Annotated in this window: 40 protein-coding genes and 2 pseudogenes (2 of these 42 only partly in view); 15 read left to right on the top strand and 27 right to left on the bottom strand. The window is 72.3% G+C overall.

Features of this window, described 5'->3' with window-relative positions:
- Positions 1-739, top strand: partial view of a hypothetical protein gene (locus tag CP970_RS38390; RefSeq protein WP_055544675.1) — the 3' portion only. 1,097 nt of this gene lie to the left of the window's left edge; 739 of the gene's 1,836 nt are visible here — the last part of the coding sequence; its start codon lies off the left edge, out of view; it ends in the stop codon at positions 737-739.
- Positions 740-773: 34 nt separating this feature from the next.
- Here CP970_RS38390 and CP970_RS38385 read toward each other — a convergent pair whose 3' ends face one another.
- The 5 genes from CP970_RS38385 to CP970_RS38360 form a co-directional block, all read right to left on the bottom strand.
- Positions 774-1,265 (bottom strand): hypothetical protein, encoded by a 492-nt coding sequence (locus tag CP970_RS38385; protein WP_055544674.1) that lies wholly within the window; start codon positions 1,263-1,265, stop codon positions 774-776.
- Between the two features lie 333 nt (positions 1,266-1,598).
- On the bottom strand, positions 1,599-2,744 hold the full coding sequence (locus CP970_RS38375; RefSeq protein ID WP_055544672.1) for a N(5)-(carboxyethyl)ornithine synthase: 1,146 nt from the start codon (positions 2,742-2,744) through the stop codon (positions 1,599-1,601).
- Complete coding sequence (locus CP970_RS38370; RefSeq protein ID WP_055544671.1) at positions 2,741-3,061, bottom strand: hypothetical protein; 321 nt, start codon at positions 3,059-3,061, stop codon at positions 2,741-2,743. Before CP970_RS38370 ends, CP970_RS38375 begins: the two co-directional genes overlap by 4 nt.
- 206 nt (positions 3,062-3,267) lie before the next feature.
- Positions 3,268-5,055 (bottom strand): serine/threonine-protein kinase, encoded by a 1,788-nt coding sequence (locus CP970_RS38365; protein ID WP_055544670.1) that lies wholly within the window; start codon positions 5,053-5,055, stop codon positions 3,268-3,270.
- Positions 5,056-5,130: 75 nt separating this feature from the next.
- The gene (locus CP970_RS38360; protein WP_055544669.1) at positions 5,131-6,423 is read right to left on the bottom strand and encodes a DUF6986 family protein; all 1,293 of its coding nucleotides are present in this window, start codon (positions 6,421-6,423) and stop codon (positions 5,131-5,133) included.
- Between the two features lie 226 nt (positions 6,424-6,649).
- On the opposite strand from CP970_RS38360, the gene CP970_RS38355 reads away from it, so the two are divergent.
- Positions 6,650-7,486 carry an endonuclease/exonuclease/phosphatase family protein gene (locus CP970_RS38355; protein ID WP_398656538.1) on the top strand — a complete coding sequence of 279 codons (837 nt, stop codon included), beginning with the start codon at positions 6,650-6,652 and terminating at the stop codon, positions 7,484-7,486.
- A 56-nt stretch (positions 7,487-7,542) separates the two neighbouring features.
- Here the strand turns inward: CP970_RS38355 and CP970_RS38350 are convergent, their stop codons facing one another.
- The 4 genes from CP970_RS38350 to CP970_RS38335 form a co-directional block, all read right to left on the bottom strand.
- The gene (locus CP970_RS38350; protein ID WP_055544668.1) at positions 7,543-8,505 is read right to left on the bottom strand and encodes an electron transfer flavoprotein subunit alpha/FixB family protein; all 963 of its coding nucleotides are present in this window, start codon (positions 8,503-8,505) and stop codon (positions 7,543-7,545) included.
- A 57-nt stretch (positions 8,506-8,562) separates the two neighbouring features.
- The gene (locus CP970_RS38345) at positions 8,563-9,348 is read right to left on the bottom strand and encodes an electron transfer flavoprotein subunit beta/FixA family protein (RefSeq protein WP_055544667.1); all 786 of its coding nucleotides are present in this window, start codon (positions 9,346-9,348) and stop codon (positions 8,563-8,565) included.
- Between the two features lie 232 nt (positions 9,349-9,580).
- A complete protein-coding gene (locus CP970_RS38340) occupies positions 9,581-10,090 on the bottom strand; it encodes a flavin reductase family protein (RefSeq protein ID WP_055544666.1) in 510 nt (169 codons plus the stop codon).
- 234 nt (positions 10,091-10,324) lie between these two features.
- A complete protein-coding gene (locus tag CP970_RS38335; protein ID WP_055544665.1) occupies positions 10,325-10,672 on the bottom strand; it encodes a thioredoxin family protein in 348 nt (115 codons plus the stop codon).
- Positions 10,673-10,888: 216 nt separating this feature from the next.
- Here CP970_RS38335 and CP970_RS38330 point away from each other — a divergent pair, with 216 nt between their 5' ends.
- Entirely contained in the window at positions 10,889-11,617 is a 729-nt protein-coding gene (locus tag CP970_RS38330; RefSeq protein WP_055544664.1) for a lysophospholipid acyltransferase family protein, read from the top strand.
- A gap of 33 nt (positions 11,618-11,650) precedes the next feature.
- Here the strand turns inward: CP970_RS38330 and CP970_RS38325 are convergent, their stop codons facing one another.
- The 8 genes from CP970_RS38325 to CP970_RS38290 form a co-directional block, all read right to left on the bottom strand.
- Positions 11,651-12,337: a B3/B4 domain-containing protein gene (locus CP970_RS38325; protein ID WP_055544663.1), complete on the bottom strand. Its 687-nt coding sequence runs from the start codon at positions 12,335-12,337 to the stop codon at positions 11,651-11,653.
- A 13-nt stretch (positions 12,338-12,350) separates the two neighbouring features.
- On the bottom strand, positions 12,351-12,947 hold the full coding sequence (locus CP970_RS38320; RefSeq protein WP_055544662.1) for a transglutaminase-like domain-containing protein: 597 nt from the start codon (positions 12,945-12,947) through the stop codon (positions 12,351-12,353).
- A 76-nt stretch (positions 12,948-13,023) separates the two neighbouring features.
- Positions 13,024-14,118, bottom strand: coding sequence for a threonine aldolase family protein (locus tag CP970_RS38315; protein ID WP_055544661.1), 1,095 nt, complete (start codon positions 14,116-14,118; stop codon positions 13,024-13,026).
- The gene (locus tag CP970_RS38310) at positions 14,115-14,855 is read right to left on the bottom strand and encodes an SDR family oxidoreductase (protein ID WP_055544660.1); all 741 of its coding nucleotides are present in this window, start codon (positions 14,853-14,855) and stop codon (positions 14,115-14,117) included. The genes CP970_RS38315 and CP970_RS38310 overlap by 4 nt, the downstream gene beginning before the upstream one ends.
- A 26-nt stretch (positions 14,856-14,881) precedes the next feature.
- Positions 14,882-16,285 carry a DUF6421 family protein gene (locus CP970_RS38305; protein ID WP_055544659.1) on the bottom strand — a complete coding sequence of 468 codons (1,404 nt, stop codon included), beginning with the start codon at positions 16,283-16,285 and terminating at the stop codon, positions 14,882-14,884.
- Positions 16,286-16,366: 81 nt separating this feature from the next.
- On the bottom strand, positions 16,367-17,500 hold the full coding sequence (locus CP970_RS38300) for an alpha/beta hydrolase fold domain-containing protein (protein WP_224058948.1): 1,134 nt from the start codon (positions 17,498-17,500) through the stop codon (positions 16,367-16,369).
- Between the two features lie 77 nt (positions 17,501-17,577).
- Positions 17,578-18,714 carry an LLM class flavin-dependent oxidoreductase gene (locus CP970_RS38295; RefSeq protein WP_055554405.1) on the bottom strand — a complete coding sequence of 379 codons (1,137 nt, stop codon included), beginning with the start codon at positions 18,712-18,714 and terminating at the stop codon, positions 17,578-17,580.
- A 128-nt stretch (positions 18,715-18,842) separates the two neighbouring features.
- Positions 18,843-20,111 carry an MFS transporter gene (locus CP970_RS38290; protein ID WP_055554407.1) on the bottom strand — a complete coding sequence of 423 codons (1,269 nt, stop codon included), beginning with the start codon at positions 20,109-20,111 and terminating at the stop codon, positions 18,843-18,845.
- Positions 20,112-20,548: 437 nt separating this feature from the next.
- On the opposite strand from CP970_RS38290, the gene CP970_RS38285 reads away from it, so the two are divergent.
- The 7 genes and pseudogenes from CP970_RS38285 (at position 20,549) to CP970_RS38255 (ending at position 42,681) form a co-directional block, all read left to right on the top strand.
- Positions 20,549-26,911 carry a non-ribosomal peptide synthetase gene (locus CP970_RS38285; protein WP_191095005.1) on the top strand — a complete coding sequence of 2,121 codons (6,363 nt, stop codon included), beginning with the start codon at positions 20,549-20,551 and terminating at the stop codon, positions 26,909-26,911.
- A 118-nt stretch (positions 26,912-27,029) separates the two neighbouring features.
- Complete coding sequence (locus CP970_RS38280) at positions 27,030-28,079, top strand: MupA/Atu3671 family FMN-dependent luciferase-like monooxygenase (protein WP_055545720.1); 1,050 nt, start codon at positions 27,030-27,032, stop codon at positions 28,077-28,079.
- Positions 28,080-28,226: 147 nt separating this feature from the next.
- Positions 28,227-35,945, top strand: a pseudogene (locus CP970_RS38275) (amino acid adenylation domain-containing protein); the annotation flags it as partial.
- Positions 35,942-39,874, top strand: coding sequence for a non-ribosomal peptide synthetase (locus CP970_RS38270; RefSeq protein WP_055545715.1), 3,933 nt, complete (start codon positions 35,942-35,944; stop codon positions 39,872-39,874). The pseudogene CP970_RS38275 and the gene CP970_RS38270, both read left to right, overlap by 4 nt.
- Complete coding sequence (locus CP970_RS38265; protein ID WP_055545713.1) at positions 39,871-41,100, top strand: cytochrome P450; 1,230 nt, start codon at positions 39,871-39,873, stop codon at positions 41,098-41,100. Before CP970_RS38270 ends, CP970_RS38265 begins: the two co-directional genes overlap by 4 nt.
- Before the next feature lie 252 nt (positions 41,101-41,352).
- Positions 41,353-41,871: a lytic polysaccharide monooxygenase auxiliary activity family 9 protein gene (locus tag CP970_RS38260; protein ID WP_055545711.1), complete on the top strand. Its 519-nt coding sequence runs from the start codon at positions 41,353-41,355 to the stop codon at positions 41,869-41,871.
- A 78-nt stretch (positions 41,872-41,949) separates the two neighbouring features.
- Positions 41,950-42,681: a chitinase gene (locus tag CP970_RS38255; protein WP_150494515.1), complete on the top strand. Its 732-nt coding sequence runs from the start codon at positions 41,950-41,952 to the stop codon at positions 42,679-42,681.
- Between the two features lie 12 nt (positions 42,682-42,693).
- Here CP970_RS38255 and CP970_RS38250 read toward each other — a convergent pair whose 3' ends face one another.
- The 4 genes from CP970_RS38250 to CP970_RS38235 form a co-directional block, all read right to left on the bottom strand.
- A complete protein-coding gene (locus CP970_RS38250; RefSeq protein WP_055545169.1) occupies positions 42,694-43,734 on the bottom strand; it encodes an NAD(P)-dependent alcohol dehydrogenase in 1,041 nt (346 codons plus the stop codon).
- A gap of 108 nt (positions 43,735-43,842) precedes the next feature.
- Entirely contained in the window at positions 43,843-44,652 is an 810-nt protein-coding gene (locus CP970_RS38245; protein WP_079043311.1) for an SDR family NAD(P)-dependent oxidoreductase, read from the bottom strand.
- Between the two features lie 14 nt (positions 44,653-44,666).
- Entirely contained in the window at positions 44,667-45,287 is a 621-nt protein-coding gene (locus tag CP970_RS38240; RefSeq protein ID WP_055545157.1) for a TetR family transcriptional regulator, read from the bottom strand.
- A gap of 82 nt (positions 45,288-45,369) precedes the next feature.
- The gene (locus tag CP970_RS38235; protein WP_055545156.1) at positions 45,370-45,978 is read right to left on the bottom strand and encodes a helix-turn-helix domain-containing protein; all 609 of its coding nucleotides are present in this window, start codon (positions 45,976-45,978) and stop codon (positions 45,370-45,372) included.
- A gap of 154 nt (positions 45,979-46,132) precedes the next feature.
- Between CP970_RS38235 and CP970_RS38230 the strand changes: the two genes are divergently transcribed.
- Together CP970_RS38230 and CP970_RS38225 are read left to right on the top strand one after the other, a co-directional pair.
- Positions 46,133-47,266 (top strand): aryl-sulfate sulfotransferase, encoded by a 1,134-nt coding sequence (locus tag CP970_RS38230; protein ID WP_055545155.1) that lies wholly within the window; start codon positions 46,133-46,135, stop codon positions 47,264-47,266.
- Positions 47,263-48,588, top strand: a complete 1,326-nt coding sequence (locus CP970_RS38225) for a uracil-xanthine permease family protein (protein WP_055545154.1) — start codon at positions 47,263-47,265, stop codon at positions 48,586-48,588. Before CP970_RS38230 ends, CP970_RS38225 begins: the two co-directional genes overlap by 4 nt.
- 22 nt (positions 48,589-48,610) lie before the next feature.
- Here CP970_RS38225 and CP970_RS38220 read toward each other — a convergent pair whose 3' ends face one another.
- Both CP970_RS38220 and CP970_RS38215 read right to left on the bottom strand, forming a co-directional pair.
- Entirely contained in the window at positions 48,611-50,890 is a 2,280-nt protein-coding gene (locus CP970_RS38220) for an arylsulfatase (protein WP_079043310.1), read from the bottom strand.
- On the bottom strand, positions 50,883-51,629 hold the full coding sequence (locus CP970_RS38215; RefSeq protein ID WP_055545153.1) for a TetR family transcriptional regulator: 747 nt from the start codon (positions 51,627-51,629) through the stop codon (positions 50,883-50,885). The genes CP970_RS38220 and CP970_RS38215 overlap by 8 nt, the downstream gene beginning before the upstream one ends.
- Positions 51,630-51,747: 118 nt before the next feature.
- Here CP970_RS38215 and CP970_RS38210 point away from each other — a divergent pair, with 118 nt between their 5' ends.
- A complete protein-coding gene (locus CP970_RS38210; RefSeq protein ID WP_150494514.1) occupies positions 51,748-53,250 on the top strand; it encodes an MFS transporter in 1,503 nt (500 codons plus the stop codon).
- A gap of 228 nt (positions 53,251-53,478) precedes the next feature.
- Here the strand turns inward: CP970_RS38210 and CP970_RS38205 are convergent, their stop codons facing one another.
- The gene (locus CP970_RS38205; RefSeq protein WP_055554835.1) at positions 53,479-54,042 is read right to left on the bottom strand and encodes a GNAT family N-acetyltransferase; all 564 of its coding nucleotides are present in this window, start codon (positions 54,040-54,042) and stop codon (positions 53,479-53,481) included.
- Between the two features lie 315 nt (positions 54,043-54,357).
- On the opposite strand from CP970_RS38205, the gene CP970_RS38200 reads away from it, so the two are divergent.
- Positions 54,358-55,092: a GAF and ANTAR domain-containing protein gene (locus CP970_RS38200; RefSeq protein WP_055554833.1), complete on the top strand. Its 735-nt coding sequence runs from the start codon at positions 54,358-54,360 to the stop codon at positions 55,090-55,092.
- A 22-nt stretch (positions 55,093-55,114) separates the two neighbouring features.
- Here the strand turns inward: CP970_RS38200 and CP970_RS38195 are convergent, their stop codons facing one another.
- The 3 genes and pseudogenes from CP970_RS38195 to CP970_RS38185 all read right to left on the bottom strand — a co-directional run bounded on the left by CP970_RS38195 (position 55,115) and on the right by CP970_RS38185 (position 57,462).
- A complete protein-coding gene (locus CP970_RS38195; RefSeq protein WP_055554831.1) occupies positions 55,115-56,104 on the bottom strand; it encodes an alpha/beta fold hydrolase in 990 nt (329 codons plus the stop codon).
- Between the two features lie 114 nt (positions 56,105-56,218).
- Positions 56,219-57,014, bottom strand: a pseudogene (locus CP970_RS38190) (SDR family NAD(P)-dependent oxidoreductase).
- 70 nt (positions 57,015-57,084) lie between these two features.
- Positions 57,085-57,462: a DUF488 domain-containing protein gene (locus CP970_RS38185; RefSeq protein WP_055554829.1), complete on the bottom strand. Its 378-nt coding sequence runs from the start codon at positions 57,460-57,462 to the stop codon at positions 57,085-57,087.
- 134 nt (positions 57,463-57,596) lie between these two features.
- Here CP970_RS38185 and CP970_RS38180 point away from each other — a divergent pair, with 134 nt between their 5' ends.
- On the top strand, positions 57,597-57,671 hold the 5' portion of the coding sequence (locus tag CP970_RS38180) for a bifunctional phosphatase PAP2/diacylglycerol kinase family protein (protein ID WP_055554827.1). 1,473 nt of this gene lie beyond the right edge of the window; the window shows 75 of its 1,548 coding nt (coding positions 1-75); its start codon is at positions 57,597-57,599; its stop codon lies off the right edge, out of view.

The raw sequence follows: 57,671 nt of genomic DNA, 5'->3' as shown, positions 1-57,671 counted from the left end.
CATCCCCGAGAACGACATGACCTCCGTTCAGGTCGACCACTCCTTGCGGGTCGGGCTCGGCCTGGAACCGGGCGAACCGGTCACGCTGCGACCGACGCATCTCGCCCACCGGCAGCACCGGCGCTGGCACCAGTTCTTCTTCGGCCGCCCGAACTACCTCACGTGCCGGGTCCAGGACGCGGACCGTCCGAGCGCCGAGCAGGAGGTGTGCCTGGCCGACGATCTGACGCTGGCACTGCTCGGCGTACAGAGCGGTGACGACGTCATCATCGAGGGCTTCCCCGACGAGCAGGACGTCGTGCCGGTCCTGCAGCTCAAGGCCATCCGCACCAGCGAGGAGATCCTCGACCGCCGCAAGCAGCTGCACGGCGGGAACATGACGAGCCGTTTCCCGAGCTCCCTGGACGCGCTCGGCTGCCATCCCGACCTCCCCTGGGTCTTCATCGACCGGGGCATCTGGGACGCGCTGGGCATCCACGGTCAGTGGCTCGGCACGGTGCGCATCCGGGCCAGTCGCTCGTTCCAGCTCAAGAAGGAGCTCAGGGAGATGGTGCTGCTGCTCGGCATCGCCTTCCTCGGCGTGGTCGAACTGATCGACGGGGTCACCTGGCAGGTGGTGAGCGTGGGCCTCCTCGTCCTGCTGGTCGGCTGCGTCGTGACCATACGGATGCGGGCGCGGATGTCGCTGCGCGCGCGGCACTTCGCCCGGCGCGGCCGCGGCGGGATCAGCAGGCGCTGACCCGGAGCGGGCTCTCCCGTCCCTCCGGCCGGGCTCAGGGCCAGAAGACGACCGCGAGCGCGATCAGCGTGCCCAGGGCGATGACCCCGCCGACGATGCCGAAGACCTTCGCGGCCTGCTGGCCGGTGGGCTTGATCTCCCGCCAGCCGAGCTCCCCCGCCACGCCCCTGATCAGCCGGTGGCCCGCGGTGGACGAGAAGCTCTGCCGCTCGGCGCCGTCCACGGAGCCACCCGTGACCCAGTACCGGCTCCGGCCGGTCTCGACGGACCGCGCGCGCACCGGGCCCGGGCCATGGGTCTCCGTGCGGACGATGTCCGTCATGACGAAGGTCAGCTCGCCCGGGTCCAGGTCGACGCGGTAGGTGTGGACCTGGGTGGTGTGGCGGCCCGTCGTCGGGACGTCCGCGATCATGTCGAACCCCCGCTCCCGGCGCTGCCACCGGTACGGCGTGGGCGCGTCCGCGACGGCTGCCTGAACACGGACGTAGAACGCGTCCGTGCCGCCGGTGCGGTGTTCTCCACTCATGGCCGCGTCCCCTCTCCGTGTCCGTGCCGTCAGCAAGTGGGCAAGCCCGGCAGCGGCTTGTCCTGGTCGCCGCCCGTGAAGTGGACGTCACTGACGAAAACGTTCCTGTTCCCGCTGTCGTCGTCCGTCTTGGCCCACCAGACGTTCGTCCAGCGATCGTACGTCTCGCGGCATTGTCGGGTCGTCCCGGTGCTGGCCTGGCGAGTGACGCACGTCAACCGCATCCCAGCGTCATGGAGAGAGCACCCCGTGAGCACCCCCGTCGTCTCCACCGAGCAGCCGGCGGACCAGCAACTCGGCGGACTCGCAACGGCTCGGTCCGTGAGTCGGGACCTACGGCGTCTGGTCGTGCGGGTAGGCGGCGGCCCGGTGCTGAAAGGAGAGGATCTTCGGGTTCCGGACGACTCCGTCGCGGATCTCGATCGCCTTGCTGATCGTGGCGTCGGCCTCCCATGCACCGGGGCCTTCGAGGACCCTGCGTAGATACGGCAGGACGGCCTCGCTGACCTCCCACGTAGCCGAATCCCACAGATGCGACGGGCTGTGGTCGACGGCGTAGTAGTGGCAGCCGGCGCCGACGGCGAGCATCGGCTCGCCGAAGGTGGTCGGGCGCGCCCACTCGAAGCCCATGCCCTCGTCGCACGACACGTCCACGAAGTACGTCCCCGGCCGGAACAGGTCCAGCTCCTTCTCCGTGACGAACATCAGCGGCGCGTCGGTGTCCTGCCTTACGCAGTTGACGACGATGTCGAACCCGGCCAGATATGCGGCGAGCGGTACCGGCCCGGCAGGGGTCAAGGCCTGGAGGCGGGACGGATCGTCCGGCCGCTCCTGGAAATGGCTCATCACCACGGACGACATCGGCGAGGCGACCGCCACCGCGTCGCGCTGGGTGAGCACCGTGACGTCGGACACGCCCATGGCGCCCAGGCCCGTCACCGCTCCGCGCGCCGTCGCACCGAAACTGATGACCGCCGCGCGCAGACGCCGACCGTAGCTGCCGGTCGCGCCGCCGAGCTGCAGCGCGTGCAGGACGGAGCTGTAACCGGCCAGTTCGTTGTTCTTGTGGAAGACGTGCACGCTGAAGGCACCGGAGGCGGTCCAGTGGTTCATGGCCTCCCAGGCAATCATGGTCAGCCGCCGGTCGATGCCGAGCTGGGTCAACTTCTCGTCCTGCACGCAGTGCGGCCATCCCCACAGCACCTGGCCTGTGCGCATCGCGGAGACGTCCTCGTGCATCGGCTTGGGCAGCAGCAGCACGTCGCTGTCGGCCATCAGCCGCTCGCGGGAGCGCAGTCCGGCCACGAAGGGGCGCAGCGCCTCGTCGTCGAGGCCGAAGTGCAGGCCGTAGCCGTGCTCGAGGAAGACGCGCTCGCGTACGTCGGGGTCGATGCGGTCGAGATGGCGGGGGTGCAGCGGGAGGCGGAACTCGTTCTCCTTGTGACAGGAGGACATGACGCCGAGAGTCATCAGGCTCATGCGTCGCTTCCCGGCTGCTCGTCCCGCGCCTGACCGGCCTGTTTCCGGGCGCGCCCGGCCTCGTATCGGCGTACGCGCTCGGCCAGGGACAGCGGGGCCTCGTCCAGACCGGTGGCGGACCCACTGGCCATCCGGGCGCACACGCCCCGGCAGGCCATCGTGGGCCCATCACCGCTGTGGGAGACCACCAGGGCGTCCACGGTCGGTGCGGTTCGGTAATCGGTGCCGCAGATGACGCAGGTCAGCCCGAAGAGTGTTTCTTCGGTCGGTGCCGGGCGGCTGCTGCGGCGGTTGGAGATGGAGGATTGCGAGTACATCGGACCTACGTCCTCGGGAGCCGACAGGCCCCCGGACTTGCCGTTCTCCGAGAGCGATACCGAAACAGATGACGGTATGCGAGATACGCCCGGTACTGCCACCGTACTCCGGCATGCGGCAGGTCCGAACCACTGTTCCCAGTGACGCGACCCACTCAGTTCCCTGTGGCTTGAGCCAGAGCCCGGAATCGCTGCCACAGGGCTGGTCAGCAGGTCGGCAGGCCCGGCAGCGGCTTGTCGTTGTCGCCGCCGGTGATGTAGACGTCGCTGACGAAGACGTTCCTGTTGCCGCTGTCGTCGTCCGTCTTGGCCCACCAGACGTTCGTCCAGCGGCCGTACGTCTCGCGGCGGCCCTGGTTCTGCTGGCAGTAGAAGTAGTTGGTGCCCGAGTTCAGGCTGCCCGCCTCGGCGCCGGACGCGGTGTAGGACTTCGCGGTGCGCCACACCGAGCAGTTGTACTTGCCGCCGCCCGCCGGGTGGCAGACCGGGTCCGGCTCGGAGCCGCCGCCACCGCCGCCCGAAGGGCCACCGGTCGGCTTGGTGGTGGGGTCGGGCCGGGAGGAGGGCTTGTCGCCGCCCTTCTCCCTGTCGGACGGCTTCTCCTTGTCCTGGTCCGACGACCCGGCGTCGTCCTCTCCCTTGTCCTTGCCCTTGCCGCCGTCCGGCTTCGGGTCCGCCTCGCGGGGCTTCTCGTCGCCCTGCTTCGACGGCTTCGGCCGCGTGGACCCGCCGTCGAAGGTGTCGCTCCCGCCGTCGTCCGCGCGGTCGGCTCCCTCTCCCTGGGCCGTGCCCTCCCGAGCCTGACTGCCGCTGTCGTCCTTGCCGTTGAGGACGGCCACGGTCACTCCGGTCGCCGCGAGCACGACCGCCACGGCGACAGCGGCGAGCAACGCACGGCCCCGGCGCGGGCGTTGGGTGGTGCGGGTGGCGCCGAGGTGCACGGCGGGCGGGCCCTGCGGCACCGACGCCGGGGGAACGGGCTGCCGCGTGTCGCCCGGCGGCGGTCCGAAGCCCGGCGGCGGCGTGTTCGGGATGCTGCGCTCCGTCCGCGGGCGCGCGCCTGGGGCCTCCCGCAGCGCGGCCGTGCCCACGTCCCCCGCGGCCGCCGCGACGGTGGCGAGCAGCGCGCACGCCGCGGCCGCGTCGGGCCGTGCCTGCGGGTCCTTGTCCATCAGCTGCCGCAGTACGGGAGTCAGGGGGCCCGAGCGGCGCGGCTCGGGCAGCGGGTCGACGACGATCGCGGTGAGCGTCGACCACGTCGACGTACGGCGGAAGGGGGAGTCGCCCTCGACCGCGGCGTACAAGGTGGCGCCGAGCGCCCAGACGTCGGATGCCGGTCCCGGGTCGTGGCCCTGGGCGCGCTCGGGCGCCAAGTAGTCCAAGGAGCCGATCAGTTCGCCGCTGCGGGTGAGGTGCGTCGAGGAGCCGTCGCCGGGATCCTCCATGGTCGCGATGCCGAAGTCGGTGAGCACGACGCGTCCGAGTGGGGCCTCCCCTGCTCGAGCGGAGCCGAGAGCTTGGGGATTTTCCAGGAGGATGTTGCCCGGCTTCACGTCGCGGTGCAGGACGCCCGCGCGGTGCGCGGCGGCCAGGGCCTCCATGACCTTGGCGCCGACGGCCGCGGCCTCGCGCGGTTCGAGGGTGCCGCGCTCGCGCAGCACGTCGTCGAGGGAAGGACCCTCGACGAGCTCCATGACGATGAGGGGGCGGCCGTCCTCCTCCGCCACGTCGTGCACGGCGACCACACCGGGGTGGCGCACCCGGGCGGCGGCTCTCGCCTCGCGCTGCATCCGCAGGCGCAGGTCGGCCAGTTCGCCACCGGCCGCGTCCGTGAACGTGCGCAGTTCCTTGACCGCCACCTCGCGGTGCAGCACCTCGTCGACCGCGCGCCATACGACGCCCATGCCGCCGCGCCCGAGCTGCGCCACGACGCGATAGCGCCCGGCGAGCAGCCGTCCGGCCCCGCCCGTGTTTTCCTGATCCCCCGACAACACCGCTGCCCCGTTTCTGCCACACCACTTTCCGTGGCGTACAGAGTACGGGGCAGGGGTGACAGGTGATCGTCGGTGTTACTTGCCCGAGGCCGTGAGGTCGCCGCGGCGCGGTCCCGAGAAGCCCTGCAGACGGGCCAGGGTCAGGCCGGTGAGCCGGGTGACCTCGCCCGCGTCGAGGGCGCCGCAGTCCAGGCCGCGCAGCAGATACCCGGCGAGCGCCTTGGCGGTGGCGGGCTCGTCGGCCACGCCGCCGCCCTCGTGGTGGCCCGCGTAGGCGGCGAGGCGCGCGGCGGCCGCCTCGAAGCCCTCGCGGTAGAACGCGAACACGGCGGCGTAGCGCGTGGGGATGTGGCCGGGGTGCATGTCCCAGCCCTGGTAGTAGGCGCGGGCCAGGGCGCGCCGGGTGAGGCCGTAGTGCAGCCGCCAGGCGTCGTGGACCTGCTCGGTGGTGCCGACGGGCAGGACGTTGGTGGAGCCGTCGGAGACGCGCACTCCGGTGCCCGCGGCGGCGACCTGCATGACGGCCTTGGCGTGGTCGGCCGCCGGGTGGTCGCTGGCCTGGTAGGCGGCGCTGACGCCGAGGCAGGCGCTGTAGTCGAAGGTGCCGTAGTGCAGTCCGGTGGCGCGGCCCTCGGCGGCCTGGATCATGCGGGCCACGGCGGCGGTGCCGTCGGTGGCGAGGATGGACTGGCTGGTCTCGATCTGGATCTCGAAGCCGATGCGGCCCTGCTCCAGGCCGCGCGCCTTCTCGAACTCCTCCAAGAGGCGCACCATCGCGGTGACCTGCTCGGGGTAGGTCACCTTGGGCAGCGTGAGGACGAGCCCGTCCGGCAGGCCGCCCGCCTCCATGAGGCCGGACAGGAAGATATCGAGGGTGCGGATGCCACGGTCGCGCACCGCCTCTTCCATGCACTTCATGCGGATGCCCATGTACGGGGCCGCGGTGCTGTTCTTGTACGCCTCGGCGACCAGGCGGGCCGCGCGGGCGGCGTCCTGGTCCTCGTCGGCGCCCTTGTAGCCGTCCTCGAAGTCGATGCGCAGGTCTTCGACGGGCTCGCGCTCCAGTTTGGTGCGCACGCGCGTGTAGACCGCGTCGGCGAGGTCGTCGCTCAGGCCGAGGACGGCGGCGAACGAGGCGGCGTCCGGGGCGTGCTCGTCGAGCATCGCCAGGGCCTTGTCGCCCCAGGTGCGGATGGACGCCGCGGCGAACTGCTCGCCGGGGACGTACACGGTGTGGACGGGCTGGCGGGTGCCTGGGTCTCCGGGGTAGCGGCGGTCGAGCTCCGCGTCCACCGGGGCGAGGGAAGCGCTGATGCCCTCGCTGACCGCGCCCGCGAGGCTCGTTGCCACCTTCTCTTGCTGACCCATTCCTGCACCCTCCACACACTCGGCGTTGCCTGGCGTTTCCGTTTACGTTTCCGCTTCACGGAATCAAGAATCCGTATGGCGAAGTTATCTGCCGACTTCCCGCTGGTCAACACCCGACCAGTTCTTGACCGGTCCTCGACAACCGCCGTTCACGCATGTCTCAGATCCCGCTTCCACACTTCGGTCCGCCCACCACATCCTGGCGCGACCGACCGAAGGAGACCTCGTGCCGACCGACACAGGAGCCGTGAGCTCCGCCACCCGGGCGAGCGCGGTGCAGCGCCCCGGCCGCCGCCTGGAGGTCATGTCCTTCAACCTCCGCTACGCGGGCGCCGCCCCGCCGAACACCTGGGCGGAGCGGCGCCCGGTCACCCGTGAACTGCTTCGCCGGGCCAGGCCCCACGTCATCGGCAGCCAGGAGGGGCTCTACGAGCAGGTGCGGGACATCGCCGCCGACCTCGGCACGCACTACGACTGGATCGGCACGGGCCGCGCGGGCGGCAGCCGCGACGAGTTCGCGGCCGTGTACTACGACACCCGCAGGCTGTGGCCCGTCGCGTACGACCACTTCTGGCTCTCGGACACCCCGGACGTCATCGGCTCCAACACCTGGGGCGGCGGCTCGATCCGCATGGTCACCTGGGTGCGCTTCCGGGATCTGCGCACGGACGGCGAGCTGTACGTCCTCAACACCCACCTCGACGTCGCGAGCCAGTACGCACGCACGCGTGCCGCGGCCCTGATCGTCGAGCGCGCCGGCCGCCTCGACCGGTCCCTGCCGCTCGTGGTGACGGGCGACTTCAACGTCGCCGCGCACAAGAACCCCGTCTACGACACGATGCTGGGCGCGGGCCTCGTCGACACCTGGGACGCCGCGGACCGGCGGAGCAAGGCGTACGCCACCTTCCACGGCTACCGGCCGCTGGTGCCGGACGGTGACCGCGTCGACTGGCTCCTGGTGGCCGGGGCAGCGCGCGTCCACGAGGCGTCGATCAACACGTTCTCGCTGGAGGGGCAGTTCCCGAGCGACCACCTGCCGGTGCAGGCGAGCCTGACCCTGTGACGCGCCGAGGCCCTCGTTCCGCGGTGCGGAACGAGGGCCTCGGGCGGTCAATGAGCTCAGCCCTTGCGGGACTTGACCTCTTCGGTCAGCTGCGGGACGACCTCGAAGAGGTCGCCGACCACTCCGTAGTCGACCAGGTCGAAGATCGGGGCCTCGGCGTCCTTGTTGATGGCGACGATCGTCTTCGAGGTCTGCATGCCGGCCCGGTGCTGGATCGCGCCGGAGATGCCGGAGGCGATGTACAGCTGCGGGGAGACCGACTTGCCGGTCTGGCCGACCTGGTTGGAGTGCGGGTACCAGCCGGCGTCGACCGCGGCACGCGAGGCGCCGACGGCGGCACCGAGCGAGTCGGCGAGGTTCTCGATGATCGAGAAGTTCTCGGCGCCGTTCACGCCGCGGCCGCCGGAGACCACGATCGCGGCCTCGGTCAGCTCCGGGCGGCCCGTCGACTCGCGCGGGGTGCGCGCGACGACCTTGGTGCCGGTGGCCTTCTCCGAGAAGGTGACGGCGAGCGCCTCGACGGCACCGGCGGCCGGGGCGGCCTCCACGGCGGCCGAGTTCGGCTTGACCGTGATGACCGGGGTGCCGCTGGAGACGCGGGACTTGGTGGTGTACGAGGCGGCGAACGCGGCCTGCGTGGCCACCGGACCCTCGTCGCCCGCTTCCAGGTCGACGGCGTCCGTGATGATGCCGGACTTGATGCGGACCGCGAGGCGGGCCGCGATCTCCTTGCCCTCGGCGGAGGACGGGACGAGCACGGCGGCCGGGGAGACGGCCTCGTACGCGGCCTGGAGCGCGTCCACCTTCGGTACGACGAGGTAGTCGGTGAACTCGGGGGCGTCGGCGGTGAGGACCTTGACCGCGCCGTGCTCGGCGAGCGTGGCGGCGGTGGCCTCGGCGCCGGAACCGAGGGCGACGGCGACGGGCTCGCCGACGCGGCGGGCCAGGGTCAGCAGCTCCAGGGTGGGCTTGCGGACGGCGCCGTCCACGTGGTCGACGTAGACGAGAACTTCAGCCATGGGACTTCAATCTCCTGCAGTTGCGAAGAAGTGGGGCGGTTGAGGGGTGACTGAAGCTCAGATGAACTTCTGGCCCGCGAGGAACTCGGCGAGCTGCTTGCCGCCCTCGCCCTCGTCCTTGACGATCGTCCCCGCCGTGCGGGCCGGACGCTCGGTGGCGGAGTCGACCTTGGTCCAGGAGCCCTCGAGGCCGACCTCTTCGGCGTCGATGTCCAGGTCGTCCAGGTCGAGGGACTGCACCGGCTTCTTCTTGGCGGCCATGATGCCCTTGAAGGACGGGTAGCGGGCCTCGCCCGACTGGTCCGTCACGGACACGACGGCCGGCAGGGAAGCCTCCAGCTGCTCGCTGGCGGTGTCGCCGTCACGGCGGCCCTTGACGACGCCGCCGTCGACGGAGACCTCGGAGAGCAGCGTGACCTGCGGGACGCCGAGGCGCTCCGCGAGGATCGCCGGCAGCACGCCCATGGTGCCGTCGGTGGACGCCATACCGGCGATGACCAGGTCGTAACCGGTCTTCTCGATGGCCTTGGCGAGCACCAGCGAGGTGCCCATCACATCGGTGCCGTGCAGGTCGTCGTCCTCGACGTGGACGGCCTTGTCGGCCCCCATGGAGAGCGCCTTGCGCAGCGCGTCCTTGGCGTCCTCGGGACCGACGGTCAGCACGGTGATCTCCGCGTCGTCCGCCTCGTCCGCGATCTGCAGTGCCTGCTCGACCGCGTACTCGTCGAGTTCCGAAAGGAGGCCGTCGACGTCGTCGCGGTCGACGGTCAGGTCATCGGCGAAGTGCCGGTCGCCGGTGGCGTCGGGCACGTACTTCACACAGACAACGATCCTCAAGCTCACGCCGGCTCTCCTACTGCATCGTCTTTACTGGGCTGCTGCCTAGGCTTATGGCTACTGCCTTCTTGCAGGCAGCATAGGCGCCTGAAGCGGCGCATCCCGGTCGGGGCGGCCCCCGCTCCGACCGAAATATTACTCATGAGTACACCCAGTTCATTCCCACTGAGCAAGCGCTTTGAACTGTGACGTTCCCAACGCTCCGTAATCGGGCGCCGCGACGGACGAACGGGAACTCTCAGTCGCGCAGGGCGTTGAAGCGCCCCTGGTGGTAGACGAGCGGACGGCCCTCGCCCGCGGTGTCGCCCTCGACCACCTCGGCGAGCACGATGCAGTGGTCGCCCGCGGGCACGCGGGCCACGATCCGGCACACCAGCCAGGCGAGCGCGCCGTCCAGGACGGGGACGCCCTCGGGCCCTTCGCGCCAGCGGGTGGGCGCGCCGAAGCGATCGGCCCCGCTGCGCGCGAAGGTGGCGGCGAGGTCCTGCTGGTGCTCGCCGAGTATGTGCACGCCGACGTGCTCGGCCTCGGACATCGCGGGCCAACTGGAGGCGCCCGTGCCGATGCCGAAGGAGATCATCGGCGGCTCGGCGGAGACCGAGGTGAGCGAGGTCGCGGTGAAGCCGACGGGGCGCGCGTCCCGCGCCGCGGTGATCACGGCGACCCCCGCCGCATGCCGCCGGAAGACCGAGCGGAGCAGATCGGGGCGGGCGAGCCGGGAAGTGCCGAGAGTGGGCGATGCCGTCATGGAGTTGTCCTTCTGCCGGAGGTACGAGCGGATTCGTCGGTGCTCAGCAGTGCGGACAGCGCGCGCTGGCATGGCGCGCGAGGTCCACGTGGACGCGCTCGTACAGCAGAAGGTCCCGAGGCATGGAAGCAGGCTCGCGACAGGTGCCCCATGCAGTCAAGCCCTTTCCCGGATATGAAAGATGGATCACTGACTCATCGGCGCGCGGGACGCCCTGGACGATGGAACCGCAGGTCACACGGCCTCCCCGAGGGCGGCGATCACATCGGCCCTGCGCGGCTGCCCGGCCGCGCGGCGCACCTCCGCGCCGGTCGCGTCCAGGACGAGCACCGTCGGTGTCTTGACGATGCTCAGATCGCGTACGAGACCGAGGGCGGCCTCCGCGTCGATCTCCACATGGGCCACGCCCGGGACCATGGCGGCCACCTCGGCGAGGACCCTGCGGGTCGCGCGGCAAGGCTGGCAGAAGGCGCTGGAGAACTGCACGAGCGTCGCTCGCTCGCCCAGCGGCTCTCCGATGTCCGCCGCGCCGAGCCGCCGCCCGGTGTCGTGTCCTGGCACTCCAGCCTCCCGCCCCGGCATGTCGAGCCATGCCCCGTTCCGTTCGCTCCCCAGTTCAGCGCACACGCGACCGCAAAGATTCCGACGTGACGAGAATCTCCCGCAATGGCGGCACCAAGGGTGGCCACCCGTCCGTTCTTCGGGCACGATCTGCGCAACGCCGAAAAACCTACGGCTGCGTAACTTCCCGCCGGGAGCCCCCTCCCCAGGCAGAGAAACGAAGGGCCCTCCCCACCCATGGCAGAGCTTGTCTACCCTCCGGTCATCGGTGCCGCGAAAACACTTTTCAAGGCATGGGACCTGAAGATCGACTGCAAGGGGTCGGAGAACATCCCACGCTCCGGCGGTGCGGTCCTCGTCAGCAACCACATCAGCTATCTCGACTTCATCTTCGACGGCCTCGCCGCCCTGCCGCAGAAGCGCCTGGTGCGCTTCATGGCCAAGGAGTCGGTGTTCCGGCACAAGATCTCCGGGCCGCTGATGCGCGGGATGAAGCACATCCCCGTCGACCGCAAGCAGGGCGAGGCCGCCTACGCGCACGCCCTCGCCTCGCTGCGCTCCGGGGAGATCATCGGGGTCTTCCCCGAGGCGACGATCTCGCAGTCCTTCACGCTCAAGACGTTCAAGTCGGGCGCGGCACGCCTTGCGCAGGAGGCCGGGGTACCGCTCATCCCGATGGCCCTGTGGGGCACGCAGCGGCTGTGGACGAAGGGGCACCCGCGCAACTTCAAGCGCAGCCACCTGCCGGTCACCATCCGCGTCGGCGAGCCGGTCGAGGCGCCCAAGGACCAGTACGCGGGCGCGATCACGCGACGCCTGCGCGAGCGCTGCCAGGAGCTCCTGGAGGCCGCCCAGCGCGCCTACCCGGTGCGCCCCAAGGGTCCCGACGACACCTGGTGGATGCCCGCGCACCTCGGCGGCACGGCACCGACGCCCGCCGAGGTGAAGGCGGCGGAGGCGGGCTGAGCCCCTCCCCCGCGCCTTCGGGCGCTCCCCGCGCTACTCCGGCGCGCGGACGGTGATCCGCGCGCCGGGGCTGAACTTCTCCAGGAACTCGGCCAGTTCGGCGCCCGCGGCCTCCAGGCCCGCGTCGGGCCCCATCCCCTCCAGCAGGAAGATCGCGTTCACGGACTCCTCGGTGAGGCGGGTGCGCGGGCCCTGGCGCCAGTTCCAGCGACGGCAGGTGACGCCCTCGTCGTCGCACCACACGATTTCGCCCGCGTCGGGGTGCTCGACGACCCGCTCGCCCGCCGCCGCGGTGACGAAGTCCTCCTCGCCGGTGGCCCGCACCAGGCGCATGCCGCCCTGGATGTGGTCCAGGTCCTCGCCGCCGACCGGGATCAGATGGGCCACGCTGATCGCGTTGTAGAGGTCGACCAGGACGTTGATCCGCGGCAGGCCGCCGTCGGCCAGTGCCCGCTTGGCGAGCGCCTCGGCCGAGTTCCTGGTCCGCGAGGGCTTCGCGCCGAACGCCGTGTAGGCGGCGCGCCAGGCGGCCATGTGCGGGTCCTCGTGCGGGGCGCGCCCGTCGAGACGTACGGCGAGGCGGCGCGCGGCGTCGTCGAGGAGGGTCCCGGTGGCGTCGGTGCTGGGGCCGTTGACGAGCCCGCGGGCCTCGATGGTGACGTGGGTGAAGCCGGGCGCGAGGGCGCGGACCTCGTCGGAGACGGTCAGGTCGATGGTCATGGTCCGTCGTGCCTCACAGTTTCGAGGGGTAGATCTGCCAGAGGTGCAGCCGGTCCCGGGCTTCTTTGAGCACGCGAAGCGCCACGGGACTCGGTTCAGCATAAAGGACCGGATAGTCCACTTCGCTGGACTCTGGATCCACCGGCCAGGCCAGCCGCTCCTCGCCGAGACGGAACTGCGCGTCGACGCCGACCGGGATGTTGCCGCGCGGGTCCTGCCGGTGCCAGGCACCGTCAAGGCGTACGGCGATGAGGCCGTGCAGGGAGTAGCCGCTGGTGTTGTCGTCCCGCAGGCGCTGATAGCAGAACGCCGTCGGGATGTCCTCGGCGCGCAGCAGGGCGGCGAGGGCGTGGGACTTGGCGGTGCAGATGCCGGTGCGTTCGCGCAGGACGTCGGAGGCGCGCCAGGTGACCTCCATGCGGCCCGAGTCCTGCGAGTGCGGGATGGTGTCGCGCACGAACTCGAAGGCGGCGCGTGCGTATGCGTAGGTATCGGCGGATGCTTTTGCAAGACCGGCCGCCGTCTCGCGGACCAGCGGATGATGGTGGTCGACGACCTCGTCCGCGGCCAAGTACGCAGAGAGGTCGGGGTTTTCCTGGATCAGCTGCATGCCAAGGGAGCATAGAAATGCACCCGACCACAAGTCAATGACTTTACGGTCGAGCGCATATCTATGCGAATTCGGCTCAGCGCGCCATCTCCTCCTTGAGCGCCGCGAGGAACCCGTCGACGTCCTCTTCCCGGGTGTCGAACGCGCACATCCAGCGGACGTCACCCGCCGCCTCGTCCCAGAAGTAGAAGCGGTAGCGCTTCTGCAGGCGCTCGCTCACGTCGTGCGGCAGCCGCGCGAAGACGGCGTTGGCCTGCACCGGGTAGAGGATCTCCACGCCGTGCACGGAGCGGACGCCCTCCGCGAGGCGCTGCGCCATCTCGTTGGCGTGCCGGGCGTTGCGCAGCCACAGGTCCTTGGCGAGCAGCGCCTCCAACTGCACGGAGACGAAGCGCATCTTGGAGGCCAGCTGCATGGACATCTTGCGCAGGTGCTTCATGTGGCGCACGGCGTCCTGGTTGATGACCACGACGGCCTCGCCGAACAGCGCGCCGTTCTTGGTGCCGCCGAGCGAGAGGATGTCGACGCCGGCCGCGTTCGTGAACGTCCGCATGGGGACGTCGAGCGCGGCCGCCGCGTTGGCTATCCGGGAGCCGTCGAGGTGCACCTTCATGCCGAGCTGGTGCGCGTGGTCGCAGATCTCGCGGATCTCGTCGGGCGTGTAGAGCGTGCCCAGTTCGGTGTTCTGCGCGAGCGAGACGACCTGGGGCATCGCCCGGTGCTCGTCGTCCCAGCCGAATGCCTGCCGGTCGATCAGCTCGGGGGTGAGCTTGCCGTCCGGCGTGGGCACCGTGAGCAGCTTGAGACCTGCCATCCGCTCGGGGGCGCCGCCCTCGTCGACGTTGATGTGCGCGGACTCGGCGCAGATCACCGCGCCCCAGCGGTCGGCGACCGCCTGGAGCGCGACGACGTTGGCGCCGGTGCCGTTGAACACCGGGAACGCCTCGGCGGTGGCACCGAAGTGGCCACGGATGACCTGCTGGAGGTTGGCCGTGTAGTCGTCCTCGCCGTACGCGATCTGGTGACCGCCATTGGCCAGGGCCAGGGCGGCCATCACCTCCGGGTGCGCCCCCGCGTAGTTGTCGCTCGCGAAGCCGCGTACGTCCGGGTCGTGATGGCGCCTGGCATCGGTCTTCGGCGGATTGACCGCGTCTCCGTCGCGAGCGGTCACGGCTTCTCGGTCAGCCACAGGCGGTTTCCGTTCACTTCCGCGGCGGGCCGCTCCCAGACACCGACGATGGCCTCGGCCAGCTCGTTGACGTCCGTGAAGCCCGCGAACTTCGCGTTGGGCCGCTCCGCGCGCATCGCGTCGTGCACCAACGCCTTGACCACCAGGATCGCAGCCGCCGCGCGCGGGCCCTCGTCGCCCCCCGCCTTGCGGAAGGCGTCGGCCAGGGCGAGCGTCCAGGCCTCGGCGGCCGCCTTGGACGCGGCGTACGCGGCGTTGCCCGCGGTGGGCTTGGAGGCGCCCGCCGCGCTGATCAGGAGATAGCGGCCGCGGTCGCTGCGGCGCAGGCCGTCCTCGAAGGCGAGCGAGGTGTGCTGCACGGTACGGATCAGGAGCTTCTCCAGGAAGTCCCAGTCGGCGAGGTCGGTCTCGGCGAAGTTCTTGCTGCCGCGCCAGCCGCCGACGAGGTGCACCAGGCCGTCGATCCGGCCGAACTCCTTCTCCGTGCGCGTCGCCCACTCACGGGCCGCGGCCAGGTCGAGGAGGTCGACCGTGTCGCCGACGACGGTGGCCCCGCCGTGCGCGTACCGCGCGGCGTCCACGGCCTCCGCGAGGCGCGCGGCGTCGGCGTCGGACGCCACGACCGTGGCGCCCGCCTCGGCCAGCCTCAGCAGCGTCGCCCGTCCCGCGGGTCCGGCGGCACCGGCCACCGCTACGACGGCTCCATCCAGTGCGGACATGGTCCTCGCCTCCTCGTGGCGGCCGCTCACGCGGCGGCCTTCTCGGCACCCGTGGAAGCGGTGATCCCCTTGGTGGAGGCGATCACGTGCTTCAGCTTCTTGGCGAGCGCCTCATAGAACATGCTGAGCGGAAACTCGTCCGGAAGCACCTCGTCCACCAGTTTGCGGGGCGGCAGCGAGGTGTCCAGGGCGTCCGGACCCTTGGCCCAGCGCGAGCCGGGGTGCGGGGCGAGGTACTGGGACACCAGGTCGTACGCGGCGAACCAGTGGACCAGCTTCGGGCGGTCGATGCCCGCCCGGTAGAGGTCCTCGATCTCGGCGCACAGCTGGTTGGTGACCTGCGGGGCGCGCTCCCAGTCGATGCGGAGGGTGTTGTCGGTCCAGCGGACCACGTCGTGCTTGTGGAGGTAGGCGAAGAGGAGCTGGCCGCCGAGCCCGTCGTAGTTCTTGACGCGGTCGCCGGTGACCGGGAAGCGGAACATCCGGTCGAAGAGGACCGCGTACTGCACGTCGCGCGCCTGCGGGACGCCCTCGTCCGCCAGCTTCACCGCCTCCTTGAAGGCGGTGAGGTCACAGCGCAGCTCTTCGAGGCCGTACATCCAGAACGGCTGGCGCTGCTTGATCATGAAAGGGTCGAAGGGCAGGTCGCCGTGGCTGTGGGTGCGGTCGTGGACCATGTCCCACAGGACGAACGCCTGCTGGCAGCGGTCCTGGTCGCCGACCATCTCGCGGATGTCGTCGGGCAGTTCGATGCCGAGGATGTCGACGGACGCCTCGGTGACACGGCGGAAGCGGGCCGCCTCGCGGTCGCAGAAGATGCCGCCCCAGGAGAAGCGCTCGGGGGCCTCGCGCACGGCGATGGTCTCGGGGAACAGGACGGCCGAGTTCGTGTCGTACCCGGCGGTGAAGTCCTCGAAGGTGATGCCGCAGAACAGCGGGTTGTCGTAGCGCGTGCGCTCAAGATCGGCCAGCCAGTCGGGCCAGACCATGCGCAGCACGACCGCTTCGAGATTGCGGTCGGGGTTGCCGTTCTGCGTGTACATGGGGAAGACGACCAGGTGCTGCAGGCCGTCCGCGCGGTGTGCCGCGGGCTGGAAGGCGAGCAGCGAGTCGAGGAAGTCGGGCACCTGGAAGCCGCCGTCGGACCAGCCGCGCAGGTCGGCGGCGAGCGCCTGGTGGTAGGCGGCGTCGTGCGGGAGCAGCGGGGCGAGCTGCTCGACCGCCGATATGACGCGGTCCACGGCGAGTTCGGCCACGGCCTTCGCGGGGGCGTCCGCCGCCTCGAAGTCGATCGACCCGTCCGGTGACTGCCAGGGCCTGATCTCCTCCACGGCGTCCTTGAGCACCGGCCATGCCGGATGGTCCACCACCCGCTCATCAGCGGCAAGAACCGCACCTTCCGCACCCCAACGCTCAAGAATTTCCGTCATGACCCACCTTCCTCCGGAGAACCTCGCGTATGGACACCGTATGCATGCGAGGTTCTCCGCGACAAGAGGGGCCTCGGGAAATTATCCTGCGCAGCCCCCTCCTTCACCGCTGTTTTTCCTGCCTTCTGCCGTCGATGCGATCGCTTCTGCCACGGCGGCCACGGCGGTCTCCGCTTCGTCGAGGAGCCCCGGGAAGCCCAGGAAGCCGTGGAACATCTCCGGGTGGTGGCCGTGCGTGACCGGGACGCCCGCGGCGCGCAGGCGGCGCGCGTAGGCGATGCCCTCGTCCCGGAGCGGGTCGCAGCCCGCGGTGACCAAGTGTGCGGGCGGCAGTCCGGCCGGCTCCGCGCGGAGCGGCGAGGCGTGCGGGTGGGTACCGTCGCCGTCCGGGCCGAGGTACTGCTGCCAGAACCACCGCATGTGCGCGGCGGTGAGGAAGTAGCCCTCGGCGTTCTCGCGGTACGAGGCGGTGTCCTGGCCCGCGTCGAGGACGGGGTAGATCAGCACCTGGAGCGCGACGGCGGGCCCTTCGCGGTCCCGCGCCCTGAGGGCGGCGACCGTGGCGAGACCGCCGCCGCTGCTGTCCCCCGCGGTGACCAGCGCGCCGGGGTCGCCGCCGAGCGAGGCCACCTCCCGCGCGCTCCAGCACAGCGCCGCGTAGGCGTCGTCGGCGGCCGCGGGAAAGCGGTGCTCGGGCGCGAGGCGATAGGCGACGGAAACCACGGCCGCACCGGCCCGCGCGCAGAGCCCGCGGGCCGTGGCGTCGTGGGATCCCAGGCCGCACAGGGTGTAGCCACCGCCGTGGAAGAAGACGACGGTCGGGCGGGGCCCGGGACAGGCCTCCGGATCCGGCAGATAGATGCGTACGGGGAGGTCGGGCGCGCCACCGCCGGGCCCCGGAACGACGCGGTCCACGACGGAGCCGACGGCGAGGGGCGGCTTGGACGGACGCGACGAACGGGCCCCGGCATCGAGGATCCGCCGGGCCTGCGCGGCGTCGGTGACGGTACCGCCGAGGTCGGGAAAGGCGGCGGCCAGGGCGTCGACGAGGGGCCGGGCGCCGGGGGCGAGGCGGTCGGGGGTGGGGAGATCGGGTGGGGGCTGGGTGGGGTGGTCGGAGGGCTCGTTCGTCGGGTGGCCCGCGGGCTGATCGGCGGGCTTGTTCGCCGACTGACCCACGGGCTGGCCCGCAGGCTCGTTCGCCAGCTGACCCACGGGCTGGTCCGCAGGCTCCTTCGCCGACTGACCCACGGGCTGGCCCGCAGGACTGCCCATCGGCTGGCCCCCGGGCATCAGGCCCCCGCCGCTTCCTGCGTGCGGAAGTGGGGGATGACCTTCTCTCCCCACTGGCGCAGGGTCTCCAGGCACGCCCCCTGCGGGACCGTGCCCATCTGGATGAGGCACATGATCTCGTTCGCGCCCGCGTCGCGGAGGCGTTCCACGTAGGCGATGGCGTCGTCGGCTGTGCCGTACGCGTGGTCCGCGTTGAACGTGGCGGTCGACGTCGGGCGGACCGGGATGTTGTGCTCGTGCAGTCGCGCGACGACCTGTTCCGCGGCCTTGCGCATCTCGGCCGCCTCGTCGCCGCCCTCCACGACCGCCTCGTCGGGGATGCCCGCGCCGCCGTACCAGTGCCCGATGGACTGGGCGAAGAACCGCTGCCCCCGGATGCCGACGCGCCGCGCCGTCTCCTGGTCGTCGAGGACGATCGTCGGGCAGAGCACGGAGAAGTGGTCGTTGACGACGCTCGACACGAAGCGCGCGTCGGTGCGGGCCGCGATCGCGGTGTCGTACGCCCGGCGCATCTCGGCGATCGATTCAGGCCCCGCGAAGCCCATCACCAGGGCCCCGATGCCCAGTTCGGCGGCCTGGGTGAGGGTCTCCGTCCTGCTGCAGGCGAGGAACAGCGGCGGGTGCGGCGTCTGCGCGGGGCGCGGCAGGATCGGGTGCGGGTCGATGTCGATGAGTTCGCCGTGGTGCTCCAACTCCTCCTTCTCCCAGGCCTTTCCGATGATCCGGAGGGCCTCTTCGACCTCCTGGGTCGTGCGGTCCTTGTCGACTCCGCACAGCGAGGTCTCCTGCACCGTGCCGCCCCGACCCGCCCCGAGGTCGAGCCGCCCGCCGGAGAGCAGATCGAGCATCGCGGCGCGCTCGGCCACGCGCGCCGGGTGGTTGAAGTTGAACGGCATGCAGACGACACCGTGCCCGATCCTGATGGTGCTGGTACGCGCGGCGACCCAGGTCAGGAAGATCTCCGGGGCACTCATGTGCGCGTACCACTTGAGGGAGTGGTGCTCGACCGCCCAGATCCGGTCGAACCCCATCTCCTCGGCGAGTACGGCCTGTTCGACGCTGTCACGGATGACCTGATGCTCACGCTCGACGGTCGGGTCGGCGAGCTGCGCCTCGAAGATGACGGAGAACTTCACGTGCCCTCCAGGGAGTTGTGGCCCTGCTGCGCCGCAACGGCATGGCGGCGCATGCTTCTATTAGCTATATGACTAGTCGTCAGATGCCAAAGAGGCAAGGGCTGTCACAGGGAGCAGTCCGGAGCGGCTCAGTCCCGCCGTGACGCTTCGGGGAAGTCGCGGAGCGTACGCAGAGGCGCGCCGAGCAGGAAGCCGTTCGCCGCGACGAGGGCGACGGTCACGATCCACATCGTCGGGCGGGCGCCGAGGAGCGAGCCGAGGGCGCCACCGAGCAGCGCGCCGAGCGGAATGGTGCCGTAGTTGAGGAACAGCGTGGTCGCCGTGACGCGGCCCAGCATCTCGGGCGGGCAGTACGACTGCCGGAAGCTGACGATGATGACGTTGCAGACCACCACACCGGCGAGTACGACGACGGAGCCCACCGCGAACAGCGCGAGACGCGGGCCGGGTTGGGCCAGGGGAATGAGCAGCCCGAACGGTGACGCGGTGAGCTGGACGACCAGCAGCCCCCTCACGGTGCCGAGCCACCGGGTCAGGCGTCCCGCGACGAGTCCGCCCACGATGCCGCCGACTCCCCCGCACGAGACCAGCACTCCGAGCGCGCCGGAGTCGACCCCCACGGTGCGGACGAGGAAGACGACGAGGACCGCCTGGTACCCGGCCAGGGCCAGATTCACCGCCGCGCCGTACGCGGTGAGGATCCGCACGTGCGGATCGCGCAGCACGAAGCGCAGGCCCTCGGAGATCTCACCGCTCAGCCGCCGCCCCGCCTTGGCCGCGGGGCGCGGTTCGACTCCGCGCACGGCGAGCAGGCAGACCGAGGAGACGACGAAGGAGAAGGCGTCGAGCAGCAGACCGCTCGCGCTTCCCACGCTCTGCGCGACGAGCCCCCCGATGCCGGGCCCGGCCACCTTGGCTGCCTGCTCGCCGCCCTGCAACTTCGCGTTGCCCTCCATGAGTTCGGACCTGTCGACCAGGGACGGCAGGTACGCGGAGTAGGCGGTCGAGAAGAAGACGGCGGCCGCGCCCGCGAGCAGCGCGACGGCGACCAGGTGCCAGATGCCGAGGACGTCGAGCCAGGCCGCGACCGGCACGCTCGCGAACAGGACGGCGGACACCGCGTTGGCGCAGAGCATCACCGGGCGGCGCGGCAACTGGTCGACCCAGGCCCCCGCGGGCAGGCCGATGAGCAGCCAGGGCAGCCAGGTCGCCGCCGTCAGGAGGCCGAGCATGAACGTCGAGGCGTCGAGCGTGGTGACCGCGACGACGGGCAGCAGCACGGAGGTCATGCTCGTGCCGAGTTTGCTGGTGGTCTCCCCGATCAGCAGCAGCCGGAAGTTCCGGTGGAACAGCAGACTCCGGCCTTTTGCCGCCGACCGCGCGCCGTCGTCGCTCATGGCGGGGCGAACCCTTCGCAGAAGTCGGTTCCGACCGGGATTCGCGCGATGATACAAGATCAGATTCTTGACGGCCAGTGTGGGAATTCGCCGACCGGCGGCCTAGGATATCCGCGCTCATCACCGCAGCAACACGCCCTGGGTGAAAGCGAGTCGATTTCGGATGGCGCATCCGTTGGGGACGTTCGGAATGTCCGGGACGTTCGGGAACGAGGTCGGCCGACCCCCGGCCCTGCTGAATGGCGGGGGTCCAGGCCCTGCCCGATCGCGGGAATCCGTCCGCTCGCGGGAATTGGGCATTCCTCTTTACTCGCGGGTCACTCGCGGGCCGGTGCCTCGCTAGTCGAGGGGGCCGCAGCCGCCCCGGACCTCTTCGCAGCGAGAACGGCCGTGGTCCCACCTCAAGCCCAAGAGTCCAAGAGCCCAAGGAGCCCTCCGTGGCAGGCAGCGCGACCGATCTCCTGAGCCGATTCCACCGGGGAGCAGCCCGGCACCCCGGACGCACCGCCGTGGTCACGCCGTCAGCCCACCTCACCTATGCCCAACTGGCCGCCCGTGTCCGCGCATTGGCTGCCGTCCTGTGCGGGGTGGGCGTGCGCCCCGGCTCCGCCGTCGCGGTCTGCCTGCCCCGCCGCCCCGACCTCGTCGCGGCGCTCCTCGCCGTCTGGCAGGTCGGCGCGGCCCAGGTGCCGCTCGACCCCGCCCATCCCGCCGAGCGCCTGCGGCTGCTCGTCGAGGACGCCGACGCGCGCACGGTGCTCGTGGCGGGCGAAGAAGGAGGACCGGCAACCGACGTCTGGCCGCCCGGAACCCGCGTCATCGACGTCGACGCCCTGACCGCCCCGGACGCGCGACGTCACCACGACGCCGCCGACGCACCGACGGCACACCCCGTGTCCGTGCCCACGGCGGCCCCCGCGTACGTCATCCCCACCTCCGGCACCACTGGCCGCCCCAAGGGCGTCACCGTCACCCGGGGCAACGTCGCCCACCTGGTCCGCGCCCTGGAGGAGAGCGGGGTCTATCCGCCGGAGCCCGCCCGCGTGGCGTGGAACGCCGGGCCGGGGTTCGACGCCTCGGTCCAGCAGTGGATCCGGGTCTGCCGAGGCGACACGCTGATCCTGCCGACGGACGAACTGCGGGCCGACCCACGCCTGTTCACCGACTTCCTGCGCGCCCAGGGCGCCACCGATCTGGACGCCACGCCGTCGCACTGGGAGGTCCTGCGCCCGTATTTCCCGACGGCCGACGCGGCCACGCCCCCGCTGCGGCTGTTCCTCGGCGGCGAACCCGTCCCACCCGCCATGTGGGCGGACCTGGTCGAACTGTCCCGGCAGGGCAGGGTGAGCGCCGTCAACCTCTACGGACCCGCCGAGTGCACCGTCGACTCCACGGCGGCCCGCGTCACGGGGGCAGGACCGCACATCGGGGCGGCCCTGCCCGGCGTACGGGCCGTGGCTCTCGACGACGCGCTGCGGCCGGTCGGCGATGGCGAGCCCGGTGAGCTCTATCTGGCCGGTGACGGCGTCGCCGCGGGGTACGCGGGCCTCCCCGGTGCGACGGCGGCGAGCTTCGTCGCCGATCCGCTGGGCCCTGCGGGCGGCCGGATGTACCGGACGGGCGATCGCGTACGCCCGTTGCCCGGTGGGGTGTTCGCCTATCTGGGCCGCACCGACGACCAGGTCAAGGTGCGCGGCCAGCGGATCGAACCGGCCGAGATCGAGGCGGCCGTCGCCCGTCATCCCGCCGTCACCAGGGCGGTGGTCACCACCCGCCGGGACCCGCACGGTGACCATCGCCTCCTCGCGTACGTCACCCCAACCCCGCCCGCACCGCACGGCCTCGCCGAGACGCTGCGCGCGCACTGTGCCGCACTGCTGCCCGCCGCGATGGTGCCGACGGCCTTAGTCGTCCTCGACTCCTTCCCGCTGACCGCGAACGGCAAGACGGACCGCTCGGCGCTGCCCGCCCCGGCCCCCGACGCCACCGCCACCGCCGGTCCGCCGCGCGCGCCCCGCTCGGCGACGGAGCGGACACTCCGCGGGCTCTACGCCGAACTGCTCGCCCCCGCGCGGATCGGCGCGGACACCGGATTCTTCGACGCGGGAGGTCACTCCCTGCTCGCCATGCGGCTCGTGGGCAGGGTCCGTGCCGACCTGGGCGCGGAGCTGACGGTGCGCGACGTCTTCGAGGCGCCGACGCCGGTGACACTGGCCCGCCGGGTGGACGCCGCGCTCGCCGACGTGGCGGACGGCGGTACGCAGGGTGGCGCGGGCGACGGCGCCGCGCCCGCGCCCGTCCTCCCCTCCCCGCGGCCCCCGCTGCGCCGCACGCCGCGCCCCGCACGGCTGCCCCTGTCCCCGGCGCAGCACCGGCTCTGGTTCCTCGACCGGCTGGCAGGCCCGAACTCCACGTACAACGAACCCATGGCCTTCCGCCTGACCGGCGCCCTTGACGTGCCCGCGCTGCGGTCCGCCCTGCGGGACGTCGTGACGCGCCACGAATCGCTGCGCACGGTCTTCCGCGAGCACGCGGGCGAACCCGCGCAGCACGTCCTCGCCCCGGAGGCGGTGTCCTTCACCCTGCCGGTGCGCGCGGTGCGTGAGACGGAGCTGGCCGATGGGCTGCGCGACGCAGTCAGCGTCCCGTTCGACCTCGCGGCCGAACCGCCGCTGCGGGCCGAGCTGTTCGCGACGGGACCCGACACCCACGTGCTGCTGCTCGTCGTCCATCACATCGCCTGCGACGGCTGGTCGCTCCGGCCGCTCGCCCGTGACCTGGCCACGGCGTACCGGGCGCGCCGCGCGGGCGCCGCGCCCGGCTGGCCCGAACTGCCCGTGCAGTACGCGGACTTCGCCCTGTGGCAGCGCGCACGCCTGGACCGTGACAGCGCGACGGGCGGTGGCCCCGGAGAGCCGCCGAGCCGACAGCTCGCGTACTGGACCGACGCGCTCAAGGGACTTCCGGAATTCCTGCCGCTGCCCACCGACGGGCCCCGGCCCGCGACCGCGACCCACCGGGGCGGGTCCGTTCCCCTGGTCTGCGGCGCCGATCTGCACCGCGCGCTCGTGGCGCTCGCGCGGGACAACGACTGCACACTCTTCATGGTGGTGCAGGCCGCCCTCGCCACCGTCCTGACCGGCCTCGGCGCGGGGCACGACCTTCCGATCGGCGCCGTGGTGGCGGGGCGCGGCGAGCCCGCCCTTGACGATCTGGTCGGCTTCTTCGTCAATACGCTGGTACTCAGGACGGACACCTCGGGCGATCCGTCCTTCGAGGAGCTCCTCGCGCGGGTGCGCGACACCGACCTCGCCGCGTTCGAGCACCAGGACCTGCCCTTCGACCAGCTCGTCGAGGCGCTCGGCCCGGAGCGCGTCACGGGCCGCCAGCCGCTCTTCCAGGTCCTTCTCGCCTTCCAGAACAACGCGGTCGCCGTATGGGACTTGGCGGGCGCGGACATGCGGACGGAGCCCGTCGCGCCACCCAACGCCAAGTTCGACCTGTCGTTCTCGGTCTGCGAACTCCGCGCCGATGACGGTGCGCCGGGCGGCCTCGACGGCTTCCTGCAGTACTCCGCCGATCTGTTCCGCCCCGCCACGGCCGAGGCGATCGCGGCCCGGCTGCTCGCCGTACTGCGGACCGCGGTACGCCAACCCGGCCTATCTGTCAGGGAGTTCACGCCGCGAGACGATGCGGACGCACTCGCCCCGGCCGCCCAGGACGACAGACGGGACGGACCCTGCGTGACGAACGACATCACCGAACCCGAACCGCCCACCCGCCCCTTCCTCACCCTCTTCGAGGAAGCGGCCGCGCGCGCCCCGGACGCCACCGCGGTCGTCTTCGAGCAGGACCGTCTCTCGTACGCCGCACTCGACGCCCGCTCCGACACGCTGGCCCACCTGCTGCTCTCCCGGGGCGTCGGCCCCGAGACGGTCGTCGCGTCGGCCCTGCCCCGCTCCCCCGAACTGATCGTCGCGGTGCTCGCCGTCCTGAAGTCGGGAGCCGCCCATCTCCCGGTGGATCCCGCGCATCCGCCCGACCGCATCGCGTACGTCCTCGGCGACGCCGCTCCGGCGCTGCTGCTCACGACCCGCGATACCGAAGGCGCCTGCGCCGCCGCGTCCGGGGTGCCGCGGCTCGTCCTGGACGCGGCGGCGGCCGATGCGGCGCTGCGGGCGAGTCCGGCGGACGGCCGCCGCGCCGGTTCGGGGCGCGCGCCCGCGCACCCGGACCAGCCCGCCTACGTGATCTACACATCCGGTTCCACCGGGCGCCCCAAGGGGGTCGTGGTGCCGCGGTCCGGCCTGGACAACCTCGTCGCCCATGAGCTGCGGACGATGGCGGTGGAACCGGCGAGCCGGGTACTGCAGTTCGCCTCGTCCGGTTTCGACTCGTTCTTCTGGGAGCTGACCATGGCACTGTCCGCGGGGGCCGCGCTCGTCATGGCGCCCGCGCGCCGACTGCTCCCCGGCCCCGACCTGTCGCGCGTGGTCGACGAGCACGGCGTCACCCATGCCACTCTCACCCCGTCCGTGCTCAGGGCGCTGCCGTCCGGCGCCCTGTCCGGCGTCGGCACCCTGGTCGCCGCCGGTGAGGCGCTCGGCGCGCAGGAGGCCGCCCGGTGGTCGCGGGGACGGATCCTGATCAACGCGTACGGGCCGACCGAGACGACGGTCTGCGCCACCATGAGCCGTCCTCTGCGCCCTCCCATGGGCCCTCCCCCGACGGATCTCCCGGAAGCGGTGGGGCCGCCGCCGATCGGCGGGCCGATACGTCGCACGCGCCTGTACGTTCTCGACGCACGGCTGCGTCCGGTGTCGGAGGGCGTGGTGGGCGAGCTGTACGTCGCGGGGGCCGGGCTCGCCCGGGGGTACGCGGGCCGCGCGCCCCTGACCGCGGAGCGGTTCGTCGCGGACCCGTTCGGTCCTGCCGGGTCCCGGATGTACCGCACCGGTGACCTCGCACGCCGGAACACCGACGGGGAACTGGAGTTCGCCGGGCGCGCCGACGACCAGGTCAAGGTGCGGGGCTTCCGCATCGAGCCCGGCGAGATCCAGGCGCTGCTCGCCGGTCATCCGCACGTCACGGGCGCCGCGGTCGCCGTGCGCGAGGACCGGGACGGGGACCGCAGGATCGTCGCCTACGTCGTACGGGACGGTGCCGCGGCCCGGCCGGGTGCGCCGACGGACAGCGAGCGGGTCGCCGACTGGCGGCGCGTCCACGACGCGGTGCCCGCCGACGCGGCGCCCGCACCCTTCGGCGAGGACTTCGCCGGGTGGCTCAGCGGGTACGACGGGAGCCCCATCGCGCCGGACCAGCTGCGGCAGTGGCGGGACGAGACGCTGCGCGGGATCCGGGCGCTGCGGCCCCGGCGCGTCCTCGAACTGGGCGTGGGCAGCGGCCTGTTGCTCGCACACCTGGCTCCCGAGGTGGATTCCTACTGGGGGCTCGACCTCTCGCCCCGGGCGGTCGAGCGCCTCGGACGGCACATCGCGCAACGCCCCGCGCTCGCCGACCGCGTCGTACTGCGCAGCCAGGCGGCCGACGACGACACCGGTGTGCCGCGGGGCGGATTCGACGTGGTGGTGCTCAACTCCGTCGCGCAGTACTTCCCCAGCGGGGAGTACCTCCGCCGCGTCCTGGGGTGCGCCGCGCGAGCGCTGGCTCCCGGCGGGTCGGTGTTCCTCGGGGACGTACGTCATCTGGGGCTCCTCACGTGCTTCCACGCCGCGGCGGCCGCGCGCAGGAGCGGCGCGGTGCCGGGTGGCCCTGCCCATCGGCAGGCCACGGAGCGGAGCCTGGCCGGGGAACCGGAGCTCGCGGTCGACCCGGAGTTCTTCCGCGCGCTCACGGCCGCCCCCGGTCCCTTCACGTCGTGCGACGTACGGCTGAAGCGGGGCGACCACCACAACGAACTGACCCGCTATCGGTACGACGTGGTGCTGCGGACCGGTCCGGTCGCTGCCGGGGCCCTGGTGCCGGTGCCGGAGCGGGCCTGGGGTGCGGGTGTCCGGTCGCTCGACGGCGTACGGGAGTTGGCGGGCGCCCTGGCGTCGGGCCACCTGGAGTCCGGCCGTCTGCGGATCAGCGGGATCCCCAACGCGCGGCTCAGCGTGGATCTGGCGTCCGTGGGGCAGGCGCAGGCCGACGCCGTCGACCCGGAGGAACTGGCGCGGCTCGGCGAGGAGTTGGGCCACGAGGTGGTGCTGCGCTGGTCCTCGAAGGCGGGACCGACCTGCTTCGACGCGGAGTTCGGGACCGGGGACGTCGGCGCCGGAGCATGTCGCGCCGGGCGGGGCGGCCAGGAACGCGGGCTCGACGTCACGCGGTACGTCAACGTCCCGTCGGCCGCCTCCGCCGACGCGCTGCTCAAGGAATCCCTGACGCGCCGCGCCCGCGCCTTCCTGCCCTCGTACATGGTGCCCTCGGCGATCGTCGTCCTGGACCGCCTTCCGCTCACGCCGCACGGCAAGCTCGACCGCGCCGCGCTGCCCGACCCACGGCCCGGCGGCGACGTCGCGCGCCGCCCGCCACGGACACCACAGGAGGAGTCCCTGTGCCGGATGTACGCGGAGGTCCTCGGACTCGACGCGGTGGGCATCGACGACAGCTTCTTCGACCTCGGTGGCCATTCGCTCCTCGTCACGCGCCTGGTCAGCCGCATCCGCGGTGAATTCGGCGTCGAAGTGCCGGTCGGCGCGGTCTTCGACACGCCGCGCGTGGCCGACCTGGTGGCGCGGCTCGCCGACGCGCGCAAGGCACGGCCCGCGCTGCGCCGGATGCGCCGACGTGACTGACGGCCCGTGCCGTCGCCCACCGCTCGCCCCCCGGACCACCGCACGCCCCCGGACCACCGCTCACTCCCGGACCACTGCGGCCGCCCGCCCGGCGGACGCCGAACGACAAGGGTGCTCCATGGACTTCAGCCTCTTCTACTTCGCGGACGACAGCGGCCCCTCGGGGGACGCGGGACGGTACGAGCTGCTCCTCGAAGGGGCACGCTTCGCGGACCGGAACGGGTTCCGCGCGGTGTGGACGCCTGAGCGGCATTTCCATGCCTTCGGCGGCCTCTACCCGAACCCGGCGGTGATCGGCGCGGCGTTGGCCACGGCCACCGACAACATCGCCATCAGGGCGGGCAGCGTGGTGGCGCCCCTGCACCATCCGATCCGGATCGCCGAGGAGTGGTCGGTGGTCGACAACCTCTCCGGGGGCCGGGTCGGCATCTCGTTCGCCTCCGGCTGGCATCCCGTCGACTTCGCGCTCGGGCAGGCGTCCTACGGCGAACGCAAGCGCGTGATGCTCGACAGCATCGGGCAGGTGCGGGGCCTGTGGCGCGGCGAGGCCCACGAGGTCACGGACGGGAACGGTCTGCCCGCCACCGTGCGGGTCTTTCCCCCGCCGGTCCAGCGCGAACTGCCGGTGTGGGTGACGAGCGCCGGGGAGGCGGCGACGTTCCGTGCGGCCGCCGAGGCCCGGGCGGGTGTGCTGACGCACCTGCTGCACCAGGACGTCGACGACCTCGCCGCCAGGATCTCCGAGTACCGGGCGGCGGCGCGCGCGGCGCACGAGGGCTGGAACGGACATGTCGTCCTGATGCTGCACACGTTCGTCGGGGACGGCCGCGACGAGGTGCGCGAGACCGTGCGCGGGCCGCTGACGGAGTATCTGAGGAGCTCGATCCACCTCGTCACCCGGTCGTTCGCCGAGACCGATCCCGATTTCGATCCCGACGACCTCGACGAGGACGACGTCGAGTTCATCATCTCCCAGTCGTTCGACACCTACTTCGGCGAACGGGGGCTCTTCGGCACGGTGGACGAGGCGGCGCGGACGGTGGAAAGGCTGCGCGCCGTCGGCGTGGACGAGATTGCCTGCCTGATCGATTTCGGCGTGGACACCAAGACCGTACTGAACGGTTTGCGTTATGTGAACGCGCTTCGCGAAACGTGCGCACGGGGCTAAGGCTGGGAGGCCGAGACATTCATGATCCCACTGTCGTTTTCACAGCTGAGATTCTGGTTCCAAGGGGAGTTCCAGGGCGATTCCTCGAACCACGGCGATTCCTCGAAGGAGATCAACAGCGGGCGTGAATCGCCTGTCGCCTCGGTGCCGCTTCGCCTATCCGGGCCATTGGACACGAATGCCTTACGCACGGCCCTGCGTGATGTGGTGACGCGCCACGAAATTCTGCGCACGGTCTTTCCGGTGACGGACGGGGTGCCCCGCCAGGAGATCCTGGACGCGGCCGCCGTCCGTCTGGACGTTCCGGTGCGGGAGGCACGGCCGGATGAACTGCCGAGGCTGGTGGCCGAGGCGCAGGAGGAGGACTTCGACCTCGCGAGCGAACTTCCCTTGCGGGCGGCACTGTTCGGCACGGGACCCCAGGAACACGTGCTAGTCGCCACGTTCCACCACATCGTGTTCGACGGCTGGTCGACGGCCCCGTTCGTCCGCGATCTGGCGCTCGCCTATCGGGCCAGGACGGACGGCCTGGCGCCCGAATGGCCCGAACTCCCCGTCCAGTACGCCGATTTCACTCTCTGGCAGCGGGAGGTGCTCGGCGATCCGGCGGACCCGGACAGTCACTTCTCCCAGCAACTCGTCTACTGGACCAAGACCTTGGCAGGGGTACCCGCCGAACTCGCCCTGCCCGTCGACCGGCCCCGTCCCGCCGCCGCGACGCACCGTGCGGGCGCGGTTCCCTTCCGGCTCGGCGCCGAGGTGCGGCAGCGGATCGCCTCGGTCGCCCGGGCGTACGACGCGAGCGTGTTCATGGTGCTGCACGCGGGGCTCGCGGGGCTGCTGCACCGGCTTGGCGCGGGCACGGACATCCCGGTCGGCAGTCCGGTCGCCGGGCGCACCGACACCGACCTGGAGGATCTGGTCGGCTGCTTCGTGAACACCGTGGTGATCCGCACGGACACCGCGTCCGACCCGGCGTTCGGCGAGCTCGTGCGCCGGGTGCGGTCGGCCGTCCTGAGCGCCCTCGACCATCAGGACGTGCCCTTCGAGCAGGTGGTGGAGGCGGTCAACCCGCCGCGCTCGGCGGCCAGGCACCCGCTCTTCCAGGTCATGCTCAGCCTCCAGAACAGCACGTCGGAGCCGCCCCGCATGCCGGGCCTCGGCGTGCGGACGCTGGCGCAGGGCAGGGACAGGGCCCTCACCTTCGACCTGCTGCTCGACGTGACGGAGGGGACGGGAGGCGCGGAGGGAGCGAGCGGGATCGAGGGGCGGCTCGTCTACGCCGAGGACCTCTTCGACCGCGCCACCGCCGAACGCCTGGCCCACCGCCTGGAGGATTTCCTGACGCAGGCGACCGCCGACCCCGCGCTCCCGATCGGCCTCCTGGACGTCGTACCGCCCGCAGAGCGCCGCACGATCCTGGAAGAGTGGCAGGGCCTGGACCTGCCGATACCGGCCGGGTCGGTACCGGAGCGCTTCCGGCACCGCGCGGCCACGGCGCCGGACGCCACCGCCGTCATCTGCGGCGACACCCGCATGACCTATGCCGAACTGGACGAACGGTCCGACCGGACCGCCCGATGGCTGATCCACCACGGGGCCGGGCCCGAGCGGTTCGTCGCCGTCGCGATGGAGCGCTCCGCCGATCTCGTGGTCGCGCTGCTCGCCGTCCTGAAGGCAGGTGCCGCCTACCTTCCGCTGGACCCGCGCAGTCCGGACGGGCGACTGCACACGGTCCTGGACGGCGCACGCCCCTCTCTCCTCCTGGCCGATGCGGCATCCCGTGAACGCGCGGTGGGCCTGGTGGCTCCGTACGCCGATGTGCCGGTGCTCACCATCGGCGATGTGCCCCAACAGAGCGTCGGGGAGGCGGAGTTGCCGTACGTCGCCGAGGATCAGGCGGCGTACGCGATGTTCACGTCCGGGTCCACCGGCACCCCCAAGGGCGTGCTGGTGACGCACCGGAACATCGTCGCCCTCACCGCCGACCCCTCCTTGGCCGACGGCGACCACGCCCGGGTCCTCGCGCACTCCCCGCACTCCTTCGACGCCTCGACGTACGAGCTGTGGGTGCCGCTGCTCGGCGGCGGCACCGTCGTCGTGGCACCGGCGCGGGACTCGGTCGCCCGGGCGCTGGAGGAGGCCGTCCCGGAGCACGGTGCGACCGGCGCGTTCCTCACCGCCGCGCTGTTCGACTCCCTTGTGGCGGAGGGGAGTTCCGCGCTGCGGTCGTTGCGTCACGTATGGGTGGGCGGCGAGGAGCCGTCGGCGGCCGCCGTGCGTCGCTTCATCGAGGAGTATCCGGAGACGTCGCTGACCAATGCCTACGGGCCGACCGAGAACACCACCTTCTCGACCACCCAGCCGCTGCGTCCCTCCGGGTACTCCGGTGGCCGACCGCCCATCGGCCGCCCCATGGCCAACACGCGGGTGTACGTCCTGGACGGCGGTCTTCGTCCCGTGCCGCCCGGTGTCGTCGGCGAGCTCCACCTGTCCGGCGCGGGCCTCGCCCGCGGCTATCTGGGCCGCCCCGACCTCACCGCCGAACGCTTCGTCGCCGACCCCTTCGGCGCCCCCGGCACCCGGATGTACCGAACCGGAGACCTCGTCCGGTGGACCGCGCACGGCACGCTCGCCTTCGTCGGACGCACCGACGAGCAGGTGAAGGTGCGGGGCTTCCGCATCGAGCCCGGCGAGATCGAGGCGGCGCTCGCCGGTGCCCCCTCGGTCGGGCAGGTTGCTGTGATGGTCCGTGACATGGCTTCGGGCGAGCGGCAGTTGGTCGCATATGCCGTGCCGACGGATACGGCGGATCCAGCGGACGCCGGGAGTCTCGGCCGGGAGCTCGTCTCCCGCGCGGCGGAGCTGCTGCCCGACTACATGATCCCCGCCGTCGTCGTCCTGCCCGACGGACTGCCGCTCACCGCCAACGGCAAGCTCGACCGGGCGGCCCTGCCCGCCCCGGACAGCAGTACCGCTCCCCCACGCGCGCGGGAACCACGCACCCCCGTGGAGAAGGCGCTCTGCGAGCTGTACGCCGACGTCCTGAGCCTGCCGCACGTCGGCGTCGACGACAGCTTCTTCGACCTCGGCGGTCACTCGCTCCTCGCCATCCGTCTCGTGGGACGGCTCCGCTCGGTGCTCGGTGCGGAGGTCGGCATGCGCACGATCTTCGAGGCGCCCACGCCCGCCGCCCTCGCCGAACGGTTCGCCCCGGCACCGGGCGGCCCTGGCCGCCTCTCCGCGCGGCGGCCCCGGCCCGGCCGTCTCCCGCTCTCCTTCTCCCAGTTGAGGTTCTGGTTCCAGGGCGAGCTGGCCGACGGAGCCGACGCGCACGCCATCACCATGGGGCTCCGCCTCACGGGGCGGCTCGATCCGGTGGCGCTGCGGACGGCGCTGCGGGACGTGGCAGGGCGGCACGAGAGCCTGCGGTCCGTGTTCCCCGCCCGGGACGGCGTTCCTCAGCAGGTGGTCCTCGACGAGGAGGCCGCGCGGCTCGAACTACCCGTACGCGACGTAGCCCCCGATGCCGTGACGGCCGCGCTGGCCGCCGCGTCCGGGCACGTCTTCGACCTGGCGCACGAGACGCCGCTGCGGGCCGAGCTGCTCGCCACGGGGCCGACCGAGCACGTCCTCGTACTCACGGTGCATCACATCGCCTTCGACGGCTGGTCGGCGGCGCCCTTCCTGCGCGATCTGTCGACGGCCTACGCCGCACGTCTCTCGGGACACGCGCCGCGTTGGGACGAACTGCCGGTGCAGTACGCCGATTTCACTCTCTGGCAGCGCGAGGCACTGGGGGAATCCACGGATCCCGAAAGCACGCTCATGGAGCAACTCGCGCACTGGACATCGGTGTTGGACGGGATGCCCGAGGAGATCGCGCTGCCCGCCGACCGTCCGCGTCCGGCCACCGCGTCACATCGGATGGGCTCCGTCGCGCTGCGCGTCGGACCGCGTGAACACCGCCTGCTCGCCGAGCTCGCCAAGGATCGGGGCGCCAGCCTGTTCATGGTGCTTCACGCGGCGCTCGCGGGCCTGCTGCACCGCCTTGGCGCGGGCACGGACATCCCGGTCGGCAGCCCGGTCGCCGGGCGCACCGATGCCGCCCTTGAGGACCTGGTGGGCTGCTTCCTTAACACCGTGGTGATCCGCACGGACGCCTCGGGCGACCCGTCCCTCAGCGAGCTCACCGACCGGGCGCGCACCGCCGTGCTCGCCGCTCTGGACCACCAGGAAGTGCCCTTCGAGCGCCTCGTGGAAGCGGTCGATCCGACGCGCTCGGCGACCCGGCACCCGCTCTTCCAGGTCATGCTCAGCCTGCAGAACAACGCGGCCGCCGCTGCCGAGCTGCCCGGCCTCGATGTGACGGCGCTCGACGACGGGCGGGATCCGGCGGTCCCGTTCGACCTGCTCTTCGATGTCGCCGAGTCCGCGTCCGATGAGGGACTTACGGGCCGCCTGAGCTACGCCGAGGACCTCTTCGACCGCGCCACGGGCGAGCGCATCGCCCGCTGCTTCGAGCGCTTCCTCGCCGGGGCCCTCGCCGCGCCCACGCGGCCGGTGGGACAGGTCGAGATCATCTCCCCGGCCGAACGGGACGCCGTGCTCGGGGAGTGGAACGGCCGTGCGTGCGAGCCGACGCCCGGGTCGCTGCCGCGGTGGTTCCGGGCGCAGGCGGCACGCACGCCCGACGCGATCGCGGTGATCCACGGCCGGGCCCAGCTCACCTATGCCGAGCTCGACGCCCGCGCCGGACACCTCGCGCGACAGCTGCTCGCACGGGGCGCGGGACCCGAGCGCCTGGTGGGCGTGGTCATGGACCGCTCCCCCGACCTGCTGGTCGCCCTGCTGGCCGTGCACAGGACCGGCGCGGCCCAGCTGCCCCTCGATCCCCGGCACCCCAAGGCCCGGCTCGACGCGATCATCGCGGACGCGGCGCCCGCGCTCGTACTGTGCGACACCGCCGCGCGTGAGGCGCTTGGCGGGGCGGACTGGCTGGCCGTCGACGACGACCCGCACCTCCGCGACGCGATCGCCGACTTGAGCGCGGATGGCCTCGCCGGGGAAGCCGAAAGGACCGACCCCGACAGCGCCGCCTACGTCCTCTACACCTCGGGGACGACGGGCAGGCCCAAGGGCGTCACCGTCACCCACGGCAATCTCGCCCAGCTCCTCGACGCGATGCGCCATCGCACGGCGGCGACCGCCGCGGACCGGCTGCTCGCCGTCACCACGGTCGCCTTCGACATCGCGCAACTCGAACTCATGCTGCCGCTGCTCGTCGGCGCCGCCGTCGTCATCGCGTCGGAGGAGGACGTACGGGATCCGCAGGCGCTCGGCCAGTTGATCGAGCGGCACGCGGTCACCGTGCTGCAGGCCACCCCGTCGCTCTGGTCGGGCCTCGTCGACAGCGCCCCGGAGGCGGTGCGCGGGCTGCGCGTCCTCGTGGGCGGCGAGCGGCTGCCCGGCGCGCTCGCCGCCGCACTGCGCGCCCTGGCGGACGACGTCACCAATGTGTACGGGCCCACCGAGACGACCATCTGGTCGCTCGCCGCCCCCATCGACCAGGGCAACGAGCAACGGCCGCCGATCGGGAGCCCGTTGCCCAACACGTGGGTGCGCGTGCTCGATCCGGGTCTGCGCCTCGCGCCGGTGGGCGTGGTAGGTGAGCTGTACCTCGCCGGTTCCGGGGTGGCCCGCGGCTATCTCGGACGCCCCGGCCGCACCGCCGAGCGCTTCGTCGCCGACCCCTTCGGCGCCCCCGGCACCCGGATGTACCGCACCGGGGACCTGGTGCGCTGGACCGCGGACGGCGACCTCGACTTCGTCGGACGTGCCGACGACCAGATCAAGATCCGTGGCTTCCGCATCGAGCCGGGCGAGGTCGAGGCCGTCCTGACCGGCCATCCCGCCGTCTCCCGGGCGGCCGCGCTGGTACGCGAGGACGCGAACGGCACACCCCGGCTGACCGCGTACGCCGCTCCGGCAAGGGGCGCCGCGACCGAGGACCTCGCGGGGGAACTCGCCCGACGGGCGGCCCGACTGCTGCCGGACTACATGGTGCCCACGGTCGTCGTACTGCCGGAGGGCCTGCCCCTGACCCCCAACGGAAAGCTGGACCGGGCCGCCTTGCCCGCCCCCGACTTCGCCGCCGTCACCACCGCGCGCGCACCGCGCACCCCGGCCGAGACCCTGCTCTGCGAACTCTTCGCCGACATCCTCGGCCTGCCCCGTGTCGGCGTCGACGACAGCTTCTTCGACCTCGGCGGCGACAGCATCGTCGCGATCCGCCTGGTCGCGCGGGCCCGCGCCCGCGGTCTCGGCATCTCCGCGCGGGACGTGTTCCGCCACAAGACGGTCGCCGAACTCGCCCAGCACGCGCGGGAACGGGCGCCCCGCACGAAGACAAAGACGAGGGCAAAGGCGGAGGCGGAGGCAGAGGCGGGGGTGACAACGGCGGGCCGGGCCGTGCCGCTCACGCCGATCATCCGGTGGCAGCGGGACCGCGGCGGCCCGGTCGACGGCTTCCACCAGAGCGTGCTCCTGCGGACGCCCGCCGCGCTCCGGCTGCCGCAGCTCGTCGCGGTGCTCCAGTCGCTGCTCGACCGGCACGACGCCCTGCGGATGCGACTCGACCGCGCCGAGCGGTGGCGGCTCGACGTGCTGCCGCGCGGCTCGGTCGACGCATCCGGGCGCGTCGTGCGCGTCGACGCCACCGGCCTGACCGGCGATGAGCTGGCCGAACTCGTCCGCACTCAGGCTGATTTGGCGCGTCGGCGGCTCGGGCCCGGCGAGGGGAACATGGTTCAGGCGGTGTGGTTCGACGCGGGAGCGCGGCAGTCCGGACGGCTGTTGCTCGTCATCAACCACCTTGTGGTGGACGGGATTTCTTGGCGCATCCTGCTTCAGGACCTGCGTACGTCCTGGGAGTCGATGAAGCCCGTCGGCTCCGACCTCGCCGCCCGCTCCTCCCTCACCCCCGGCCTCGTCCCCTCTCTCGGCATCTCCCCCGGCATCTCCTTCGCCGAGTGGGGCGACCTGCTCACCCGTACCGCACCGGGCCGACGCCCCGAACTCCCCTTCTGGAAGGGCCTGATGGAGGGCGCGGAGGATCTCGTCCCGGGGCCCGGGCTCGACTCGGCGCGCGATGTCCTGTGTTCGCAGGGCACCGTCACCAGGACCCTGTCGCCCGAACTGACCGACGCGCTGCTCACCCGGGTGCCCGCCGCGTTCGGCACCGGCGTCAACGCCGTACTGCTGTCCGCCCTGGGCCTGGCCGTTCACCGTTGGCGGTCGACGCACCTCCCCGGGAGCACCGCGCCGTTCCTCGTGGATGTCGAGGGGCACGGACGCGAGGAGCTCGCCGACGGCCTCGATCTGTCGTCGACCGTGGGCTGGTTCACCAGCATGTTCCCCGTACGCCTCGGGCGGCCGGAGTCCGGTCCTGACGGTGGGGCGCGGTCCCTCCAGGAGCAGTTGAGCGCCATGCCGGACAAGGGCATCGGCTATGGACTGCTCCGGTATCTCGACCCGGAAACCGCCCCGGAGCTGGCCGAACTACCTCGGGCTCAGGTGCTCTTCAACTATCTCGGCAGGTTCGAGCGATCCGCCGACGCCGCGTGGGGCCTTGCCTCGGAGGCGGGCGCGGTCGGCGGTGGCGGCGATCCTGACATGCCGCTCACTCATCTCCTCGAAGTCTCCGCGGTCGCCATCGACACACCCGACGGGACTGAGTTGCGGGCCACTTGGGCGTATCCGAGTGCCTTGATCGAGAAGCCTCTTGTGGCGGAGCTCGCCGACGGCTGGTTCGCCGCCCTCACAGCCATGACCGTACGCGCCGAAGGAACGGGAAGGACGGCATGAGCGCCGCACCTCACCAAGGCTCCGCACCTCACGAAGGCTCAGCGCGGCCCGCGCCGCTCCAGCAGGGGCTGTTCTTCCACACCGCGTACGACCCGGAGGGCCAGGCCGTCTACACCACTCAGCTGACCCTCGACTTCGAGGGCCCGCTGGATCCGGGGACGCTCAGGGCCGCCTGCCGGGTCCTGCTCGACCGGCACGACAGCCTGCGCTCCGGGTTCCGCACCGACGAGTCCGGGGCTCCCGTGCGCTTCGTCGTGCCCGAAGTCGCCGTGGAGTGGGGCCAGTTGGACCTGAGGCCGTCGGATCCCGCCGCCGTGCGGGACGCCGGGACCTCCCAGGTCATGGAGGAGGAGCGCGCCCGCCCCTTCGACCTCGCGCGGCCCCCGCTGGTCCGTTTCCTGCTGGTGCGAGTCGACGAGGACCGCTGGCGTTTCGCGCTGACGAACCATCACATCATTCTGGACGGCTGGTCGACGTCCGTCCTGCTCGACGAACTCTTCGATGTCTACGGCCAGTTGGACGAAGGGCGCGATCCCGAGCTGTTCCCCGCGCCCGCCTACGGTGCCTATCTGGAATGGCTCGAAGACACCGGCCCCGATGAGGCGCGGGCCGCCTGGGCGGACGCTCTGGCGGGAATCCAGGGGCCCACGCTGGTCGCGCCACAGGCCGTCGGCACCGTCATGCCCGAGCGGATCCTGTGCACGCTGCCCTCCGACCTCGGCACCGCGCTGAGGGAGCGGGCCCGGGAGTGCGGAGTCACCCTCAACACCGTGGTGCAGGTGGCCTGGGGTCTTGTGCTGCGCCACGTGACCGGCAGGGACGACGTGCTCTTCGGCATGACCGTCTCGGGCAGGACCGCGGACGTCGAGGACATCGACACCATGGTGGGCCTGCTCATCAACACCCTTCCGGCCCGTGTCCGGCTCGCCGCGGGGGACACCGTCGCCGAGGTGCTGGAACGGACGCAGGACGCGCATCTCGACTTGTTCGACCACCATCACCTGGGGCTCACCGAGATCCAGCGCGATGCCGGGTTCGGGACCCTGTTCGATACGACGACGGCCTTCGAGAACTATCCGGTGAGCGGCGGCGACCACGCGCTGGGCGACGCGGTCCTGGTCGGCACCGGCGGGTTCGACGCGACGCACTACCCCCTCTCGCTCATCTGCACGCCCGGCGAGGAACTCGGCGTCCGGCTCGACTACCGGCCCGATCTGTTCGAGCGCGCGGCGGCGGAGCGGATCCGCGACTGGTTCGTACGCGTCCTGGAGACGATCGCCGACAACCCGCGGCGCACGGTCGCCTCGGTCTCCGTCCTGACGCCGCGGGAGCGCCACCGGATCCTCCTGGAGTGGAACGACACGGCGCGCCCGCTGCCCCCTGGCTCCCCCGCCACCCTGCCTGACCTGATCGAGGCGCGGGCGGCGCGGCAGCCCGACTCGCCCGCCGTCGCGCACGCCGGGCGTGAGCTGACCTACGGGGAGCTCAACCGGCGGGCCAACCGGTTCGCCCGGCTGCTCCTCGAACACGGCGCCGGTCCCGAGGCGCTGGTGGCGCTGGCCCTGCCCCGGACGCCCGACATGGTCGTCGCCGTCCTGGCCACCCTCAAGACGGGCGCCGCCTATGTGCCCGTCGACGTGCGCTATCCGGCCGGGCGGATCGCACAGATGCTCGGCGACGCGAGCCCGCTCGTCGTGGTCGTCGACGGCGGCACAGGGACGAACACCGGGATCGCGCCCCCGGACGGCGCCACCCTCGTCGTCATGGACGCCGACCCGGTCGTACGGCACACCGCGGCCCAGTCCCCCGGCGATGTCACGGACGCCGAAAGGCCCCGGCCGCTGCTGCCCCGGCACCCCGCGTACGTCATCCACACCTCGGGCTCCACCGGCACGCCCAAGGGCGTGGTCGTCGAGCACGCCAACGCGGTCCATCTCGTCGCCACGGTCGAGGACCAGTTCGGCCCGGACGGCCTCGCGCGGGTCCTGGCGTCGACGTCCCTGAGCTTCGACGTGTCGATCCTGGAGATCATCACGACGCTGGCGACCGGCGGCGCCATCGAACTCGTCGACGACCTGTTCGCTCTCCTGGAACGCGACAGCTGGCAGGGCAGCATGCTCAGCGGCGTGCCGTCCGCGGTGGCGAGCGTCCTGGCGGGCTGCGACACCCGGCTCTCCGCGCGCGAGGTCGTGCTCGGCGGCGAGCCGATCCCGCGCGGCCTGCTGCGCGAGCTACGGGAACGGGTGCCGGGCGGCACGGTCACCAACATCTACGGCCCCACCGAGACGACCACCTACGCCACGACGTGGCGCGACGACGGAGAGCCCGCCGACACCGAGCCCCCCATCGGCCGCCCGGTCCCCAACTGCCAGGCGTACGTGCTCGATCCGTGGCTTCAGCCGGTACCGGTGGGGCTGCCCGGTGAGCTCTACCTCGCGGGGGCGGGCGTCGCGCGCGGCTATCTCGACCGGCCCGCGCTGACCGCGGAACGCTTCGTGGCCTGCCCGTTCGGCGACCCGGGGCGCCGGATGTACCGCACGGGCGACCAGGTGCGCCTGCGTCCCGACGGTCAACTCGACTTCCTGGGCAGGCTCGACGGCCAGGTGAAGATCAACGGCTTCCGCGTCGAGCCCGGCGAGGTGGAGTCCGCACTGCTGCGGCACGAGCGGATCGCGCAGGCCGTCGTCGTCGCGCGCGGCGAACGGGCGGACGACCGCAGGCTCGTCGCCTACGTCGTGGCCGCGCCGCCCGGCACGGCGCTCGGGACCGCGTCCGGCACGGCGCTCGAAGCGGCCGAGCTGCGCCGCTTCGTCGGCGACCGCCTGCCGAGGCACATGATCCCCGCGACGGTGGTCCAGCTGCCCCGCTTCCCCCTGCTGCCCAACGGCAAGCTGGACCGGGCCGCGCTGCCCGCCCCCTCGTACGCTCCCTCGTACGCCCGCTCGAAGAGCCGCGCACCGGCCGATGACCGCGAACGGACCCTGTGCGCGCTCTTCGCCGAGGTGCTCGGCGCGGACCACGTCGGGCCCGACGACGGGTTCTTCGAACTGGGCGGCCACTCGCTGCTCGCCACCCGCCTGGTCAGCAGGGTCCGGTCGGCGCTCGGCGCGGAGATCTCCGTCCGTACGCTCTACCAGGCACCGACGCCCGCCGCCCTCGCGGGCCGGATCGACGCCACGGACCCGGCCACCGGACTCGACGTGCTGCTGCCGCTGCGGCGTACGGGAGGACGGCCGCCGCTGTTCTGCGTGCACGCGGCGAGCGGGCTCGCCTGGCCGTACACGCGGCTGCTCCCCCACCTCCCCGCCGACCTGCCGGTGTACGGCCTCCAGTCGCCCGCCGTCGACGCCCCGGACACCGGCCCGCTCACCCCCGACGGCATGGCGCGCGACTACGCCGGGCGGATCCGCGCCGTACAGCCGCACGGTCCGTACCACCTCATCGGCTGGTCGGTGGGCGGCAACATCGCCTACGCGGTCGCCGCCGAGCTGGCGGCGGCGGGCCAACAGGTCGCGTTCCTAGGACTGTTGGACTCCTATCCACCGGATCCGGCGCTCCTCGCCGACCGGGACACGATGCTGCGCGGGATCCTCGACGGCATCGGTTTCGCCGCCGACGGGAGCCCGCCCGAGCGGATCGCGGCGCTCGGCGAGCGGACCGTGGCGGGGGTGCGGGCGACCGCGCGCGGCGCCCTCGACATGCTGCGGACCGTACCGCCGCAAGCCCCCGGCCTCGACATCACGCACTTCCGGGCGGCCGCCGACGGGCCGGTCCCTGGCGCGGAGCCGAAGTCCTGGCAGGCGTTCGCCGGTGGCCGCCTGACGACGTACGACATCGGGTGCGGCCACCACCGGATGCTGGACCCCGCGCCGCTCGCCGAGATCTGCGCGCTGCTCACCGACTCGTGGAAGGGACGGGCCTCCTCATGACCGACGTCTTCGCGACGGACCCCGCGCGACCGCTCAGGGACATCGATCTCGCCGATCCCGTCCTGCACGCGGAGCGGGACCTGTCCGGCCTGTGGCGGCGGCTGCGCGCCGACGAACCGGTCCACCGGCAGCCCGGGCGCGGCGCGCGCCCCGGATTCTGGGTCCTTACGCGCCACGCGGACGTCTCCGCCGCCTACCGGGACTCCGAGCGCTTCCGCTCCGACCGGGGCAATGTCCTCGACACCCTGCTCGGCGGCGGCGACTCGGCGGCCGGGCTGATGCTGCCGGTCATGGACGGCGCCCGGCACGCCTCGCTGCGCGGTCAGTTGATGAAGGCGTTCTCGCCGCGCGTGCTCGCCTCCGTGGTCGACAGCATCCGCCGGGCCTCGCGCCAGGTCGTGGAAGAGGCCCTGGACAAGGGGCGGTTCGACTTCGCGCGGGACGTCGCGGGGCAGCTGCCGCTCCGCGCGATCTGCGACCTCCTCGACGTGCCCGCCACCGACCGGCAGCGGCTGCTCGACATGACGTCGTCGGCGCTCGGAGCGCACAGCGAGGCCGAACTGCGGGACGGCTCCTGGGTGTCCAAGGGAGAGATCCTGCTGTACTTCTCGCGGCTCGCGGCGGCCCGCCGCGACGACCCGCGCGAGGACGTCATCAGCCTGCTCACCCAGTGCCGGGTCGACGGTGTGCCGCTCAGCGACGAGGAGGTGATCCTCAACTGCTACAGCCTGATCCTGGGCGGCGACGAGACCACCCGCCTCGCGCTCGTCGGAATGGTCGCGGCCTTCCTCGACCATCCCGAGCAGTGGCACGCGTACCGGGAGGGCAGGGTCGGCACGGATTCGGCCGTCGAGGAGGTGCTGCGCTGGACCACGCCGACGCTGCACGCCGGGCGTACGGCGGCCGTGGACATCGCCCTGCACGGGCAGACGATCAGGGCGGGTGACGTCGTCACGCTGTGGAACGCGTCGGCCAACCGGGACGAGACGGCCTTCCACGCGCCGGACCACTTCCTCCTCGCGCGTACGCCGAACCAGCATCTGACCTTCGCGCACGGCGCGCACTTCTGTCTGGGGGCGTTCCTCGCGCGGGCCGAGATCGGCGCGGTCCTGAGGGACCTGCGGGAGCTCGTCGGATCCATGGAAGCGGCGGGTCCCGCGCGGCGCATCTACTCGAACTTCCTGACCGGAATCGGCTCCCTGCCGGTGGCGTGGGGGCCCGCATGACCCTCGGCAGGAACCTCAACGGGCCCCTCAACAGGCCCTTCGCCAGACGCTCTTGACGCGAACACGACGACCTGTATGGTCTAGGCCAACTAGGAATTCCCGTTCCGGTTGCCTCGTGTTCCGCTGCGCTCCCTGAGCGGGAACTCCGCCTCCCTTCGCGCCTCTTGGCCCCACCCTCGAGAGGACGCCCTGCCGCATTAGGGGTCCCCTACACCCTGAATGCGCGGGAAGACCTGATGTGAAGGAGAACTCATGCGTTCCCGCAGGAAGATCGCCGCTGTCATAGGCGCCGCACTCGCACCGGTCATCGCCGTGAGCCTGCCCGCGAGTTCGGCGAGCGCCCACGGTTACATCTCCAATCCGCCGAGCCGACAGGCCCAATGCGCGGCAGGAACCGTCAGCTGCGGTGAGATCAAGTACGAGCCGCAGAGCGTGGAAGGGCCCAAGGGGCTCAGCAGTTGCAGCGGCGGAAACAGCAGGTTCGCCGAACTCGACGACGACTCGAAGGGCTGGGCCGTCACCAACGTCAACAGCACGACCCAGTTCCAGTGGACGCTGACGGCCCGGCATTCCACCAGCACCTGGCAGTACTACGCGGGCGGCCAGAAGATCGCCGAATTCGACGACGGCGGCGCACAGCCCGGCGCCACGGTCACGCACGACGTGAACTTCGGCGGTCTCAGCGGAAAGCAGAAGGTTCTCGCGGTGTGGAACATCGCGGACACCGCCAATGCCTTCTACGCCTGCATCGACGTGAACGTCGGCGGCTGAGGCTCCCCCACCTGCTCTCCCTCCCCCCACCCCTCCATCGGCCGCCGGTCCCCCCGGCGGCCACCTAGGAGTGAGCCCATGCGCTCCCGCTTCATCGGGCTGCTGACCGCCATCGCGGCGGCCGCCTCCCTCGCCCTGCTCACGCTCGCCTCCCCGGCCTCCGCCGAGAAGGCGCCGAAGAGCGCGGCGGACGAATTCGTCGTCAGCGAAGCCCAGTTCAATGAAATGTTCCCGAACCGGAACGCCTTCTACACGTACAACGGCCTGACCGCCGCACTCAGCGCCTACCCCGGATTCGCCCAGACCGGCAGCGACACCGTGCGCAAGCAGGAGGCGGCGGCCTTCCTCGCCAATGTGAGTCACGAGACCGGCGGCCTCGTGTACGTCGTCGAGCAGAACACCTCGAACTATCCGCACTACTGCGACGCGACCCAGCCCTACGGCTGTCCCGCGGGCAACGACAAGTACTACGGCCGCGGGCCCATTCAGCTCAGCTGGAACTTCAACTACAAGGCGGCGGGGGACGCGTTGGGCATCGATCTGCTCAACAACCCCGATCTCGTCCAGAACGACGCGGCCGTCGCCTGGAAGACCGGACTCTGGTACTGGAACACCCAGACGGGCCCCGGCACCATGACGCCGCACGACGCCATGGTGAACAGCGCGGGATTCGGCGAGACCATTCGCAGCATCAACGGAACCCTCGAATGCAACGGAGGAAATCCCTCCCAGGTGCAGAGCCGCATCGACAGCTACAAGCGGTACGCCCAGATCCTCGGAGTGGACCCGGGCGGCAACCTCAGCTGCTGAACCGCCGGTCGGTCAGCCGTTCGGCAGGATGACGGCGCGACCGTTGACACGGCCCGCGTGCAGGTCCTCGTACGCCTTGGGCGCCTCGTCCAGGGCGTACGTCTCCACGTGCACGTCGATCGCGCCCGCCCTGGCGAGGTCGAGCACCTCGACCAGCTCCGCGCGGCTGCCCCAGTACGGGGAGCGGACCGCGACGTCGTACGCCGTCGTGCCGAAGCCGACGGACGCGGCGCCGCCGCCGATGCCGACGATGGCCACGTCCGCCTCCACGGCCGCACAGGCCGCCGCGGTGGCGGCGGTGGGCGGCGCGCCGACGAAGTCGAACACCGCCTGGGCACCGAGCCCGCCGGTCAGTTCGCGGACCTTCGCCGCCGCGGCCTCGTCCGAGAGGACCGCGTCGTGGGCGCCGACCTCGCGGGCCAGGGCCAGCTTCTCCTCGGTGACGTCCAGGGCGATCACCCGCGCCGAGGTGAGCGCCCGCAGGAGCTGGATGGCGACGTGCCCGAGGCCGCCCGTGCCGATGACCACGGCGGTGCTGCCGGGCGTCAGCTTGGGCAGCGAGGTCTTGATCGCGTGGTACGGGGTCAGACCCGCGTCGGTGAGCGGCACCGCGGTGACCGGGTCCAGGTCACCGAGCGGGACCAGGTGGCGCGCGTCGTCCACGAGCAGGTACTCGGCGATGGCGCCGGGCGCGCCGAGTCCCGGCGGCCTGATGCCGAGCTCGGCGGCGCGGGTGCAGTAGTTCTCCTTGCCCTGCGCGCACATCAGACAGGTGCCGCAGCCCCACGGCCCGTACACGGCCACGGAGTCGCCGACCGCGAACCCGGTGACGCCGTCGCCGAGCGCGGCGACGGTGCCCGCGCCCTCGTGGCCGAGGGTGAGCGGCAGCGGGAAGGCGAGCGCCTCGGCGGGCATGCTCATCACGGCGATGTCCGAGTGGCACACACCGGCGGCGGTGACCTTGAGCAGCACCTGGCCGGGCCCGGGCTCGGGGCGCGGCACGGTGACCACCTCGGGGTGGGCGCCGACGCCGCGGTACTGGACGGCCTTCATCTCGGCGGGCAGGTCCGACATCTGGGATGCCTTCTTTCTTACTGTTAGTGCTCTCTTGCCGTTTCGTGCACTGTGTGGTTTTCGAACTCCTGATCAGGTGTGCCCGGGTCAGCGTGCCGCGTAGCCGCCGTCGACCAGGTGGTAGCTGCCGTTGATGAACGAGGCGCGGTCGGAGAGCAGGAACAGGGTGAGCTCGGCGACCTCCTCCGCGGTGCCGAGGCGGCCCTGCGGGTGGAGCGAGATCAGGTGGGCGCGCTGGGACTCGGCGCCCTGGAGCAGCGGGGTGTCGATGAAGCCGGGGCCGACGGCGTTCACGCGGACGCCCTGGTCGGCGTACTCCACGGCGGCGGTCTTGGTCAGGCCGACGACCGCGTGCTTGGCGGCGGAGTAGGCGGGTGAGCCCGCGAAGCCGTTGGTGCCGAGGATCGACGACATGTTGACCACCGCGCCGCCGCCGGAGGCGAGGAGGTGCGGCAGCTCGTACCGCAGGGAGTAGAAGACGCCGTTGAGGTTGGTGTCGATGACCCGCTGCCAGTCCTCGACGCCGTACTCGCCGGTCGGGGCGGAGGCACCGGCGATCCCGGCGTTGTTGACCGCGAGGTGCAGGCCGCCGAACGTCTGAACGGCGGACTCGACGGCGCGGCGCACGGACTCCGGGTCCGTGACGTCGACGTGCACGGCGGCGGCGCGGCCGCCCGCCTCGGTGAGGGCCGCGGTGACGTCCTTGGCGCCCTGTTCGTTGTGGTCCGCGACGACCACGGACGCGCCGGCCGCGGCGAGGCGGCGGGCCACTTCGAGGCCGATGCCGGAGGCGGCCCCGGTGACCAGGGCGGTCTTCCCCGCGAACCCGGCCCCGGGGTCGCTGACCGCGGCGGAGCTGGTGGTGGTGTCGGTGCTGGTTCCTGTGGACACGGACATGGTGGTACCTGGTTTCACTTGCCGGTGGTGCTGGGTGCGGGTTCGTCGGCGAGCGCCGCGAACGCCGATTCGATGAGCCGCGGGAGAGGGGTGGTCGCGCCGGGCGCGATCCAGAACCGCACGGCGGTGCCGAAGGCCCCGACCGCGAGCGAGACGGCGAGCGCCGGGCGCAGATCGCGCTCGGCGTCCAGGCCGAGACGGCGCGCGACGATCGCCACGGACTCGCCCTCGGCCTCGTCCCGCACCCGCAGATAGGCGGGCAGCAGCGCGGGCTCCTGGTGGAGCAGTCGCAGCAGGTCGCCCGAGCGGGGCTCGCGGTGCCAGGCGGCGGGATCGTCGTCCAGCCAGCTCCGCAGCGCGCGGTAGTAGGCCGTGAGGGGGGCCTCGTCGGCGGGGCGGACGGCGAGCGCCGCGTTGATCCGGGCGTAGTCGGCGCGGAGCGCGTCGACTACGGCGTCCTCCTTCCCGGCGAAGTACCGGGAGAAGGTGCGGCGGGAGACGTCGGCGCGTTCGCTGATCGTCTCGACGGTGACCCGGTCGAGGCCGTGGGCGAGGACGAGGTCGACGGCGGCGCTCGCCATGGCCTCCCGGCTCTCCTGGACCTTGCGGGTCCTGCGGCTCTCCTTGGTGCTCATGTCTTCGACTGTACTCCTCGAAGTGTCCCAGTGGGACACTTGGCCCGACGGGACAGGAGCAGGCGCCGACCGCGGGCCGCGCTCAGCCCTCCACCACCTCGACCTGGTCGGACACCGCCACGACGAGGACCCGCGTCCCCTCCTCCGTGGCGCGCCAGCGGTGCCGCACCCCGCCGGACAGGAGGACGCTGTCACCGCGCCCCAGGCGGTGGACGCGCCCCGCCGCCTCCACCTCGACACCGCCGTCGGCGACGTACATCAACTCGTCGTTGCGGTGCAGGAATTCACGGCCCGCGTCCGACTCACCGGTGAACTCAAGCGCGTGGAGCTGGTGTTGACCTCGCGTCAGTGGCCGTACGCCGGCGGTCGGGGTGAGTCCGCCCGCGTCGCCCGCCCGCACGACGTCGACCACGCGACGCTCGCCGGAGGCCGCGAGGAGCTGGACGGCCGTGGTGTCCAGGGCGTCGGCGATGCGCTGGAGCGAGCGCATGCTCGGGCGGGCCCGGTCGTTCTCGATCTGGCTGAGGAACGGCACGGAGAGGCCGCTGCGCCCGGCCACCGCGGCGAGCGTGAGGTCGAGGCTCCTGCGCCGCCGCCGTACGGCGCCGCCCACGCGCGGCGTTCCGTCGCCGTCGCCGCGGCCGCCGCCCCCCTCGTCCGCACTCACACTCACGTCCACGTCCGCCCCCATGTCAGCACCCATGCCCCGCACCCTAATTCGCCTCCGCGCACACCTTCGTACGGCTGTCACACGCTGGACACACTCCCCCCTTAGTTTCAAAGTCGTTCGCTGTCATCAAAGAAACTTTGATGGACGTCGCTCCGATGCCGTGGGGGATCCCGCCATGCCCGCCGTAGACCAGAACTCGCGCCGCCGACACGCCACTGGGCTCATCGCGCACGATCCGGACACCGCCTACGCGGGCTACACGCTCTTCGCGCCGCTCACCGGTCCCGGCGAGGTCCATCTCGTCGACATGGCGGGGCGCACCGCGCACCGGTGGACGTTCCCGTACCGGCCGGGGCGGCACGCGCGCGTGCTGCCGGGCGGCACCCTCGCGTACAACGGCGTCCTGCCCGGCGAGGACGCGCTGTTCCCCATGTGGCACAAGTACCGGGGCGGCGTGATGCTCCAGGCGGCGCCCGACGGGACCGTCCTGCGCGAGCACCGCGACCCGCTCCAGCACCACGACGCACACCACCTGGACGACGGCCACATCCTGTACACCGGGCTCGAACCCCTGCGGGGCGCGGACGCGGGCGCGGTCGCCGGGGGCGTGCCCGGTTCCGAGGCGGCGGACGGCGTCGTCTGGGCGGACACGATCCGCGAGGTCGACGCCGAGGGGCGGACGGTGTGGTCGTGGCGCGCCGCCGAACACCTCGACCGGGACGCCTACGCGCTGCACCCCGCGTACGCCCGTGAGCACTGGCCGCTGATCAACAGCGTCACGCCCCTCGCCGACGGGAACGTCCTCGCGAGCCTGCGCAGCGTCTCCGCGGTGATCGTCATCAGCCGGGCCACCGGTGAGGTCCTGTGGCGCACCGAGCCCGGCACGGTCTCGCAACAGCACGCGCCGACCGAGCTGGCCGACGGGAACCTCCTCGTCTTCGACAACGGCGTGTTCCGGCCCCACCACGACGTCCCGTACTCGCGGGTGATCGAGATCGAGCGGGCGAGCGGCGCGGTGGTGTGGGAGTACCACGACCCGGCGCGGGAGTTCTTCTTCGCGCCGTTCATGGGCAGCGCGCAGCGCCTCCCCAACGGGAACACGCTCATCACCGACTCGCCGTCGGGCCGGCTCTTCGAGGTGACCGCCGAGGGACAGCTGTGTTGGGAGTACGTCGTGCCGTACTTCGCCGGGTACCAGGAGTCCGAGGTGCGCGGCCTGTTCCCCGCCGAGCCGAACGCCGTCTTCCGCTCCTACCGGTACGCGGCGTCCGAACTGCCCTGGCTGGACCGTGCCGGTGGTGCCTCATGAACGCGCCGACGAAGGCCGACGCGGTGGCTCCGGTGGACGAACGCGTCCCGCTGCGGAGCCTGTTGCCGCTCTCCGCACAGCACGTCCTGGCGATGGTCGCGGCGCCCGTGTCCACCGTCTTCCTCACGGCGGGCGCCCTGCGCCTCTCGCCCGGCGACACCGCGTCGCTGCTCAGCGCCGTTCTCGTGCTGTGCGGTGCGGGCGCGCTCGTCCAGTCGCTCGGGGTGTGGCGGATCGGCGCGAGACTGCCGTTCGTGATGCTGCCCGGCGGCGCGGCCACCGCGCTGTTCCTGGGGATCGCCGAGGACCACGGTGCGGCCACGGCCACCGGTTCGGTGCTGCTCGCCGCGGCGCTCCTGCTCGCCGTGCTGCCGCTGTACGCGCGGGTCGTGCGGTTCTTCCCGCCGCTGGTGATGGGGGTGACGGTGCTGCTCATCGGCATCGCGATGGTGCGCGTGGCCGCGCAGCTCATCGCGGGGAACGGCGGGCAGCCCGCGCCGCCGCGTGCCGTGGTCCTCGCCGGTCTCACGGTGGCCGCGACCGTGACGGCGTACGTGCTGCTTCGGGGCGTGTGGCGGCAGACCGCCGTGCTCATCGGCATGGCGACGGGGACGCTGCTCGCGGTGGTCACGGGCCTCGGCGAGTTCCGCCCCGCGGCGGGTTCCGGATTCTCCCTGCCGACCCTCCTCCCCTACGGCGCCCCGCACTTCGATCCGCTCGCCGCGCTGCCGCTGCTGCTCTTCAGCCTCACCACGCTCGCGGAGATCACCGGACAGACCGTCCTCAACAGCGAGTCGGCGGGCCGCACACCCGATCCGGGCCGCGACGTGCCGCGCGTGGCCAGGGCCGACGCGCTCGTCTCGCTCGTCGGCGGCGTCTTCGGCACCTCGCTGATGGTGACCAGCGCGGAGAACATCGGCATCGGCAGGCTCACCGGGGTGCGCAGCCGGTTCGTGACGGCGGGCGCGGGCGCGCTGCTCGTCGTGACCGGGCTCCTGGCCCCCGTGTCGCGGGCGGTCGCGGGCATCCCCGCGGCGGTCGTCGGCGGCTCCTCGCTCGTCGTGTACGCGGTGATCGCAATCCTCGGCGTGGAGATGCTGCGCCGCGCGGACCTGGGCCAAGGGCCCGGACAGGGCACAGGATCGATGGTGGCGGCGCTCGCCCTGGCGGCCGGTCTCCTGCCGCTGCTCTCCCCCGGTCTGTACGACGGTTTCCCCGACTGGGTGGGGACGGTGCTCGGCAGCGGGGTGGTCGCGGGGACGCTGACGGCGGTGCTGCTCTCCGCGCTGCTCCGCGGCCGCTCCCCCGACGACTCCTCCTGAGGGCCCTTCGCGCGGGCGGCGCTCAGTCGCTGTGCAGGGCGTCGCGCACCTCGTCCTCGACGGTCCGCCGCGCCGCGCCCGCCGCCCCCGCGGCGCCCGTGTCGATGACCACCTCGTGCAGCGTTCCGCGCCACGGGTACGGCGGGCGGTAGGCCGCCGTGTCCACCGCGAGGCCCCGGTCGTGACCGACGCGCAGACCCGCGCCGCCGTGCTGGAAGGCGTACGGGAACGCCCCGCCGAGCGGCACCGCCGCGACATCCACGCCGTCCACGAAGAGGGTGAACGACCCATGCGCGGAGCGCTGTTCGGGCCCCGGCGCGTCGAACCGCACGCCCATCCCGTGCCTGCCCGCGGGCAGCGGCCGGAACGCCACGACCCGGTCCAGGTCCCCGGCCCGCGAGCAGCTGAAGGCGAGGCGGCCCTCGTGCGCGTACAGGACGAATCCGCCGTTGAGGTCCCCGAGCGCGCACAGCACCCCGGCCGCGGGACCGCCCTCGGGGACCTCCGCGTCGGCGGTGAGCGTGAATCCGGCGAAGAGCAGCGGCAGCGCCTCGTCGTGCACGGGTGAGCCGCCGGGGAGGTAGCGGGCACGGGCCTTCGGCGGCCAGGCGGGCGGGATCATCGCGCCGAGCCGCTCCTGCATGCGGTCGTCCAGCGGCAGCACGTCGTTGCGCAGGGCCTCCGCGTCCCACAGTTCGGCCAGCTTCCGTACGACGTCCGGGTGCCGGTCCGCGACGTCATGGGCCTCCGCGAAGTCGTCCGGGAGGCGGAAGAGGGACCAGCGGTCGGCGGTGAAGTCGCGGCTGCCGGGCAGCAGTCGCTCCTCGTCGGCGACGCCCCGGGACACGTGGTCCGTGGTGGCCTTCCAGTCGCCGTGCACGATCGAGCGCGAGCCCAGCATCTCGAAGTACTGGGTGGGGAAAGGGCGTTGGGCATCCGCGTCGTCGATGAGGGGCAGCAGGCTGCGACCGTCGACCGGCTGCTGGGGCACGCCGTCCACCTCGTCGGGGGCCGGAACTCCGCACGCGTCGAGGATGGTCGGCATCAGGTCGACCACATGCGTGAACCCGGTGCGGATGGCGCCCACGTCGCGGATCCGGCGCGGCCAGTGGGCGATCAGCGGGGCGCGGGTGCCGCCGAGCCAGGTGTAGCGCTTCCACAGCCGCAGCGGGGTGTTGCCCGCCCAGGCCCAGCCCCAGGCGTAGTGCGGATAGGTCGCGGGGCCGCCCCAGTCGTCGAGCGCGGCGAGGTTGCGGGCCGCGCTGTCCCCCGAACGGGCCGTGAAACGGTGCTCGTTGAGGGTGCCGAGCGCGCCGCCCTCCGCGCTCGCGCCGTTGTCGGAGAGGACGAGGACGAGGGTGTCGTCGAGGCGGCCCGTGCGGCGCAGGAAGTCCAGGAGGCGCCCGATCTGGGCGTCGGTGTGGGTGAGGAACCCGGCGAACACCTCCTGCATGCGGGCGAAGACGCGCCGTTCGTCGCCGTCGAGGCCGCGCCAGTCCTGGATCCAGGGCGGGCGCGCGGTGAGGGTGGTGTCGCCGGGGACGACGCCGAGCTCGCGCTGGCGGGCGAAGGTCTCCTCGCGCCAGCGCTCCCAGCCCTGGTCGAAGCGGCCCCGGTAGGCGTCGCTCCAGGTGCGGGGCACGTGGTGCGGGGCGTGTGTCGCGCCGAGCGGGAGGTAGAGGAAGTACGGCTTGTCGGGGGTGGCCTGGCGCTGGTCGAGGATCATGCGGATCGCGCGGTCCGCGAGGTCCTCGCTGAGGTGGTAGCCGTCCTCGGGACCGGCGGGCGGCTCGGTGTAGTGGTTGTCGCTCACCAGGTTCGGCGCGTAGTGGTTGGTGTCGCCCTGGAGGAAGCCGTAGAAGCGCTCGAAGCCGTAGCCGAGCGGCCAGCGGTCGAAGGGGCCCGACGCGGTGCGCTCCCAGCGTGGCGTGAGGTGCCATTTGCCGACGGCGAGCGTGGAGTGGCCCGCGTCGCGCAGCAGCCGGGGCAGTGGCGCGGCGGACCTCGGCAGGCGCGCGGTGTAGCCGGGGTGGGCGATCGGCAGGTCGACGAGGAAGCCCATGCCGACCGCGTGGTGGTTGCGTCCCGTGAGCAGGGCGGCGCGGGTCGGGGAGCACATCGCGGTGACATGGAAGCGGTTGAAGCGCAGCCCTTCGGCGGCCAGGCGGTTCAGGTGGGGCGTGACCATGTCGGAGCCGTAGCAGCCGAGTTGGGCGAAGCCGAGGTCGTCGAGGACGATGACGACGACGTCGGGGGCGCCGGGCGCGGGGCGGGGCTCCGCGTACGGTCGGGTGTCAGTCATCCGCGGTGCCTCCTGGATCCGGGGGACGGGGGTCGCGCGCGGCGGCCACGGGGGCCTGCCGTGCGAGCAGTGCGCCGGTCGCGGGCGAGACGGGGGCGGTGAGCACGGCGACGGCCGCGTCGACGAGGCCCGCGACGAGGAGGTCCGTGCGGCGCCCCGGTGCGGCCGCGCCGGACTGCAGGGCCCGTTCGTGGTCGGCGAGGGTGTGCAGGGTGAGGCCGACGAAGACGCGCCACCGGTCGGCGCGGATCGGGGCGGGGAGTTCGCCGAGGCAGGCGTCGATGCGCGGGCGCAGCTGGTGCAGGGCACGCGTCCAGGTCTCCGCGGCCAGGTCGTGCGGGGCGATGCCCTCGACGTACAGGGCCTGTGCGACGAAGCGGAGGAAGTGGCTGGGCGGCGCGTCCGGGTCGGCTGCCGCGCGGGTGATCCGCTCGGCCATGGGGTGCACGAACACCTCGACCAGGGGCCGGAGTTCCTTGCCGATGCCCTGCTCGTCGAGTGCGGCGATGCGGCGCAGCTGCCCCTCGTTGGTCGGCCCGAGCCGATGCGCGTACACGGCGGTGACCAGGCCGCGCTTGTCGCCGAAGTGGTAGGCGACGGCCGAGGTGTTGCGCTGTCCCGCCGCCGCGGCGATCTCGCGCAGCGACACCGCGTGGACGCCGCGCTCGGCGAAGAGCCGTTCGGCGGTCTCGATCAGCCGGATCCGGGTGGCCGCGGGAGTGGTCCTTGGTTCGTCCACGTCGGTCAGTGTGCGACTCTTGCCCCTTCAACGCAACTGCGTTAAACAGTGACCTCGTCCAACGCGCAAGCGAGTTGAGCTCACCGGAGACCGACCGAGCGGTGGTGCGACACAGGCCATGCCCTCCGATCCCGCACGCTCCGTCCCGCTGTCCGACGAGCGCTCCCCCGCCTCGTACGCCCTGCTGCTTGCCCCGCTCGTCCTCCTCACCGAGGTCACCGCGCTCGAACTCACCTTGATCTACCCGGTGTTGCCGCTCCTGTCCGACGCCTTCGACACCGCGTCGATCGGCTGGACGCTGACCGTGGTGAGTCTGACGGGGGTGGTGGCGCAGCCGTTGCTCGGCAGGGTCGCCGATGTGGTCGGGAAGAAGCGGATGATCCTGTACGCCGCAGGGGCCTTCGCCGCGGGCTCGCTGATCTGCGCGCTCGCGCCCTCCTACCCCGTGTTCCTGGCCGGCCGCGCCGTCCAGGGCACCTGCCTGGCGATGGCCCCCGCCGCGTACGGCCTGATCCGCGACATCTTCCCGGCCCGGGTCGTGCCGGTCGCGCTCGGCGCCGTCACCACCGGGATCGGCCTGAGCGCCATCGTCGGCCCGCTGACCGGCGGTGCGCTCGGGCAGGCCTTCGGGTACCGGGCGGTGTTCTGGTTCGCGCTCGCCTACGTCGCGGTGCTCACGCCGTGGTTCGCGCGCGCCCTGCCCGAGTCACCGGTGCGGCGGCCGCGCGAGGAGCGGCGCCGCATCGACGTACCCGGCGGTCTGCTGCTCGGCACGGGCGCGGGCGGCCTGCTGCTCCTCGTCGGCCAGGGTGCCGCCTGGGGCTGGGCCTCGGCGGCCACGTTCGCCGCGCTCGGCTGTTCGCTGCTGCTGCTCCTGGGATTCGTACGACGTGAACTGCGCGCACCCGAACCGCTGATCGACCTGCGGCTGCTCGCCGGGCCAGCGCTGCGCTGGACGCTGCTCGCCACGTTCTCGGGGGCGTTCGCGATCGGCGGTACGGCCTTCGCGATGCCGATGCTGGTGCAGACGCCCGCGTCACTCGGCTACGGATTCGGCATGAGCGTGCTCGGCGCCGCGGTGTTCCTCGTGCCGCAGGGGTTGATAGGCGCGGCGTGCGGCCCGCTCGGCGGACTGCTCGCCCGGCGGCGAGGACCCCGGTACACCCTCATGGCCGCCCTCGCCGGACTCACCGCCACCACCCTCACCCTGGCCCTGCTGCACACCGCCCTCTGGCAGCTCCTGCTCGCCGCGTTCTTCATGGGCGCGGGCTTCGGCTGCTTCTTCGTCGGCGCCTCCAACCTCGTCGTGGAGGCCGTCCCCGCCGACCGCACGGCGGTCGGCGCGGGCCTGATGGGCGTCGCCAACAACCTGGGCCAGGCGACGGGCGTGACCGTCCTCGGCGCGGTCCTCGCCCAGTACGTCGTGGACGACTCCGACGAGGACCGCATCCTGTACGCCGAGACGGGTTACGCCCTGGCCCTCGGCATCGCCTCCGCGGTGGCGTTCACGGGCCTCCTGGTCGCCACGGCGATGCGGCACGGCCGCGAGCCGGCGACGGGCGGCGTGCTGCGGATCGCCGGGGCGGATGCGGAGCGGGGGGCGAAGGGGCGGACGCCGTAGGAGGGGTGACGCCTACGCCTACGCCTTGCCCGCACCGCGACCCTGCCGACGCCGACACCCCGCCCGCACCGCGACCCTGCCCGCACCGCGACCCTGCCGACGCCGACGCCCCGCCCGCACCGCGACCCTGCCCGCACCGCGACCCTGCCCACGCCGACGCCCCGCCCGCACCACCGCCCCGCCCGCACCGACACTCTGCCCGCGCCGACGCCCCCGTCGCGCCGGGCCTCAGCCGCGGTCCCGTCGCGCCGCCCGCCACTCCGGTGCGAGCACCGACCAGATCTCCTCGTCGTGGCGCTCGCCGCGGTACAGGTAGGACTGGCGGAGCACGCCCTCCTTCGTCATGCCCAGCCTGCGGGCCACGGCGATGCTCGGCTCGTTGTCCGACGAGACCCACCAGTCCACGCGGTGGACGGCCCGTTCCTCGACGGCCCAGTCGATGACCGCGCGCACCGCGCGCGTCACCAGGCCCCTGCCCGCCGCCGACGGCTCCAGCCAGCAGCCCGCCTCCGCGGTGCCCTGGGCGACGTCGAGCGTCCGGAGGAGCACCGCGCCGACCAGCGTGCCTTCGGCCCTGATCCCGAACAGGCGGCCGGTGTCGGCCGCGGTCTTGTCCGCGTACGCCTGGAGGTAGGCGCGGCTCGAATCGAGGTCGGTGACGACGTCGGGCAGGCCGTTGTGCCGCCCGATGAACTCCCGGCCCCGGTCCATGTGCGCCAGGAACTCCGCCGCCTGCCACGGTTCCAGCGGGCACAGCTCCGCGCCGTCGTCACCCAGGGATATGGCGTACATCGTCACCTTCCAGCGTCTTCCGGCTCCAGCGGCCGCCCGGTGTGGACAACCTGTGCGCACCGAGAACCCCTGTGCACCGCGAAAGGGATCCTCGCACGCCGGAAAGTGGTTGCGGGCGCCACGTCTTCACAGCCCCTCCACGCCCGCACTCCCGCTGCCACCGCTTCGCCGGTGTGCTGGCCGGAGGGAATGGGCAGGCGTCCGGCGGGAAGTGGCCGTCCGGTACCGGTCGGACCGACGCGATCGAACCGACGCGGGCGTTCCGCCCGGCCACGGCGGCCGTCGAGCGACAGAGTTCACGTGAGGGAATCGGACATGCCTCTGCCCCCGCAGGACCCCTCGGCCGCCGCGGCCCTGCTCGCGCTGATCGGCGGCTCGGGGGACGACGAGGAGGACGAACGCGTCCTGGAGCGGCTGGCCAGGAGCGCGGCCGCCGTGCCCGGCGTCGACGCGGCCAGCTGCAGCATCGTGGCACCGCCCGGCGGCGCCAGTTGCTCCGCGGCCTCCGACGTGGTCGCGGAGCAGCTGGAGCGCGTGCAACAAGAGTTGTCGGAGGGCCCCTGCCGCGATGCCGCGCGCACCCACCGGGCGCTCAACGACATCCCCATGGTCCATCCGCAGAGCCGGGTGCGCTGGCCCGCGTTCACCCAGCACGCCCTGGACGCCGGAATCACCGCGGTCACGGCCCTGCCCATCAGCCACCGCGGCCACTTCACCGGGTGCCTCGACCTCTACCACCAGCACCGCTCGCTGTGCCCGTCGGACGCCCAGTGGGGGCAGTTGCTCGCCCAGGCCGCGGCCATCGGCCTGGCGCACCGCACCGAACTGCGCAACGTGCGGACCCACCGCGAACAGCTCCAGACCGCCCTGTCCAGCCGCGTGGTGATCGAGCAGGCCAAGGGAATCCTCGCCGAACGCCTCGACTGCACCGTCGACGACGCCTTCGACCTGCTGCGCAGGCACGCCCGCGCGCACCGGATGAAGCTCAGCGACCTGTCGCGGGAGGTCATCACGCACCCGCACTGGGACACGCCGTTCGCGCGCCCCTGACAGCCTCTGACAGCACTTGACGTCAGGCGGGCAGGGCGGCGAGCCAGTCGGTCAGGATGCGGTTGACCTCGGCGGGCCGCTCCTGCTGGACCCAGTGCCCGCAGCCGTCGAGGACGTGCGAGGCGCGCAGCCCGGGCAGCGTGTCGGGGAACGCCTTGATCGCGTCGGCCAGCCAGATAGTGGAGGCGTCGAGGCCGCCGCCCACGAACAGCGAGGGCTGGGTGAGCGGGGCGCCCGCGAAGTCGGCGAGGTCCGCCCAGTCCCTGTCCATGTTCCGGTAGCGGTTGAGCGCGCCGGTCAGGCCGGTCCGCTCGAACTCCCCCGCGTAGACGTCGAGTTCGCGCTCGCCGAGCCAGCCGGGCAGGTTCCCCGCGGGGAACCGGTCGCGCAGGAGGGCGCCGCGGCTCACGAAGTGCGGGTCGGGCGCGCCGGGGCCCGGCATCGTGTCTGCGGACAGCGCGGCGTAGAAACCGGCGAGCCAGCCCCGCACGTCGGGTTCGATCTCGGCCTCGGCGCGGCCGGGCTCCTGGAAGTACGAGACGTAGAACTCCTCGTCCCCGCCCATCCCCGCGAAGAGGTCGCTCGGCCGCGGGCCGCCCGGCGGCGTGTAGGGGACGCTGAGGAGCCCGGCCGCGCGGAACACGTCCGGCCTGAGCAGCGCGGAGTGCGCGGCGACGGTGGCACCCCAGTCGTGCCCCACGATCACCGCGCTCTTCTCACCGAGCGCGCGCACCACGGCGACGTGGTCGTCGACGAGGTCGAGCATCCGGTACGCGGCGGTCTCCGTCGGCCTCGACGACCGTCCGTAGCCGCGCTGGTCGACGGCGACCGCGCGGTATCCGGCGGCGGCGAGGGCCGGCAGCTGGTGGCGCCAGGAGTACCAGGACTCCGGGAAGCCGTGCACCAGCAGGACGAGCGGCCCGGTGCCCTGCTCGACCAGATGGATCCGGCCCGCGGGCGAGGGGACCAGACGGTGCGTACGGTCCTGCGCGGTGGGCGACGTCGGGGACATGGATCCTCCTGGGGATGCTGAGGCGGCCGGTGCCCCCCGAGCATCGGACGGCCCTCGCGTGGAGGGCGACGATCGTTGCCACTTCGGCAAACCGGGCCCGCCGCGCGCCCTTGCCTAGGGAGCGATCGAGTCCACATACCCGCCGTCGACCCGCACCGCCCCGCCCGTCGTCGCGGACGCCAGCGGCGAGCTGAGGTAGACGACCATGTGCGCGATCTCCTCGGGCTCGATGAGCCGCTGGATCAGCGACTGGGGACGGTGCTTGGTCATGAACTCCCGCTGCGCCTCCTCCCACGGCAGGGCGCGGTCGACCAGTTCGTAGACGAAGTCCTCCACGCCGCCGGTGTGCGTCGGCCCCGCGATCACGGAGTTGACGGTGACGCCGGAGCCCGCCGCCTCCTTGGCGAAGCCCCGCGAGACCGCGAGCAGCGCGGTCTTCGACATGCCGTAGTGGATCATCTCGGCGGGCGTGACGAACGCCGAGTCGCTGGCGATGTTCTGGATCCGCCCCCAGGACCGGTCCTTCATGCCCGGCAGATAGTGCCGGATCATCCGCACCGCGGTCAGGACGTTCATCTCGAAGTAGCGACGCCACTCCGCGTCGGTGATGTCCAGGGCGGGCTCGGCGCCGAAGACACCGAGGTTGTTGACGAGGATGTCCGCGCTCGGCACGGCGTCGAAGACCCGCGCGGCACCCTCGTCGGCGGAGATGTCGCCCGGCGCCGCGACGAACTCGGCGCCGCCGCACTCGAACCCCGAGGCGGTCGACGGCAGCTTCCACGGAGTCCTTGGAGCGCCCGTTGACCGCCACCCGGGCACCCGCCCGCGCCAGGCCCGCGGCGATCGCGGCGCCGATCCCCTGGGTCGATCCGGTCACGAGCGCTGTCTTGCCGGAGAGATCAACGAGCACGGTGTGTACCTCCTGGGGTTCCTGGGGTTCCGTTCCTGGGGTTCCTGGGCCTTCTGAAGTTTCTGGGGTTCTACCCCCTGCCCCGCTTCACCACGTCGACGAGGACGCGCGCATGTCCGTGCGGCAGATCCTTCGTGGCCGTGAGGAGGGTGAGGCGGCCCGCGCGGGCGACTCCGCGCAGCCGGTCGAGTTCCGTGGTCCGCGCCGGGTCCGTGAGCTCGTGCCGGTAGCGCTCGGCGAACTCCTCGTAGCGGTCGGGATCGTGGTCGTACCAGTGGCGCAGCTCGGTCGAAGGCGCCAGTTCCTTCTCCCACGCGTCGAGCCCCGCGCGCTCCTTGGAGACGCCGCGCGGCCAGAGCCTGTCGATCAGGACGCGGGTGCCGTCGTCGGGCGACGCGGGGTCGTAGACGCGCTTGACCTGTACGTCCAGGGGGCGGCTCGGCGTCATGGCGGCGTGCTCCGTCCGGTCGGGGGTGCCACCCCAAGGCTGCAGGGCGCTCCGCTCCGCCGCCAATGGGGGGACGTGACCCGTTCGGGCGTGCATCGCGGGCCACTGCCCCGCCGCCCTGTTCGAGTGAGGTCATGACGGGAAGGATCGGCAGCATCGACCGGCGGTGGTTCGAACGGGTGGCGGCGGCGCGGCTGCCCGGTGCGGAG

The organism is Streptomyces kanamyceticus (assembly GCF_008704495.1).
Lineage (GTDB): Bacteria > Actinomycetota > Actinomycetes > Streptomycetales > Streptomycetaceae > Streptomyces > Streptomyces kanamyceticus.
Note: the sequence above shows the minus strand (reverse complement) of the source record. Positions and strands in the feature narration are given on the sequence as shown.

Bases quoted from the DNA above. Each gene is read 5' to 3' on its own strand.
- CP970_RS38330 (WP_055544664.1), top strand. From the start codon at position 10,889: ATGGCAGAGCTTGTCTACCCTCCGGTCATCGGTGCCGCGAAAACACTT.
- CP970_RS38350 (WP_055544668.1), bottom strand. From the start codon at position 8,505: ATGGCTGAAGTTCTCGTCTACGTCGACCACGTGGACGGCGCCGTCCGC.
- CP970_RS38280 (WP_055545720.1), top strand. From the start codon at position 27,030: ATGGACTTCAGCCTCTTCTACTTCGCGGACGACAGCGGCCCCTCGGGG.
- CP970_RS38255 (WP_150494515.1), top strand. From the start codon at position 41,950: ATGCGCTCCCGCTTCATCGGGCTGCTGACCGCCATCGCGGCGGCCGCC.
- CP970_RS38245 (WP_079043311.1), bottom strand. From the start codon at position 44,652: ATGTCCGTGTCCACAGGAACCAGCACCGACACCACCACCAGCTCCGCC.
- CP970_RS38225 (WP_055545154.1), top strand. From the start codon at position 47,263: ATGAACGCGCCGACGAAGGCCGACGCGGTGGCTCCGGTGGACGAACGC.
- CP970_RS38230 (WP_055545155.1), top strand. From the start codon at position 46,133: ATGCCCGCCGTAGACCAGAACTCGCGCCGCCGACACGCCACTGGGCTC.
- CP970_RS38340 (WP_055544666.1), bottom strand. From the start codon at position 10,090: ATGACGGCATCGCCCACTCTCGGCACTTCCCGGCTCGCCCGCCCCGAT.
- CP970_RS38265 (WP_055545713.1), top strand. From the start codon at position 39,871: ATGACCGACGTCTTCGCGACGGACCCCGCGCGACCGCTCAGGGACATC.
- CP970_RS38250 (WP_055545169.1), bottom strand. From the start codon at position 43,734: ATGAAGGCCGTCCAGTACCGCGGCGTCGGCGCCCACCCCGAGGTGGTC.
- CP970_RS38385 (WP_055544674.1), bottom strand. From the start codon at position 1,265: ATGAGTGGAGAACACCGCACCGGCGGCACGGACGCGTTCTACGTCCGT.
- CP970_RS38195 (WP_055554831.1), bottom strand. From the start codon at position 56,104: ATGTCCCCGACGTCGCCCACCGCGCAGGACCGTACGCACCGTCTGGTC.
- CP970_RS38360 (WP_055544669.1), bottom strand. From the start codon at position 6,423: ATGGGTCAGCAAGAGAAGGTGGCAACGAGCCTCGCGGGCGCGGTCAGC.
- CP970_RS38305 (WP_055544659.1), bottom strand. From the start codon at position 16,285: ATGACGGAAATTCTTGAGCGTTGGGGTGCGGAAGGTGCGGTTCTTGCC.
- CP970_RS38335 (WP_055544665.1), bottom strand. From the start codon at position 10,672: ATGCCGGGGCGGGAGGCTGGAGTGCCAGGACACGACACCGGGCGGCGG.
- CP970_RS38200 (WP_055554833.1), top strand. From the start codon at position 54,358: ATGCCTCTGCCCCCGCAGGACCCCTCGGCCGCCGCGGCCCTGCTCGCG.
- CP970_RS38185 (WP_055554829.1), bottom strand. From the start codon at position 57,462: ATGACGCCGAGCCGCCCCCTGGACGTACAGGTCAAGCGCGTCTACGAC.
- CP970_RS38210 (WP_150494514.1), top strand. From the start codon at position 51,748: ATGCCCTCCGATCCCGCACGCTCCGTCCCGCTGTCCGACGAGCGCTCC.
- CP970_RS38260 (WP_055545711.1), top strand. From the start codon at position 41,353: ATGCGTTCCCGCAGGAAGATCGCCGCTGTCATAGGCGCCGCACTCGCA.
- CP970_RS38235 (WP_055545156.1), bottom strand. From the start codon at position 45,978: ATGGGGGCGGACGTGGACGTGAGTGTGAGTGCGGACGAGGGGGGCGGC.
- CP970_RS38240 (WP_055545157.1), bottom strand. From the start codon at position 45,287: ATGAGCACCAAGGAGAGCCGCAGGACCCGCAAGGTCCAGGAGAGCCGG.
- CP970_RS38375 (WP_055544672.1), bottom strand. From the start codon at position 2,744: ATGAGCCTGATGACTCTCGGCGTCATGTCCTCCTGTCACAAGGAGAAC.
- CP970_RS38220 (WP_079043310.1), bottom strand. From the start codon at position 50,890: ATGACTGACACCCGACCGTACGCGGAGCCCCGCCCCGCGCCCGGCGCC.
- CP970_RS38320 (WP_055544662.1), bottom strand. From the start codon at position 12,947: ATGCAGCTGATCCAGGAAAACCCCGACCTCTCTGCGTACTTGGCCGCG.
- CP970_RS38310 (WP_055544660.1), bottom strand. From the start codon at position 14,855: ATGTCCGCACTGGATGGAGCCGTCGTAGCGGTGGCCGGTGCCGCCGGA.
- CP970_RS38370 (WP_055544671.1), bottom strand. From the start codon at position 3,061: ATGTACTCGCAATCCTCCATCTCCAACCGCCGCAGCAGCCGCCCGGCA.
- CP970_RS38290 (WP_055554407.1), bottom strand. From the start codon at position 20,111: ATGAGCGACGACGGCGCGCGGTCGGCGGCAAAAGGCCGGAGTCTGCTG.
- CP970_RS38325 (WP_055544663.1), bottom strand. From the start codon at position 12,337: ATGACCATCGACCTGACCGTCTCCGACGAGGTCCGCGCCCTCGCGCCC.
- CP970_RS38270 (WP_055545715.1), top strand. From the start codon at position 35,942: ATGAGCGCCGCACCTCACCAAGGCTCCGCACCTCACGAAGGCTCAGCG.
- CP970_RS38205 (WP_055554835.1), bottom strand. From the start codon at position 54,042: ATGTACGCCATATCCCTGGGTGACGACGGCGCGGAGCTGTGCCCGCTG.